Annotated in this window: 56 protein-coding genes and 1 pseudogene (2 of these 57 cut by a window edge); 26 read left to right on the plus strand and 31 right to left on the minus strand. The window is 55.4% G+C overall.

The window, feature by feature from the left end; all coding sequences use genetic code 11:
* From B9Z46_RS09870 to B9Z46_RS09905, 8 genes are all read right to left on the minus strand, one after another.
* Nucleotides 1-1,441 carry the 5' portion of a lyase family protein gene (locus B9Z46_RS09870; RefSeq protein WP_108256107.1) on the minus strand. 65 nt of this gene lie to the left of the window's left edge, so the window shows 1,441 of its 1,506 coding nt (coding positions 1-1,441); its start codon is at nt 1,439-1,441; its stop codon lies off the left edge, out of view.
* Nucleotides 1,442-1,495: 54 nt separating this feature from the next.
* Nucleotides 1,496-2,095 (minus strand): TetR family transcriptional regulator, encoded by a 600-nt coding sequence (locus B9Z46_RS09875; protein WP_055359752.1) that lies wholly within the window; start codon nt 2,093-2,095, stop codon nt 1,496-1,498.
* A gap of 31 nt (nt 2,096-2,126) precedes the next feature.
* The gene (locus B9Z46_RS09880; RefSeq protein ID WP_108256109.1) at nt 2,127-3,050 is read right to left on the minus strand and encodes an alpha/beta hydrolase; all 924 of its coding nucleotides are present in this window, start codon (nt 3,048-3,050) and stop codon (nt 2,127-2,129) included.
* Between the two features lie 10 nt (nt 3,051-3,060).
* Nucleotides 3,061-4,614, minus strand: coding sequence for an ABC transporter substrate-binding protein (locus B9Z46_RS09885; protein ID WP_055359750.1), 1,554 nt, complete (start codon nt 4,612-4,614; stop codon nt 3,061-3,063).
* 58 nt (nt 4,615-4,672) lie between these two features.
* Nucleotides 4,673-5,515, minus strand: a complete 843-nt coding sequence (locus tag B9Z46_RS09890) for an ATP-binding cassette domain-containing protein (protein WP_055359749.1) — start codon at nt 5,513-5,515, stop codon at nt 4,673-4,675.
* The gene (locus B9Z46_RS09895; RefSeq protein ID WP_108256111.1) at nt 5,512-7,269 is read right to left on the minus strand and encodes a dipeptide/oligopeptide/nickel ABC transporter permease/ATP-binding protein; all 1,758 of its coding nucleotides are present in this window, start codon (nt 7,267-7,269) and stop codon (nt 5,512-5,514) included. The genes B9Z46_RS09890 and B9Z46_RS09895 overlap by 4 nt, the downstream gene beginning before the upstream one ends.
* The gene (locus tag B9Z46_RS09900; protein ID WP_108256113.1) at nt 7,266-8,207 is read right to left on the minus strand and encodes an ABC transporter permease; all 942 of its coding nucleotides are present in this window, start codon (nt 8,205-8,207) and stop codon (nt 7,266-7,268) included. Before B9Z46_RS09900 ends, B9Z46_RS09895 begins: the two co-directional genes overlap by 4 nt.
* Nucleotides 8,208-8,390: 183 nt before the next feature.
* Nucleotides 8,391-9,422 carry a porin gene (locus B9Z46_RS09905; protein WP_108256115.1) on the minus strand — a complete coding sequence of 344 codons (1,032 nt, stop codon included), beginning with the start codon at nt 9,420-9,422 and terminating at the stop codon, nt 8,391-8,393.
* A gap of 196 nt (nt 9,423-9,618) precedes the next feature.
* On the opposite strand from B9Z46_RS09905, the gene coq7 reads away from it, so the two are divergent.
* Entirely contained in the window at nt 9,619-10,287 is a 669-nt protein-coding gene (coq7, locus tag B9Z46_RS09910; RefSeq protein ID WP_055359745.1) for a 2-polyprenyl-3-methyl-6-methoxy-1,4-benzoquinone monooxygenase, read from the plus strand.
* Here coq7 and B9Z46_RS09915 read toward each other — a convergent pair whose 3' ends face one another.
* Nucleotides 10,288-10,737, minus strand: coding sequence for an OsmC family protein (locus B9Z46_RS09915; protein WP_108256457.1), 450 nt, complete (start codon nt 10,735-10,737; stop codon nt 10,288-10,290).
* A gap of 234 nt (nt 10,738-10,971) precedes the next feature.
* On the opposite strand from B9Z46_RS09915, the gene ilvA reads away from it, so the two are divergent.
* On the plus strand, nt 10,972-12,519 hold the full coding sequence (gene ilvA / locus B9Z46_RS09920; RefSeq protein WP_108256117.1) for a threonine ammonia-lyase, biosynthetic: 1,548 nt from the start codon (nt 10,972-10,974) through the stop codon (nt 12,517-12,519).
* Between the two features lie 33 nt (nt 12,520-12,552).
* Here the strand turns inward: ilvA and B9Z46_RS09925 are convergent, their stop codons facing one another.
* On the minus strand, nt 12,553-13,029 hold the full coding sequence (locus B9Z46_RS09925) for a hypothetical protein (protein ID WP_108256119.1): 477 nt from the start codon (nt 13,027-13,029) through the stop codon (nt 12,553-12,555).
* A 50-nt stretch (nt 13,030-13,079) separates the two neighbouring features.
* Here B9Z46_RS09925 and gspG point away from each other — a divergent pair, with 50 nt between their 5' ends.
* The 13 genes from gspG to B9Z46_RS09990 are packed head-to-tail and all read left to right on the plus strand — an operon-like array spanning nt 13,080 to nt 25,424.
* Nucleotides 13,080-13,526 (plus strand): type II secretion system major pseudopilin GspG, encoded by a 447-nt coding sequence (gspG, locus tag B9Z46_RS09930; protein ID WP_055359742.1) that lies wholly within the window; start codon nt 13,080-13,082, stop codon nt 13,524-13,526.
* The gene (locus B9Z46_RS09935; RefSeq protein ID WP_108256121.1) at nt 13,501-14,043 is read left to right on the plus strand and encodes a prepilin-type N-terminal cleavage/methylation domain-containing protein; all 543 of its coding nucleotides are present in this window, start codon (nt 13,501-13,503) and stop codon (nt 14,041-14,043) included. The genes gspG and B9Z46_RS09935 overlap by 26 nt, the downstream gene beginning before the upstream one ends.
* Complete coding sequence (gene gspI / locus B9Z46_RS09940; RefSeq protein ID WP_108256123.1) at nt 14,040-14,450, plus strand: type II secretion system minor pseudopilin GspI; 411 nt, start codon at nt 14,040-14,042, stop codon at nt 14,448-14,450. Before B9Z46_RS09935 ends, gspI begins: the two co-directional genes overlap by 4 nt.
* Nucleotides 14,450-15,133, plus strand: coding sequence for a type II secretion system protein J (locus tag B9Z46_RS09945; RefSeq protein WP_108256125.1), 684 nt, complete (start codon nt 14,450-14,452; stop codon nt 15,131-15,133). Before gspI ends, B9Z46_RS09945 begins: the two co-directional genes overlap by 1 nt.
* Nucleotides 15,130-16,212 (plus strand): type II secretion system minor pseudopilin GspK, encoded by a 1,083-nt coding sequence (gene gspK / locus B9Z46_RS09950; protein ID WP_108256127.1) that lies wholly within the window; start codon nt 15,130-15,132, stop codon nt 16,210-16,212. The genes B9Z46_RS09945 and gspK overlap by 4 nt, the downstream gene beginning before the upstream one ends.
* Nucleotides 16,209-17,471 (plus strand): type II secretion system protein GspL, encoded by a 1,263-nt coding sequence (gene gspL / locus B9Z46_RS09955; RefSeq protein WP_108256129.1) that lies wholly within the window; start codon nt 16,209-16,211, stop codon nt 17,469-17,471. The genes gspK and gspL overlap by 4 nt, the downstream gene beginning before the upstream one ends.
* Entirely contained in the window at nt 17,468-17,968 is a 501-nt protein-coding gene (gene gspM / locus B9Z46_RS09960; RefSeq protein ID WP_108256131.1) for a type II secretion system protein GspM, read from the plus strand. Before gspL ends, gspM begins: the two co-directional genes overlap by 4 nt.
* On the plus strand, nt 17,965-18,807 hold the full coding sequence (gene gspN, locus B9Z46_RS09965; RefSeq protein WP_108256133.1) for a type II secretion system protein N: 843 nt from the start codon (nt 17,965-17,967) through the stop codon (nt 18,805-18,807). The genes gspM and gspN overlap by 4 nt, the downstream gene beginning before the upstream one ends.
* A 35-nt stretch (nt 18,808-18,842) precedes the next feature.
* Nucleotides 18,843-20,963 carry a type II secretion system secretin GspD gene (gspD, locus tag B9Z46_RS09970; protein WP_108256459.1) on the plus strand — a complete coding sequence of 707 codons (2,121 nt, stop codon included), beginning with the start codon at nt 18,843-18,845 and terminating at the stop codon, nt 20,961-20,963.
* An 8-nt stretch (nt 20,964-20,971) separates the two neighbouring features.
* Nucleotides 20,972-22,390: a GspE/PulE family protein gene (locus tag B9Z46_RS09975; protein WP_055359734.1), complete on the plus strand. Its 1,419-nt coding sequence runs from the start codon at nt 20,972-20,974 to the stop codon at nt 22,388-22,390.
* Nucleotides 22,374-23,240 carry a MipA/OmpV family protein gene (locus B9Z46_RS09980; RefSeq protein ID WP_146179247.1) on the plus strand — a complete coding sequence of 289 codons (867 nt, stop codon included), beginning with the start codon at nt 22,374-22,376 and terminating at the stop codon, nt 23,238-23,240. The genes B9Z46_RS09975 and B9Z46_RS09980 overlap by 17 nt, the downstream gene beginning before the upstream one ends.
* A 23-nt stretch (nt 23,241-23,263) precedes the next feature.
* On the plus strand, nt 23,264-24,490 hold the full coding sequence (gspF, locus tag B9Z46_RS09985) for a type II secretion system inner membrane protein GspF (RefSeq protein WP_108256137.1): 1,227 nt from the start codon (nt 23,264-23,266) through the stop codon (nt 24,488-24,490).
* A 25-nt stretch (nt 24,491-24,515) separates the two neighbouring features.
* Nucleotides 24,516-25,424: a 5'-nucleotidase gene (locus B9Z46_RS09990; protein ID WP_108256139.1), complete on the plus strand. Its 909-nt coding sequence runs from the start codon at nt 24,516-24,518 to the stop codon at nt 25,422-25,424.
* Here B9Z46_RS09990 and B9Z46_RS09995 read toward each other — a convergent pair.
* The 6 genes and pseudogenes from B9Z46_RS09995 to B9Z46_RS10020 form a co-directional block, all read right to left on the minus strand.
* The gene (locus tag B9Z46_RS09995) at nt 25,421-26,416 is read right to left on the minus strand and encodes a DMT family transporter (protein WP_231717669.1); all 996 of its coding nucleotides are present in this window, start codon (nt 26,414-26,416) and stop codon (nt 25,421-25,423) included. The genes B9Z46_RS09990 and B9Z46_RS09995 overlap by 4 nt on opposite strands.
* A 102-nt stretch (nt 26,417-26,518) precedes the next feature.
* Nucleotides 26,519-27,388 (minus strand): protease HtpX, encoded by an 870-nt coding sequence (htpX, locus tag B9Z46_RS10000; protein ID WP_055359729.1) that lies wholly within the window; start codon nt 27,386-27,388, stop codon nt 26,519-26,521.
* A 109-nt stretch (nt 27,389-27,497) separates the two neighbouring features.
* Nucleotides 27,498-28,283, minus strand: a complete 786-nt coding sequence (locus B9Z46_RS10005) for a DUF3025 domain-containing protein (RefSeq protein WP_108256141.1) — start codon at nt 28,281-28,283, stop codon at nt 27,498-27,500.
* Nucleotides 28,268-29,299 carry a dihydroorotase gene (pyrC, locus tag B9Z46_RS10010; protein WP_108256143.1) on the minus strand — a complete coding sequence of 344 codons (1,032 nt, stop codon included), beginning with the start codon at nt 29,297-29,299 and terminating at the stop codon, nt 28,268-28,270. Before pyrC ends, B9Z46_RS10005 begins: the two co-directional genes overlap by 16 nt.
* Before the next feature lie 31 nt (nt 29,300-29,330).
* A pseudogene (locus tag B9Z46_RS10015) lies at nt 29,331-29,624 on the minus strand (LysR family transcriptional regulator); the annotation flags it as partial.
* Nucleotides 29,625-29,631: 7 nt separating this feature from the next.
* A complete protein-coding gene (locus tag B9Z46_RS10020) occupies nt 29,632-31,479 on the minus strand; it encodes an ABC transporter ATP-binding protein/permease (protein WP_108256145.1) in 1,848 nt (615 codons plus the stop codon).
* 71 nt (nt 31,480-31,550) lie between these two features.
* Here B9Z46_RS10020 and B9Z46_RS10025 point away from each other — a divergent pair, with 71 nt between their 5' ends.
* Nucleotides 31,551-31,952 (plus strand): acyl-CoA thioesterase, encoded by a 402-nt coding sequence (locus tag B9Z46_RS10025; protein WP_055359724.1) that lies wholly within the window; start codon nt 31,551-31,553, stop codon nt 31,950-31,952.
* A gap of 52 nt (nt 31,953-32,004) precedes the next feature.
* On the opposite strand, the gene B9Z46_RS10030 is transcribed toward B9Z46_RS10025, so the two are convergent.
* From B9Z46_RS10030 to B9Z46_RS10070, 9 genes are all read right to left on the minus strand, one after another.
* Nucleotides 32,005-32,496, minus strand: coding sequence for a thioesterase family protein (locus B9Z46_RS10030; RefSeq protein ID WP_055359723.1), 492 nt, complete (start codon nt 32,494-32,496; stop codon nt 32,005-32,007).
* Between the two features lie 26 nt (nt 32,497-32,522).
* On the minus strand, nt 32,523-33,287 hold the full coding sequence (locus B9Z46_RS10035) for an enoyl-CoA hydratase (protein WP_055359722.1): 765 nt from the start codon (nt 33,285-33,287) through the stop codon (nt 32,523-32,525).
* Nucleotides 33,288-33,319: 32 nt separating this feature from the next.
* Complete coding sequence (locus B9Z46_RS10040) at nt 33,320-33,787, minus strand: DUF2147 domain-containing protein (RefSeq protein ID WP_369907432.1); 468 nt, start codon at nt 33,785-33,787, stop codon at nt 33,320-33,322.
* A 38-nt stretch (nt 33,788-33,825) separates the two neighbouring features.
* The gene (locus B9Z46_RS10045) at nt 33,826-35,637 is read right to left on the minus strand and encodes an acyl-CoA dehydrogenase C-terminal domain-containing protein (RefSeq protein ID WP_108256147.1); all 1,812 of its coding nucleotides are present in this window, start codon (nt 35,635-35,637) and stop codon (nt 33,826-33,828) included.
* Nucleotides 35,638-35,674: 37 nt separating this feature from the next.
* Nucleotides 35,675-36,259 carry a TetR/AcrR family transcriptional regulator gene (locus B9Z46_RS10050; RefSeq protein ID WP_231717711.1) on the minus strand — a complete coding sequence of 195 codons (585 nt, stop codon included), beginning with the start codon at nt 36,257-36,259 and terminating at the stop codon, nt 35,675-35,677.
* Between the two features lie 243 nt (nt 36,260-36,502).
* On the minus strand, nt 36,503-37,372 hold the full coding sequence (locus B9Z46_RS10055) for a fumarylacetoacetate hydrolase family protein (RefSeq protein WP_055359719.1): 870 nt from the start codon (nt 37,370-37,372) through the stop codon (nt 36,503-36,505).
* Nucleotides 37,373-37,455: 83 nt separating this feature from the next.
* Nucleotides 37,456-38,205: an SDR family NAD(P)-dependent oxidoreductase gene (locus B9Z46_RS10060; RefSeq protein WP_108256149.1), complete on the minus strand. Its 750-nt coding sequence runs from the start codon at nt 38,203-38,205 to the stop codon at nt 37,456-37,458.
* 43 nt (nt 38,206-38,248) lie between these two features.
* Nucleotides 38,249-38,983 (minus strand): SDR family oxidoreductase, encoded by a 735-nt coding sequence (locus B9Z46_RS10065; protein ID WP_108256151.1) that lies wholly within the window; start codon nt 38,981-38,983, stop codon nt 38,249-38,251.
* Nucleotides 38,980-40,092 (minus strand): mandelate racemase/muconate lactonizing enzyme family protein, encoded by a 1,113-nt coding sequence (locus tag B9Z46_RS10070; protein WP_108256153.1) that lies wholly within the window; start codon nt 40,090-40,092, stop codon nt 38,980-38,982. Before B9Z46_RS10070 ends, B9Z46_RS10065 begins: the two co-directional genes overlap by 4 nt.
* 125 nt (nt 40,093-40,217) lie before the next feature.
* Here B9Z46_RS10070 and B9Z46_RS10075 point away from each other — a divergent pair, with 125 nt between their 5' ends.
* The 8 genes from B9Z46_RS10075 to manD all read left to right on the plus strand — a co-directional run bounded on the left by B9Z46_RS10075 (nt 40,218) and on the right by manD (nt 49,369).
* Entirely contained in the window at nt 40,218-40,934 is a 717-nt protein-coding gene (locus B9Z46_RS10075) for a FadR/GntR family transcriptional regulator (protein ID WP_233245977.1), read from the plus strand.
* A 47-nt stretch (nt 40,935-40,981) separates the two neighbouring features.
* The gene (locus tag B9Z46_RS10080; protein ID WP_108256155.1) at nt 40,982-41,980 is read left to right on the plus strand and encodes a sialic acid TRAP transporter substrate-binding protein SiaP; all 999 of its coding nucleotides are present in this window, start codon (nt 40,982-40,984) and stop codon (nt 41,978-41,980) included.
* Nucleotides 41,981-42,075: 95 nt separating this feature from the next.
* Nucleotides 42,076-42,651: a TRAP transporter small permease gene (locus B9Z46_RS10085; RefSeq protein ID WP_108256157.1), complete on the plus strand. Its 576-nt coding sequence runs from the start codon at nt 42,076-42,078 to the stop codon at nt 42,649-42,651.
* A gap of 30 nt (nt 42,652-42,681) precedes the next feature.
* Nucleotides 42,682-44,076 (plus strand): TRAP transporter large permease, encoded by a 1,395-nt coding sequence (locus B9Z46_RS10090; RefSeq protein WP_108256159.1) that lies wholly within the window; start codon nt 42,682-42,684, stop codon nt 44,074-44,076.
* A gap of 9 nt (nt 44,077-44,085) precedes the next feature.
* Complete coding sequence (locus B9Z46_RS10095) at nt 44,086-45,612, plus strand: UxaA family hydrolase (RefSeq protein WP_108256161.1); 1,527 nt, start codon at nt 44,086-44,088, stop codon at nt 45,610-45,612.
* Nucleotides 45,613-45,667: 55 nt separating this feature from the next.
* Nucleotides 45,668-46,717, plus strand: coding sequence for a malate/lactate/ureidoglycolate dehydrogenase (locus B9Z46_RS10100; RefSeq protein WP_108256163.1), 1,050 nt, complete (start codon nt 45,668-45,670; stop codon nt 46,715-46,717).
* Between the two features lies 1 nt (nt 46,718).
* Nucleotides 46,719-48,131 (plus strand): mannitol dehydrogenase family protein, encoded by a 1,413-nt coding sequence (locus tag B9Z46_RS10105; protein WP_108256165.1) that lies wholly within the window; start codon nt 46,719-46,721, stop codon nt 48,129-48,131.
* A gap of 26 nt (nt 48,132-48,157) precedes the next feature.
* On the plus strand, nt 48,158-49,369 hold the full coding sequence (gene manD / locus B9Z46_RS10110) for a D-mannonate dehydratase ManD (RefSeq protein ID WP_108256167.1): 1,212 nt from the start codon (nt 48,158-48,160) through the stop codon (nt 49,367-49,369).
* Between the two features lie 62 nt (nt 49,370-49,431).
* Here manD and slmA read toward each other — a convergent pair whose 3' ends face one another.
* The 4 genes from slmA to rfbB form a co-directional block, all read right to left on the minus strand.
* Nucleotides 49,432-50,067 carry a nucleoid occlusion factor SlmA gene (gene slmA, locus B9Z46_RS10115; protein WP_108256169.1) on the minus strand — a complete coding sequence of 212 codons (636 nt, stop codon included), beginning with the start codon at nt 50,065-50,067 and terminating at the stop codon, nt 49,432-49,434.
* 10 nt (nt 50,068-50,077) lie between these two features.
* Complete coding sequence (gene argB, locus B9Z46_RS10120) at nt 50,078-50,977, minus strand: acetylglutamate kinase (protein WP_055359707.1); 900 nt, start codon at nt 50,975-50,977, stop codon at nt 50,078-50,080.
* A 114-nt stretch (nt 50,978-51,091) separates the two neighbouring features.
* On the minus strand, nt 51,092-51,973 hold the full coding sequence (gene rfbD / locus B9Z46_RS10125; RefSeq protein ID WP_108256171.1) for a dTDP-4-dehydrorhamnose reductase: 882 nt from the start codon (nt 51,971-51,973) through the stop codon (nt 51,092-51,094).
* Between the two features lie 7 nt (nt 51,974-51,980).
* A complete protein-coding gene (gene rfbB, locus B9Z46_RS10130; protein ID WP_108256173.1) occupies nt 51,981-53,042 on the minus strand; it encodes a dTDP-glucose 4,6-dehydratase in 1,062 nt (353 codons plus the stop codon).
* Between the two features lie 100 nt (nt 53,043-53,142).
* Between rfbB and B9Z46_RS10135 the strand changes: the two genes are divergently transcribed.
* Nucleotides 53,143-53,619 (plus strand): phasin family protein, encoded by a 477-nt coding sequence (locus B9Z46_RS10135; RefSeq protein WP_108256175.1) that lies wholly within the window; start codon nt 53,143-53,145, stop codon nt 53,617-53,619.
* Between the two features lie 36 nt (nt 53,620-53,655).
* Nucleotides 53,656-54,315: a TetR/AcrR family transcriptional regulator gene (locus B9Z46_RS10140; protein WP_108256177.1), complete on the plus strand. Its 660-nt coding sequence runs from the start codon at nt 53,656-53,658 to the stop codon at nt 54,313-54,315.
* Here the strand turns inward: B9Z46_RS10140 and B9Z46_RS10145 are convergent.
* Nucleotides 54,308-55,072: a type III pantothenate kinase gene (locus tag B9Z46_RS10145; protein WP_108256179.1), complete on the minus strand. Its 765-nt coding sequence runs from the start codon at nt 55,070-55,072 to the stop codon at nt 54,308-54,310. The two genes, B9Z46_RS10140 and B9Z46_RS10145, sit on opposite strands and share 8 nt — an antisense overlap.
* A 70-nt stretch (nt 55,073-55,142) precedes the next feature.
* Nucleotides 55,143-56,150, minus strand: the 3' portion of a protein-coding gene (locus B9Z46_RS10150) for a M81 family metallopeptidase (RefSeq protein WP_108256182.1). 492 nt of this gene lie beyond the right edge of the window; only the last 1,008 of its 1,500 coding nucleotides appear in the window; its start codon lies beyond the right edge, outside the window — the gene reads right to left on this strand; it ends in the stop codon at nt 55,143-55,145.

Here is a 56,150-nt window from a genome sequence, read left to right on the forward strand (position 1 = left end):
GTTTCTCAGTCGTCCACTTTTGTTGGTCTTTGAGCTTGTCTTTGGCCAGCGCCACCATGCGCTTCATTTCAGAAGCCTGTGGGCCACCTACCGTGGCGCGATTTTGAACAATCGCGACAGGATTGAGAGTGCTCTTAAATTCAACTTCAGACATGGGCAATTCCATCTGAGGATCAAACTCTTTCATGACTTCTTTGTAGATGCGTTTGGCTTCGGCATAAGGAAAGTCAAGCGGCTTGATGTTGTGTTGCTTGGCATGCTTAACTATGTCGGTTGAGAAATGATGTCCCACGCGAAACGGCACTTTGTACTTGCGCATCAACACATCTGCCAATTCTTGTGACGCAGTCCAGTCACTGTTCAACTCCTCCAATGCTCTATCGGGATCAACCACAAGGGCATTCAAAATTCGATCAAAACGTTTGAGAAATTGCACCGCACTTTGAACCATTTCGGTGTTGCTGCTTTCCTCTTTGGGATCTTGCATGCCAGGTGTGATGTTATGCGCCCGCATCAATGGCCCCATGGCCAAAGCCAAGGTTGAAGAAATTTCTCGACGCGTTTCAGTTAACAAAATTGGGTTTTGTTTTTGCGGCATGGCACTTGAGATCTGCGTATTCACAAATCGCAGTGGCACCAGAAAAATCCAGGGCCGAACCTGACCATATTGGCTCATGATGTCTTGGATAAAGTGCCCCGTGTGCAAACCAATGCTGGTCACAATGGCGCTGACTTCAACGGGATACTCGCTCGACGAAATTTGCGCCGCGTCATAGGCGTTGTCGACGATCGTTTCAAAGCCTAAGTAATTCGCCATGCGCGTGCGATTCAAGGGCCAACTGCTGCCATTCAAAACGGTTGTCCCCATGGGCGACCTGTCGATACGCGCATAGGCTTCTCGGATGCGTTGCGCATCGCGCTCAAAACCAGCAGCATGTCCCAGCCAAGCATGCCCCAAGCTATTTGGTTGGGCCGCAATGCCATTGGTGTAGTTGGGAACAATGGTTTGCGCATGTTTTTCAGACAAGCGAACAAGCGTTTCGGAGGTTTTGGTGAGCTGATCGGCCAAATCCAAGAGATTGTCACGCATGATCGCCGCCCGATAAGTGGCAAACATGTCTTGGCTAGAGCGCCCGGCATGCAACAAGCTGGCTTCTTGTCCTGCAGCGCTAATCAGCAAGGGTTCAAATTCAACCACACGAAAGGGACGCGCCGCACCAGGCTTGTCGCCATCTGCCATGACCTTGACGATGCCAGCGGCAATCTTGGGTGCTTTCTCACGTTCAAGCAAGCCTTCATCGACGTTGATGACTGCCGAAGCTTTGTTAATTTGACCTAACCAAAAAAATTGATCTCTCCCTGCATTCTTTTGCGCGACAGCCCAAGAGCAAGCAAACACCAAGGTCACACCTGTCCAAAATTTTTGATAACTGCCAGTCATTTCAAAGATCCTCAATTCGGCGAACACAACGATGCCGTCAAATAGGTTCAAGCATCAAGCCCGAACATAGCACACGATGGCTTCACAGATGGCTTGCCGCCTAGATAGGCTGTTGCTGGGTAGGTTTGAATCGTAGTCAAACAAAACCTGGTAGTTGAAGTGCGAGGAGATGTGATAGTGACACTGGCCAATGAAGTTGATGTACACATTCATGGGGTCGAGTTCTTTGCGCATGCTGCCATTGGCCTGACCACGGCGGACCAAATCCTGCACCATGGCAAAGGTTGCGCGATTCATTTGAACAATGGTGGGGGAAGATTTTAAAAATCTTGCACCTTGCAAATTTTCCTGCAGGCTGAGGCGAATGAAGTCGGGGTATTTGCTGAAATTGTCAAACGCATACCCTGCCAGCCTGGCCAAAGCTTCAATCGGCGGCAAATCATCCGGTGGATCGACGTGATCTTCTCGCACGATGCGGTAGGCAAACTCCAACACTTGCGCATACAAATTTTCTTTGCTACCAAAGTGGTAGTAAATCATGCGTTTGCTGGTGTGCGTGCCCGCCGCGATAGATTCAATGCGACTGCCTTCCAAACCAAAGTTGGCGAATTCGGCCAGCGCAACTTCCAATATATTGCGCTTGACCGGATCCATGGGCTTGTCCGTTATGGGATCTAGCAAGGTGTTAGGTGGAGAGGTGGGCTCGGAGGTCATCGCACAACTGATCGGCTGCAGCAGCTGACGCCGTCGACACTGCGGTGTAGCTGAAGAAGCCGTGATTTAAATCACCGTAAACCCGCAAGCATAACGCCACATTGGCAGCCTTCAAGGCAGCTGCATAGACCATGTTGTCATGGTACAAAAAGTCATGCACACCTACGCCCAGAATGGCAGGCGCCAAACCAGCCAATGTTGAGGCTTTCAATGGCGACACACGAGGGTCAAGGGCTTTTTGTTCAGCGTCTTCACCCAAGTAAGATTTCTCTGGCCCGCCACGTCCCGTCAAGTTGGTGGCAGGGTACATCAACAACTGGCACGCCAGGGCAATGCCATGGTCACGGCAGTACAAAGCCGCCACAGCGGCTAAATTACCGCCGGCGCTGTCGCCGCCCACGGCCAAGGGCTTGTCAGCACCACCTAACGCTGCCAAGTTGGCCGCCGCCCATCGCATCGCTGCTTCCGCGTCGTCGACCGCAGCAGGAAAGCGATGTTCGGGCGCCAAACGATAGGCCACATTAAGCACCACCACACCCGCACGATTGGCCAAGCGAATGGCGTGCGCTTCGTGCGACTCCAAATCACCGACCACCCAACCACCGCCATGGAAATAGACCAAAGTGCCCGTCACTGCGCCTTCAAGTGGCCGAATGATGCGCACGTCGATGTCGCCACCCGGGCCAGGAATAGTCCGTGATGCAATACTGCCTTGGGGCAACTTGGGTTTGGGATAGAGAAATGCGCGTACATTGTGCGCACGCTCTCGGCTAACGGGACCATTGCCCCCCTCGTACAGGTCGGGAATGCCGGCCGCTTTCCATTGCCGATCGATGTCGACAATGGCAGGGTCCAGCGGCAAGGTTGAAACGTTGTGAAGCATGCTGACGCTCATGGCTCTCTTCTTATTTGGCAGGCACAAAGTCGATGGTATCGATGACCACCGATTGACCAATTCGTGGCGCTTTCACACTGTTAGACACGAAGTACACGGTGTGGCTGGCAACGATGGGCGCAAACCAAGCAATTTCCGCAGTGTGTGCGTAAACTTTTTTCCATGCGCTTTCAGCTTTGTCCAAAGGCAGTGCAGCAGCTTCGTCCATCAATTTGGTCAAGGTGGCGTCTTCAGATTTGTAAAAATTCAAGCTACCTTTGCCCAAGGTTTGGAAGCGCGCCAAATTGGGCACACCCGAATTGCTGTTGAACATCAAGGCACCAATTTTCTTGCCGCGCTCTGCCGCCAACATGGCACCAAAGTTTTGGAACTCTTCGGTAACAGGGCGAATGCCCACTTTCTTCAATTGACCCGCGACGGCCATGGTCAAGAAGCGGCTCAGGGTGTTGTTGACATATTGCAACTTCAACTCAAAGCCATTGGGGTAACCCGCTTCTGCCAACAAGGCTTTGGCTTTGGCTGGATCGTAGGGGTAACGTTTTTCAATCTCAGGGTCGTAACCCAAGAAGCCTTTGCTTTGCAGTTGAGCAGAGGGCTCTGCCAACTTGCCAAACAAAGCAGTGGCCAACAGTTTGCGGTCCAATGCGTAGTTGATTGCTTGGCGAACACGCACGTCTTTCAACTCAGGCTGAAAGACACCTTCGCGGTCGGCCAAAATCAGGCCCGTCCACTGTACGGGGTCGGAGACGATGCGCAAATCCTTGGGCAAGTTGCCAGCGTTAGAGTTGCCCGTAAAAGGATCGCTGACCAAGACCTTCAGCTGACCGGCCTTCATGGCTTGAATACCCGCATTTTGGTCTTCAAACACTTGAACCACCACCTTGTCCCACTTCACGCGGCTCTTGTCGTAGTAGTGCTCGTTGGGCACGTAGGTGTAACTTTTGCCTGTGATGGTGGCCGAAGGATCGAGCTTGTAAGGTCCCGCGCCAAAGGTGGCCGCGCCCAACTGATCTGGCTTGGCCACACCGTTGGGACTGATGATGTCGCCACTGTTGAAGTAAGCATCAAACAGCGACAACAACGCAGGCTGCGGTGCAGACAGTTTGATTTTGAGTTTGAACTTGTCCAGAATTTCAATGCCGGTCATGGTGGACAAGTTGGCAGAGAACGGGCCTTTTTTGCCCACGAAGTATTCGATGGATTTCTTCACTGCTTCCGCTGTGACCAACTCACCATCGCTGAACTTGGCATCCTGACGCAATGTGAAAGTCACTTCTTTGCTGTCGGGTGAAATTTGCCAAGCCGTGGCCAAAGCGGGTGCAAATTTGCCATCGGCTTGTGTGCGAATAAGGGGCTCATAAGCGGGTGACAAATGCACGCCCGCACGGCCATTGCCGCTGATAGAGGGGTCCATGCTCAAGGGCGAGAAGGGCATGCCAATGCTCAATACCTTGGCATTGTTTTGCGCCATGGCGGGTGCGCTGATCAGGCCCACGCTCAAAGTGCAGGCGCCAAGCACACTGGCAAGCAAAGCATGGCGTCGGTTGAGGTTCATTTTCTTCATACGTGTCTCCTGAGGTCTATTGAGAAATGAAAGGGAAAACTGAAACTGAATGGCCGTGTTAAATCAATCCCGACAGTGCTTGTCGGGCCAAGTCAAACTGCGCACGGCGTTCGCGCTGAATCAAAGGATCGGGCACCGGTGCAGCAGCCAACAACGCACGCGTGTAGGGGTGCTCGGGATGGTCATGCACTTGGCCGGCATCGCCCTGCTCCACAATGTCACCTCGGTACAGCACCACGGTGCGATGCGACACATGCCGAACCACCGTCAGATCGTGCGAGATGAACAACATGGCCAAACCCATGCTTTGTTGCAAAGACTTCAGCAGATTCAAAACCTGTGCTTGCACTGACAAATCCAAGGCACTCACAGGCTCGTCACACACAATCAGTCGCGGCTTGGCAATGACGGCGCGGGCAATCGCAATGCGTTGACGCTGGCCGCCTGAAAACATGCCTGGGTAACGCGAAGCCGTGTCGGTGGGCATGCCCACTTGTTGCAAAACTTCAGCCACTCGTTCAGAAATGTCTTTGCCCGTTAGACTTTTGTCGTTCATCAAAGGTTCGGCCAAGGTGTCACCTATGGTGCGCGCTGGATTGAGTGAACCGTAGGGGTCTTGAAACACCACCTGAATGTCGCGACCCAAGGCCCGTCTGCGCTCACGCGATGCATGCGTGATGTTTTCACCTTCAAACCACACGTCGCCGCTGGTGGCTTCTGTCAGACCTAAGATGACACGGCCGACGGTGGTTTTGCCAGACCCAGACTCGCCCACCAAACCGACCGTTTCGCCGGGCTGAATGTCCAAGCTGATGCCTTTGAGCGCCTGAAACACTTTGCCACGGCCTTGGGGGAAATTCACACGCAAGTCTTTCACTTGCAATAGGGCTTGCTGGCTCATGCGGCACCGCCTGTCAGGGTCATCAATTGTTCGTCCACGGTGGGCAACACATCACCAGGTTTGGCGCTGTGGGGATTGGCCGCCAGCAAGGCTTGTGTGTAGGGGTGTTGCGGGCGATGGAACAAGTCCACCACCGAGGCTGACTCGAGCACTTCACCGTGGCGCAAGACCAAGGCACGATCGCAGATGTCGGCCACCACACCCCAGTCGTGCGTCACCAACACCACCGCCATTTGGCGCGACTGGCTCAGGCTGCGAATGAGGGCCAAGATTTCAGCTTGCACCGTGACATCAAGTGCCGTGGTCGGCTCGTCGGCCAACAAAATTTGTGGTTCACTGGCCAAAGCGCGTGCAATGCCAACACGCTGCGCCATGCCACCCGAAATTTGATGCGGATAGCGTGCAGCCACTTCGTCGGGATTTGGAATTTTGACTTGTTCCAGTAACTCAATCACTTTGGCTTGAACTTGTGATTCGCTCAAGGCTTGCAAGCGCAGCACTTCCGCCAATTGATGGCCAATGGTGAAACACGGATCAAGCGCCGCCATCGGCTCTTGGAAAATCATGCCCACTGTGGCACCGCGCAATTGCGCCAGACGCGCCTCATTCGACAGGTCAATCACCTCACCAGCCACCACAGCGGTGCCCGCACTGACATTCACGCCAGGCGGTAACAAACCCATCAAGGACAAACTGGTGAGTGTTTTGCCACTGCCTGATTCGCCCACAATGCCCAGCGTTTCACCGCGTTTTAAATCAAAACTGACGCCTTTGACCAAGACACGTGCAGGCAGTTTGTCTGCCTTAAATTCGCGGCCATGCGTGCCATCCACCACAATGGTCACATTGCGCATCGACAACAAACTGTCTGCAGGTACATCAGTTGGTGCAACAGCTTCTCGTGCTTTGACTTTTTGACGCACAGCAGGACGCGACCAAGCCTCGGTCGAGGTGTCACGCAAACTGTCGCCCAACAAACCAAACGACAACACCGTCAAGGCCACCACACCACCGGAGGGCACCAACAACCAAGGAAAATCATTCAAGCTGGCCGAGGCTTCAAAAATCATGCTGCCCCATGTCGGCGCGGGTGGTGCCACACCCAGGCCTAAAAAGCTGATGCCCGTTTGCACAATCACGGCAATGGCCGCAAACAAAGACATCTGCACAATCACGGGCCCTGCAATGCGTGGCAACACGTGCCGCGCAATGATGTGCCAATCACTCAATCCAGAAATGCGTGCAGCGGCAATGTAGAGCTCTTCTCGCACCGCCAAGGTGACACTTCGCAGCACCCGCGACACACCCGCCGAGCCCATCACCCCCAAGGTCACCATGGCGGGCAGCATGGCCTGGCCAAATACGGCCAACACCGCCAGCATGATGAGCATGGTCGGCAATGACTGCACAAGGCTCACATACTGCTGCACCAGACGGTCCCATAAACCACCGAAGTAGCCAGCACTCACCCCCAAACTCAAGCCCAAGACGCTGGCCACCAACACGGCCTCAAGGACGCCGGCCATCGTGAGTGCGATGCCATGTACCATGCGGCTGTAGACATCACGGCCCAAAGCATCGGTGCCCAGCCAATGCTCGCTGCTGGGCATTTGCTTCAACGCCAATAAATCTTGATCCAAGGGGTCCAATGGCACCAGCACACCAGAGCCCACCGACAAAATGAGCAAGAACAAGAGCCAAACCAATGCAACTACCGCCAAGGGACGGCTTAAGAAACGGCGCCAATAGCTCATGACACCCTCACTTTCGGATTCAACCAACCGTAGCTGAGGTCTACCAACAAATTGATGGCCACAGTCATGAGTGTGAAATACAAGGTGACACCTTGCAGCAGCAAAATGTCTTTGTTCAATGCGGCACTGACCGCCAAGCTGCCCAAGCCAGGCAACACAAACACGCGCTCAACAAACACCGTACCGCTGATGGCCCCAATCATGACCAAACCCAACACGGTGACCACGGGCAGCGCAGCGTTGCGCAGCGCATGTTTCCAAATGACGCTGCGTTCGGGCAAACCGCAAGCGCGCAGCGCACGGACAAAGTCGCGCCCCATCACATCGTTCATGGCGTCGCGCGTTTGTTTGGCGATGCTGGTGATGGAATACATCGCGACTGAAAAAATAGGCAACACCAAACTCAGCGCCCAATCTTTGGGGCTTTCGCTGAAGAACACATAGCCCGTCGCAGGTAACCAGCGCAGGCTGACCGCAAAGACAGAGATCAGCACCAAGGCCAACCAGAATGAAGGGAAAATCAAACCCACTAGCGAAATTGCATCGATGGCACGTCCCACCCAGCCGCCCTTCAAAGCGCTTGCTACACCCAGCATCAACCCGACACTGAGGCACACCACCAACACGCCCGCCATGATGGACACCGAAACACCCAAGCGCGGATTCAAAAGTGACGTGACCGTTTCTTTGGTGAAGTGCGACAAGCCCAAATCCCCCTGAACGGCGTTGCCCAACCAAGTCAGGTACTGAACCAAGATGGGCCGGTCTAAGCCCAACTCGATGCGCAAGGCTTCATACTGTTCGCGTGTACCGTCTGCACCCAAGATGGTCATGGCCATGTCACCCGGTGCCAAGCTGTTCAGCACAAAGGTCAGCAAGGTGACCAGAATGATCAAAGGCACTGACAACAGCAAGCGATGTAAAACCAGTTTAAACACGCACCATTCCTTTTATATTGGATGTGTACGTTTTGGTACACACACCTATTTTAGAAATGTACGGTTTGGTACATAACCCCGTAATTACCCTTGATTTGCAGAAAAAAGACGAAAAAAAACCCACCGCGTTGCCACGGTGGATTTTTTACTTTTCTAAATCAACTGACTTGCGTCAGCGTTAAATTAGAAAGAGTGCTTCACGCCGAACTCGTAACCTGTAGAGGATGCGTTAGCAGCTGTAGAAGCGCCGTTCAAAGCAACTGCGGAACCACCGGAGTTAGACACGCGAGCGTATGTGGCGTACAAGTCTGTGCGCTTGCTCAATGGGTTCACGAAACCAACAGAAGTTTGCTTGGCAATTTTGCCAGCTTGGTCTGTTTGAGCTTGTGACACGCGGAATGTACCGCCAGCCATTGGCACCAAAGCACCGAGGTTGCGACCTTTGATGTCAGCAGCGCCGGTCAACTTGGTTGTGTTGGATTGCGCCATCAACTTGGCAACGCCCAGGTCATAAGAAGCACCGAGGTTGGAAGTTTTGTTGGTTGTACCAGCGCCAGTTGTCAAAGAGCTGTCAGCATAAGCTGCGCTGAATTTGCCTTGGTCGAAAGTGATACGGAAGCCATTGCCGTTACCGACTTTAGCTGCTGTAGATGCGTTTTCGCCCATCCAAGATTGGGCCCACAATGCAACGCCACCCACGGAAGGTGATTTCCAGCCGATACCGTTGGAAGAACGAACACCTGTTGTGCCGCCTTTGAATGCACCAATGTAGGTGCCAACACCGTTGGTGCCGAATGCGTCGTACACAGTCTCAGACCAGAACTGGGGCGTGTAGTCACGGCCCAAGATCAATTCGCCCATAGAACCAGACAAAGAAACCACTGAACGGCGGTTGAATGTCAAACCTTGTGTGCCAACGTTGGCAGCTGTTTGAGCTTGGTTCAAAGCGCTAGATGCAGAGCCTGTACCGTCGTCGTTGTTCACGCCAGCTTCCAGGTGGAAGTTAGCCTTCAAGCCACCACCGAGGTCTTCAGTACCACGGAAACCCAAACGGCTAGAGTTGTAGCCAGAGTTTTTCAATTGTGTCTTGTTGCTGATCGAGCCTTTGCCAACACCGTAGGCCGCGTCAACGATACCGAACAATGTGACAGAAGATTGGGCCATAGCGGCACCAGAAGCGGCCAAAACAGCCAGAGCTACGAGGGATTTTTTCATTTGAGAAGTTCTCCAAGGTTTAACAAGGGCCCCAGTTCTAGTGTCTGCGGATTCGCAAACCACCGAAACCCTGAGCCAACCTCCGTTAGGGAAGTTGTGTGTATTCCACCAGAGGTCTGACCAATTCGCAAAGAATATTGAATCAAACCGAGGCTTTTTGTTGCTTCCGAGCAACAAGCGGGCTAAACTTCCGGCCATGAATGCCGATGCTTTGATCCTTGCCGCCGACAGCGCCCTGCGCACGCTGTTTGCCACGCCTAGAGCTGCGCGCCCTACGCCCAAAGCAACTGCCCGCCTCATTCCGCAACAAGACGGCGCGCTCGCTGCGCAAGAGTCCACGCCCGAGCTCACCGAGGCTGAGAAGTCTTTGTCAGCGGCCCTGATGCGCGTCAATCATGTCGGGGAAGTGTGCGCACAGGCCCTCTATACGGGACAAGCCCTGGCCACCAAGAATTCAGCTTTGCGCGCCAAGCTGGATGCCGCTTGTCGCGAAGAAACCGATCACCTGGCTTGGACTGCTGAGCGCTTAGAACAACTCAACAGCCGCCCTTCTCTGCTCAACCCGCTTTGGTATGCCGGCGCTTTCGCCATTGGCTATGGCGCGGGCAAATTGGGGGGGGACAAGCTCAGCTTGGGCTTTGTGGTCGAAACAGAAAACCAAGTAGAAGCCCATCTGGCCAGCCACATGACGCATCTGCCGGCCAATGATCTGGCCTCCAGAGCCATCGTGGCCCAAATGAAAACGGACGAGGTAGCCCATGCACGCATGGCGCAAAAGTCAGGTGCTGTGGAGTTGCCCGAACCTGTCAAACGCATGATGGGCGCAGCCGCCAAGGTGATGACCACCGTGGCGCACCACGTTTAATCAAGCTTCAACCAAATCAAAGCTGGTGGTGATTTCGGCCGTTTTGGCCAACATGATGCTGGCCGAGCAGTATTTGTCGTGGCTCATGGCCACGGCGCGCTCAATGGCCGATGCAGGAATGCCTTTGCCAGTGACCGTGAAATGCATGTGAATCTTGGTGAAGACCTTGGGGTCTGTGTCAGCGCGCTCAGACGTTAACTTCACAGAGCAGCCACGCACGTCGTGGCGGCCGCGTTTCAAAATCAAGACCACGTCATAGGCTGTGCAACCACCGGTTCCCGCCAACACGGTTTCCATGGGGCGAGGGGCCAAGTTTTGACCGCCGTTTTCAGGCTTGGCGGCATCGGGTGCGCCGTCCATCATCAAGACGTGGCCGCTGCCAGTTTCGGCCACAAAACCCATGCCTGAGCGCGTGCCGCTTGCGCCGGTCCAGCTGACTGTGCATTCCATGTTGGATTCTTCTTTCGCTTCTGATGTTTGAAAATTTTCTAGGCTGCGATCGTAAAGCTTTTGCAAAAGTGTTGCACCGCAGCAATTTTTATGTAGAATTTCGAACAGTCGTGCTTTTTTAGTTGAATTGCCTCCTAAAAAGCCCGAACCCTTTGTCTCCTCCACCCTCCGAAAAGGTGGATTTGCCCCAAGTCGCAAGGCTTGGGGCATTTTTTTCGCCCGTATCATTCAGGGATGACTGCGAAAAATCTCAAACCGGCCGATTACCTGAAAAAAATTCTGAATGCGCGCGTCTACGACGTGGCCACAGAGTCAGGCCTTGAAATCGCCAAAAACCTCAGCGAACGTCTGCACAACTCGGTCTTGCTCAAGCGCGAAGACCAGCAACCGGTGCACAGCTTCAAGCTGCGCGGCGCCTACAACAAGATGGCGCACCTCACACCTGCGCAGTTGAAGAAAGGCGTGATTTGCGCCTCTGCGGGCAACCACGCACAAGGCGTTGCCTTGGGTGCCAGCAAATTGGGTTGCCGTGCTGTGATCGTGATGCCCACCACCACGCCCCAAGTGAAGATTGACGCCGTGCGCGCCTTGGGCGGCGAAGTGGTACTGGTGGGTGACAGCTATTCAGATGCCTTCAAGCATGCATCCATGCTTGAGAAAAAAATGGGCATGACCTTTGTGCACCCCTTTGACGATCCTGAAGTGATTGCCGGTCAAGGCACCATTGCCATGGAAATTTTGCGCCAGCATCAAGGCCGTTTGGATGCGGTGTTTGTGGCCATTGGCGGCGGTGGCTTGATCTCTGGCGTGGCCAATTACATCAAAGCAGTGCGCCCCGAAATCAAAGTCATTGGCGTGCAAATGAACGACTCCGACGCGATGATTCAATCGGTTGGCGCCAAGAAGCGCGTCACCTTGGACGATGTCGGTTTGTTCTCTGATGGCACCGCCGTGAAATTGGTGGGCGAAGAAACTTTCCGTGTCACGCGCGGTTTGGTGGATGAGTTCATGACCGTTGACACCGACTCGGTGTGCGCGGCCATCAAAGATGTATTCGTTGACACTCGCTCCATTGTGGAACCTGCAGGCGCATTGGCTGTAGCGGCCATCAAGCAATACGTGGCCAAACACAAAACCAAAGGCGAGACGTATGCCGCCATTTTGTGCGGCGCCAACATGAACTTTGACCGCTTGCGCTTCGTGGCCGAACGCGCCGAAGTGGGTGAAGAACGTGAAGCCATTTTTGCGGTCACCATTCCGGAAGAACGCGGCAGTTTCAAGCGCTTTTGCGAATTGATTGGCAACTTGCCAGGTGGTCCTCGCAACGTCACCGAGTTCAACTACCGCATCAGCGATGCCGCCAAAGCGCACGTGTTTGTGGGCCTCACCACGCAAGGCGCTGGCGAGAGCACCAAGATCTCCAACAACTTCAAAAAGCATGGCTTTGAGAACATCGATTTGACGCACGACGATTTGGCCAAAGAGCACATTCGCCACATGGTGGGCGGTCACTCCAGCTTGGCACAAAACGAGCGTCTGATGCGCTTTGTGTTTCCAGAGCGCCCTGGTGCATTGCTGAAGTTTTTGAATTTGATGCGGCCTGGTTGGAACATCAGTTTGTTCCACTACCGCAACCAAGGTGCCGATTACGGCCGCATTTTGGTGGGCTTGCAAGTGCCCGACAAAGACGACAAAGCGTTTGAAAAATTCTTGAGCACCTTGGGCTATCCGTACGTGGAAGAAACCCATAACCCGGTGTACCGAATGTTCTTGCAGCAATAAACGCGGCAAGCTTTCAAAGCCACAAGCGGGAGCTTATTGTCCCAACTTGGGCAATTCAAGGGTGATGCTGGCTTCGGCTTGGCCTTCGGGCGCCAAGCGGGCCAAGCGATGGCCTACCGAATGCAAGACCCAACCGGGCGCCACCACTTGTCCCGGCAAATAGGCTTTAGGGGCTTGGCCATCCACAGCCAACAAAGCGCTGCCTTTGCCAGAGGCGCCAGCAACCACGCCCATCAAAGCCCATTGGTGAGACGCCACAGCAGCTGAGCCACTTTGTGCATCCACTGGCGCAGGTGCGCCCAAGGCTTGCGCCACACGCCCTGAATCGACAGGGAGACCCGCCATGGCAGCCGTGTTGTTTTGCGCGACAGGTACCAAAGAGACCGGTGCCGACAAGCTTTGAATTTGCAAAAACCAACTGACGGCCCCATAAGCCGCCAAGGCACCCAAGCCCAAGGCACACAGTGCGGGCGCCATGGATTTGGAGGGGGTGCGAAGGACTTGCAACATGAGGCGATTATGATGGAGAAGTGTCAGAAATTGCAGAGAGACTTTGCACCATGAAATCGATCCCCGAAAATTCCAACCAAGCCGCACGCAAACAGCGCGGCTTTACCTTGATTGAGTTGATGGTAGTCTTGGCCATCATTGGCATCTTGGCCGCCTTGGTGGTGCCCAATGTGCTGGGCCGCGCAGACGATGCCCGCATCACCGCAGCCCGCACCGACGTTGGCAATTTGGTGCAGGCCCTCAAACTTTACAAGCTCGACAACCAACGCTTTCCAACCGCCGAGCAAGGCCTGCAAGCGCTGGTCACCAAACCCACTGCCGAGCCCGTGCCTACCAACTGGAAAAGCTATTTGGACAAGTTGCCTGCCGACCCCTGGGGCCGTCCTTACCAGTACCTCAACCCTGGCCTCAAAGGCGAAGTGGATGTGATGTCATGGGGCGCAGATGGTCAATCGGGTGGTGAGGGCGTGAATGCCGACATCGGCAGCTGGCAATAAGTCCAACTTGCACCCCGCTGCGACAAGCCATGCGCTTTCGCAAGCAAGCGTGCGCGCCCAGTCACGCGCACGTGCTGCCTTGGGTTTTACCTTGATCGAGTTGTTGGTGGTGATCGCGCTGATTGCCATTGGCACGGCCGCTGTGAGTTTCACCTTGCGTGACTCTGCGGAAACAGTTTTAGAGCGTGATGCAGAACGTTTGGCTGCATTGTTTGAGTCTGCACGCGCCAGGTCGCGAGCCAGTGGCATGCCGGTCAAATGGCATCCTGCCGCGCTGACCTCAGCCCCCAACTCAAATACAAATGCAACAGGGTTTGTGTTTGAAGGTTTACCCCCGAACACCTTGCCAAGCGAGTGGTTGTCACCGCAAACGCAAGTGGACGCCGCCGCTGTGGTGGTGTTGGGCCCCGATCCCATCATTGGTCCGCAAAGCGTGATGTTGCGCGCCAATGACCGGCAACTTTGGGTCAGCACGGATGGCCTGCAGCCATTCAAAGTGAAACGAGTGGCGCCATGACGCAAGTTCGCAAAGTCGCAGTTTGCGCGTCTGACCGAGCGCGCGCCCAAGTCGGCTTTACCTTGATTGAAGTCTTGGTGGCCTTGGGCATTGTGGCCATTGCTTTGATGGCAGGACTGCGGTCCACCGACGCCCTCACCCGCAACGCCTCGCGTCAATCCACGCAATGGTTGGCCCAAATTTGCGCAGAAAACGAATTCACCCGATTGCGCTTGTCGCGCCAAGTGCCGCCGATTGGCGAAAGCCAAGTGGCGTGCCCTCAAGCCCAGCTGAATTTGCAAGTGAACTTGTCGGTGCAAGTCACGCCCAACCCCAATTTCAGGCGCGTGGATGCGCGCGTGGTGCAAGTTCAGGGGTCTGAAGCCACGCCCCTTTTGCAACTCTCCACGGTGATGGGGCGCTACTGATGAAACGCAGCACCGCCTTCCAAAAATCCGCTGGCTTCACCTTGATCGAAGTGTTGGTGGCCAGTGCCATTTTGGCCTTGATGGCGCTCATCAGTTGGCGCGGTTTAGATGGCATGGCCAAAGCCCAAAGCAGTTTGCAAACACGCAGCGATGCCCACCAAATACTGCAAGTGGGCTTGTCGCAATGGCGCACCGACCTCGACAACATGGCCAGCTTGCCCAACGTGCCCGCACTGGATTGGGACGGCCGCGTGCTGCGCATCACACGCCAACATTCACAAGATCCACAAGCAGGTCTGCAAGTGGTGGCTTGGTCTTTGGGCAATGGCCAATGGACGCGTTGGCAGTCTGCGCCCCTCACGCGCCGCGAGGCTTGGCAGCAAGCGTGGACGCAAGCGCAAGTTTGGGGTGAAACAGCAGGCAACCCTTCGCCTTCTGACACGCACGAAGTCTTGATCCAAGCACTTCGCAGTTGGCAAATTTATTACCACCGCGATGGCGCATGGAGCAATGCACTGTCGAGTGCAGGCAACAACAGCACATCCATCACCAACACCTTAAGCGCCCTGAGCACCTTGCCAGAAGGCATTCGCTTGGTGATTGAACTGTCAGACAACGCGCCCGTCAGCGGCAAGATCTCCCTGGATTGGGTGCGACCTACGTTCACGGTGGCCAAGCAATGAAGCGCTCAACAGCCTACCAACAACGCGGTGCGGCCTTGATCAGTGCCATGTTGGTGGTCACCTTGGTGGCCACCTTGGCCAGCGTGGCGCTGTGGCAGCAATGGCGCCATATCGAGGTGGAAGGTGCAGAACGCCATCGCGTGCAATCGGGCTGGTTGCTCAATGGCGCCTTGGACTGGTCGCGTTTGATCTTGCGTGAAGATGCCTTGGCCAGTGGCGCCAGCAATGCAGGCAATGCGACTGGCGGCTCACCGCCCACCAGCGCGGGCAGTGGCGCCGATCATTTGGCCGAACCTTGGGCTTTGCCCTTGCAAGAAGCCAAGTTGTCGACCTTTTTGGCACAAGACCAGCAACTGCGCGAAGGCGATCCTGAGGTCTTTTTGTCAGGACAGGTCACCGACGCACAAAGCCGACTCAACCTGAGCAATTGGTATGAGGCGGCAGATGGCCAGCGCATGGGCCAATTGAACCCCAGCATGCAAGCGGCCTTAAGCCGTTTGTTCAGTGTGTTGGGCTTGCCCGCCTCAGAATTGACCCTGTTGTCACGTGAGTGGTTGGCCGCAGCGCAAGTTTCACGCACACCGCTGGGCGCCACAAGCGCGTCCTCTGGTAGCAGCACGACAGGCGCGGCATTGCTTCCGCAACAAGTGCCGCAGCTACAGTGGCTAGGTCTGAGCCGCGACACCATAACGCGCTTGGCCCCCCACATCACCATCCTGCCCGAAGTAACGCCTGTCAACCTGAACACCGCCAGTGCCGAGGTCATTTACGCCAGCGTGCCCGGTTTGGACTTGGCCGCCGCCCAGCAATTTGTGCAGCAACGTGCCCGCACGCACTTCAGCAATTTGCCGGACGCCAGCAAAGCGCTAGGGGGTAAGCCCTTAGAGGCAAGGTGGCACACCGTGGGCTCGCGTTTCTTCCAAGTTTGGGGGCGATTGCGCATGGAAGAGCGCACCCAAGAAGAAACCGCCCTGATTTTGCGAGATGCAGGCAACGTCAGCTTTGTCTGGCGCCAAAAAATTGCGGGAATTCTCCCTCCCCCCAAGCGTGAGTCGCTTCTACAATCAAGCCAGCCATGAGCACTCTCCTTTTTACGCTGCCAACGCAGGCTGCCAACGGCAGCACCCCTCCTCAACATGTCTTGTCGACACATGAGGCTGGCGCGCGCGACAAAGAAATTTGGGCCATCGTGCCCGCTACCGCCCTGTCATGGCAGCGGATCGAATTGCCTGCGGGTCTGCAACGCCAATCACAGCGTTTGCAAACGGCACTGCAAAGTTTGCTCGAAGAGCCTTTGTTAGATGAAGCCGACGCCGTGCACATGGCACTGCAACCCAATTGGCAAGCTGGCCAAAGCGCATGGGTGGCCGTGTGCAACAAGGCTTGGCTTCAAGGACACTTGGCGCAATTGCAAGCAGGTGGACACACCGTGCATCGCATCGTGCCCGAGTGGACACCTTCAATGGGCGATGCTGCTGACATCAGTGCTTGGATAGGCGGCACCCCTGCCGATGCACAACTCTGGGTTCATGACGCGCAAGGCACATGGCACTTGCCATTGCAAGCGGGTCTGCAACACTGGGCTGATCAACTCAACAAAATGGCCAGCACTGGCATCGACAAGCTGGCGTTGAACGTGGCCGTATTGGCCGACCCCGCCGTGGCCGACTTGGCCCTCAAAGCCTTGAGCACCTTGCAAGCACAAACACACAGTGCTGTGTCGGAGCGACTTCAGTCATGGCGCATTCAAGTCACCCCTGCAATCTCGCGTTATCGACAAGCTGCAGACACCCAATGGGATTTGGCGCAGTTTGAATTTGCCGCCAACGGCAGCGCCAGATGGCGGCAAGCAGCGCAACGCATTTGGCAAAACCTCTTGCGCCATCCTGAATGGCGACCTGTGCGTTGGTGCGCCGGACTTTTGGTGGCCTCGCAGTTGGTGGGCTTGAACATGGCGGCGTGGCAACTCAATGCGCAAGTGGCCTCACAAAAAGAATTGCAAAAAAACATCCTCAAGCAAAGCTTTCCGAATGTGGTGGTGGTGGATGCGCCTTTGCAAATGGCCAAAGAATTGAGCCTGCTGCAAAGCGCTTCGGGTACGTTGACATCGCGCGATTTAGAGCATGCGCTGCAAGCCACAGGCGCTGCATTGCCTGCAGGACAAAGCATCACGGGCATTGATTACACAGCGCAAGGCCAAGTCGAAACCAAACTTCAAGGCCTGCAGTTGAGTGGGGCGCAAGCACCTGCTTTTGCGCAAGCCCTGCGTGCGCAAAAGTTGGATGCGCAAGCCAATGGTGCGCAATGGCGTATCACCCCCCTTAAGGAGGCGCCATGAGTTTAGACGTATCAAGCGCTTTCAAAAACATGCCTGCCCAAGACAAGCAACGTCTGCAATGGGCCGCCCTTGTTTTGGGTGCTGTGTTGCTGTGGACCTTCAATGTGGCGCCAGCCTTGAAAACTTTGCGCGACGTGCCCCCGCAATTGGCCAAGCTGGATGCGCAAACACAAACGCTCAAAACACTGCAGACGCAAGCACAAGCCTTGCAAAAGTCACCGCGCTTAAGCGCCTCAGATGCCACCACTTTGCTGCAACAAAGCAGCCGTGAACTCTTAGGGACTGGCGCACAACTGACCATTCAAGGCGCACGCGCAAGCCTAACCTTGACCGGTGTGTCGGCCGACAACTTGGCGCAATTCTTGGCCACAGCACGAACACAGTCGCATGCCTTGCCCATCGAAGCGCATTTGCAAAAGTTCACAGGCACGGGTGCCAACGCCAAAGAACTTTGGCGGGGTGCCCTCATTTTGAATTTACCCACCACAGGCTCATGAACCGCGCCCGCACCCCATCCCTCGCCCACAGGCCCTCCGGCTGGGCTTGGGCATGGTCTGGCATCTTCATTGGCGCGTTGGTCGCCTTGCTGATGCATTGGCCCGCGCAATGGCTGGCCACAAGTTTGTCGCAGGCCACACAGGGGCAAGTGCAATTGCAAGAAGCGCAGGGTTCTGTTTGGCAAGGATCTGGCAAATTGGTGTTGACCGGCGGCGAAGGCAGCCGAGATGCCATGGCGCTGCCGGGTCGCATTGAATGGCAGTTGCACCTCAGGCCTCAAGGTCTGCGCTTGCCCAGTTTGAATTTGCAATTGCTGGCACCTTGCTGCATGACACAGCCTGCACTGGTTCAAATCAATGCGCAACTTGGCAATGCGTCATGGCAATTGCAAATGAACGATCACCGCTCGCAATGGCCTGCGCATTTGTTAAGTGGTTTGGGCGCCCCTTGGAACACCCTGCAACCCGAAGGCAATTTGAATTTGGTCACCGAACAACTCCTACTTCAAGCTTGGCCCGGCCGCATCGACATGCAAGGTCGCATGGTGCTCACCGCCGAAAACATGTCCTCTAAATTAAGCACCTTGCGGCCCATGGGCACCTACCAAGTGAGCCTTGGCAAGCTCGGCAACGACTCGGACTCCGCAACATCCCCCGCATTGGCTTTGACCACACTCTCTGGCAGTTTGCTGCTCAGCGGCCAAGGTCAATGGCAAAACAACCGACTTCAATTTCGCGGCGAAGCGTCTGCAGTGCCTGAGCACGCAGCCGCTTTGTCAAATTTACTGAACATCATTGGACGGCGCCAAGGCGCGCGCAGCTTGCTCTCATTGGGTTGAACATCATGGCCTCACGCACACACACCTCCAACTACATGCTGCAAAGCAAACCGCTCACAACACTGTTGGTCAGCCTCAGCGTCTGCTTGCCCTTGGCATTCACTGCGGGCAGCGTGAGCGCGCAGGCACCCAAGGCCAACAAAAAAACCAGTGTCAACGCCAATAACAACACCCCCGCCAAAGCCACGCAAGAACCCGTCACGTTGAATTTCAACAATGCCGAGATTGAAGCTGTGGCCAAAACCTTGGCCACCTTGTCGGGCCACAACGTGGTGGTGGACCCTCGCGTCAAAGGCACCATCACCTTGACCAGCACCGTGCCTGTGGCACCCGCCCAAGCACTGCGTTTGTTTGCAGCCCAGCTTCGCACGCAAAGTTTTGCATTGGTGGAATCAGCAGGCTTGTATTTGGTCGTACCCGAAGCCGATGCCAAACTCCAAAGCGGTGGCGTCTCGGCCGGTGCAGTGCCCGCCTCCAACGGCCAAATCATCACGCAAATTTTTCAGCTGAACCATGAGAGCGCCAACAACCTGGTGCCCATCTTACGGCCCCTCATCAGCCCCAACAACACCGTCAACGTGAACCCTGGCACCAATGCGTTGGTGATCACCGATTACGCCGACAATTTGCAGCGCTTGGGCCGCATCATCACAGCCCTTGATGTGGCCAACGCCACCGGCGTCGAAGTGGTTCAATTGAAGCATGCACTGGCCAGTGATGTGGTGCCCATGCTGCAACGATTGTTAGACACTGGTGCTGCCAGTGGCGGTGCACCTGCTGCGGGTCAAACAGACGCGTCCTTCAAAACCACCGTGATGGCAGAAGCGCGCAGCAACTCCCTCATCGTGCGTGCCGCCAACACCGCGCGCATGGCCTTGGCGCGGTCACTCATTGCTCAACTCGACCGGCCTTCTGATTCCGGCCCCAACGCAGCCAGCGGCAACATCCACGTGGTGTATTTGAAGAACGCAGACGCCACCAAGCTGGCCGCCACCTTGCGCGCCGCCATGTCTGCACAAGGCGGCTCAGGCAATGCCAACGCAGGCGCAGCCGCGATGCCGGCAACCCCCACCGCTAACAATGCCAACAATGCAGGCGGTGCCAATGCCAGTTTCAACAACGGCTCGCAACCCGCGACAGGTGGCCAAATTCAAGCCGACCCGTCCACCAATGCGCTCATCATCACAGCGCCCGAACCGCAATACCGCCAACTGCGCGCTGTCATCGACAAGCTGGACGCACGTCGCGCCCAAGTGTTTGTGGAAAGCCTGATCGCCGAAGTGAGTGCTGAGAAAGCCGCCGAATTTGGCGTGCAATGGCAAGGCCCTGTGGGCGGCAAGGGCGACAACAACATTGGTTTGTTGGGCACCAACTTCAAAGTAGGCGGCGCCAACATCATCTCCTTGGCAGCGCAAGGTGCCAGTGGCAATGTGGCTCCGTCCTCTGGCTTGAACATTGGCGTAGCGCACAACAACAATGGCACCTATGTGCTGGGGTTCTTAGCGCGCTTCTTGCAAACCACGGGTGATGGCAATGTGCTTTCAACGCCAAATCTGCTTACCTTGGACAACGAAGAAGCCAAAATTGTGATTGGTCAGAACGTGCCCTTTGTCACGGGCCAGTACACCAACAACAACACCAATTCTGGCGCGGTCAATCCATTCCAAACCATTGAACGCAAAGATGTGGGTTTGACCTTGCGCGTTAAACCGCAAATCAGCGAAAACGGCACCGTCAAATTGCAAATCTACCAAGAGGTCAGCCGCCTCGACCCTGCCTCGATCAACTCAGCCACTGGCTTGATCACCAACAAGCGCTCCATTGAATCCAGCGTGTTGGTTGAAGATGGTGCCATTGTGGTTCTGGGTGGTTTGTTGCAAGACGACTATGGCAACAGCCAAGAACGCGTGCCCGGCTTGGGTGATGTGCCTTTGTTTGGCAACCTGTTCCGCGCCGAATCACGCAGCCGCAAAAAGACCAACCTGATGGTGTTCTTAAGACCCGTGGTGGTGCGTGATGGTGCAGCCACAGAAGGCTTGTCCTTGAACCGCTATGAGCAAATGAGAGGCACGCAAATCGAGGCTCAGCCAGGCACCAGCACCGGCCTTCCCGCCATGGGCGCACCGGTCTTGCCCGAAGCAACGCGCAAACCCTAAGCATCCAGATGGCGAACAAATACCCTCTGCCCTACGCATTTGCGCGCAGCCACCAACTGCTGTTGGAGGATGACGGGACGCGCCTCAGTTTGTGGCTTTGCCCAGACAGTGCGGCCAACGCCATCTCTGAGGTGATGCGCAAATGGGGCAACGACAACGCAAGTTTAGAAATCGCGCGTGAAGACACCTCGGCATTGAAGCAACGCATCAGCCAGGCTTACACCACGCAATATGGCCCAGGTGAATCTAGCGCTGCGGCTGTGGTGAGCGAAGTGGAATCGGAAGCCGACTTGTCGCGCATGATGCAAGAGCTGCCCGCTGTTGAAGACTTGCTAGAGACCAGCGACGACGCGCCCATCATTCGCATGCTGAACGCACTCTTAACGCAAGCTGCACGCGACGGCGCCAGCGACATTCACATCGAGCCTTACGAGCGTCACTCCAGTGTTCGCTTTCGGGTCGATGGCAACTTGCGTGAAGTGGTGCAACCCAATCGCGCCTTGCACGCCGCCCTGATTTCTCGTTTGAAAATCATGGCCGAACTCGACATTGCAGAAAAACGTTTGCCGCAAGATGGCCGCATCAGTTTGCGCTTGGGCTCACGCGCAGTCGATGTCCGAGTCTCTACGCTCCCCAGCGCGCATGGCGAACGCGCCGTGCTGCGTTTGCTCGACAAATCGGAAACACGTCTGAGTTTGGCTTCTGTGGGCATGCAAGGCCGCACCTTAGAACGTTTCCAGCAGTTGGTGACACAGCCGCATGGCTTGATTTTGGTCACGGGCCCCACCGGCTCAGGCAAAACCACCACGCTTTACGCAGCCCTGCAAAGCCTCGATGCGGCAGGCAGCAACATCATGACGGTGGAAGACCCCATTGAGTACGAGTTGGCTGGCGTCGGTCAAACGCAAGTGAATGCCAAAATTGATTTGACCTTTGCCAAGGCCTTGCGCGCCATTCTTCGCCAAGACCCCGACGTCATCATGATTGGTGAGATTCGCGATTTTGAAACTGCGCAAATCGCCATTCAAGCCTCCATGACAGGCCATTTGGTATTGGCCACCTTGCACACCAACGATGCAGCCAGTGCCGTCACCCGCCTCACCGACATGGGCATTGAACCCTTCTTGCTCAGCTCGTCTTTGCTGGGCGTGTTGGCACAGCGTTTGGTGCGCAAGGTGTGCACCCACTGCCAAGGCTCAGGCTGCACGCACTGCGGTCAAACCGGCTATGCCGGCCGCACCGGTATTTTTGAATTGCTGGTGACCGACGATGCACTGCGTGCGCAAATTCACGCCAAGCAATCCGAAGCCAGCCTCCGCGATGCGGCCGTGGCAGGCGGCATGGTGCTGATGCGCGAAGACGGCGAACGCTTGGTTCAATTGGGCATCACCAAGCCCGAAGAGTTGCTGCGTGTCACGCGCGATTAAGTTTCAAATGCGCGCATGGCTTTCACCCCTGCTCACATCAAGTCGGTCGTCTGGCTTGTCAGTATTTGGGGTGGCCATCGTTCTGGCATGCATGGGCTTCGCGCCATCTTTCAGCGCGGCGCAAACTGCCGATGCGACGACCGTGGCTGAAGTACCTCAGAGCAAGCTTCACTACACCTTGGGCATTCGCATGCGTGCCGATGACCTCAACCAAGACACGCGCAGTGCCAAGCTCAGACCCGTTCTCGGCTTGCGTTATGGTCGATGGCGAGTGGGCATTGGCGACGGCCAAGAATGGTTGCGTTTCAACAGCTTTCGCAAAGAACCCACCCTCAGCTACCAGTGGATCGAAAACAGCGACATCAGCTTGGGCCTGTCGATGCGCATCCACAACCTGAACACCGGTGAAGCCTTTGACATCTTCGAGCCTGGCCGCAAAACACTTCGCAGTCGCGTGTTGGCCAACATGCGCATCACTGATCGCTGGTCAGCGGGCGTTGAGTGGACCCAAGATGTGCTCAACCGCGGTGACAGCAGCACCTTGGCTTTGGGTGTTTCATATGCTTGGCCGCTATCACAGCACAGCGAACTCAGCCTGAACTCTGGCATCACATGGGCACCTGCCGAACACTGGCGAACCGCAGCGCACATGAACCGAATCGGTGCGGGTGAACTCACCACGGGCATCGGCTCCGTAGGTTCTGGCCTCAGTTACAAACACAGCCTGTCCAAACGTTGGGCTTGGTACAGCACTTTGGGCATCAACAAAGCCGTTGGCCAGGTGGCCAAGTTGTCGGGCCCCGACAGTTTGGTCAATGGTCAAATTGGCTTGCTGTACTTTGACCGATAAACGCGCCCATCGCACACGACACCATGCCCGCCTATTCCTACGAAGCTCTGCAAAACGATGGCGCCTTGCGCAAGGGTGTGATCGAAGCCGACAGTGCCAAAGCTGCGCGCAGTCAATTGCGCACACAAGCTTTGGTGCCTTTGTCGGTCCAAGCTTTGGGCGCTTCACAAGCAAATGCACAAAGTATTTGGCAATACAACATTGGTTCTCGTCAGTGCTTCTCGCCCAATGCCTTGGCCGTGTGGACACGGCAGTTGGCCAGCTTGATCAGCAGTGGTCTGCCTTTAGAGCGTGCGCTTGCCGCCTTAAGTGACGAAGCCGAATCCGAAAGACAAGCGCATTTGGTGGCGCAACTGCGCGCCGAAGTGAATGCCGGTTTGGGTCTGGCCAAAGCCATGTCGCAACACCCGCAAGAATTTTCTGCACTTTACACCGCGGTCATCAGCGCGGGTGAGCAAGGCGGCAATTTAGGTCAAGTGCTGACCCAACTGGCCGATGACTTGCAAGACCAGCAAACCCTCAAGGCCAAGTTGCTCAGTGCTTCGCTGTACCCCGCCATCGTGAGCGCCATTGCCTTGCTCATCGTGATTTTTTTGCTGAGCACCGTCGTGCCGCAGGTGGCCCAAGTTTTCAATGGCAGCCAACGCAAATTGCCAGGCCTGACGGTGGCCATGCTGGCCCTCAGCGACTTTGTTCGTCATCATGGTTGGACCTTGCTGCTGTTGCTGGGCCTGTCATGGCTGGGCATTCACCAAGCCTTGAAGCGTCCGCGTTGGCGCATTCAATTTGACGCTGCATTTTTGCAATTGCCCATTGTGGGCCGCTTGGCCACCGGCTACAACACGGCACGTTTTGCCAGCACCTTGGCCATGCTCACGTCAGCAGGCGTGCCCATTTTGAAAGCCATGCAGTCTGCCGCAGACACCTTGTCCAACCAAGCCATGCGCGCCGATGTGCTGGATGCACTGGTGTTGGTGCGCGAAGGCGCGCCGCTGGCCATGGCCATGGGCCAGAAGAAACGTTTCCCCAGCTTGCTGGCGATGTTTGCGCGCTTGGGCGAGCAAACGGGTCAACTGCCAGTCATGTTGCAGCGCGCGGCGCAGCAACTCTCTGCTGATGTCCAACGCCGCGCCCTTGCATTGGCCACCATCTTGGAGCCCTTGCTGATTGTGGCCATGGGTGCCGTGGTCATGCTCATTGTGTTGGCCGTGCTCATGCCCATCATGGAACTCAACCAATGGGTCCGTTGAACTTGCATCTCCCAAGGAGCGCCCTATGGCAGTCAGCTTAGACGGTCAATTGGTGGTGGCGATTTCGTCGCGCGCCTTGTTTGACTTTGAAGAAGAAAACCAAGTCTTTGAACAAGGCGATGACCGCGCCTACATGAAGCTTCAATTGGAGCGTTTGGAAGAACCTGCCAAACCCGGTGTGGCCTTTTCTTTGGTGAAAAAATTACTGGCATTCAATGACGCCCAAACGCAGCGCGTCGAAGTGGTCATTTTGTCTCGCAACGACCCTGTGTCGGGCATGCGGGTGTTTCGATCGGCGCAGCACTATGGCCTGCCCATTCAGCGCGGCAGTTTTACGCGGGGTCAATCACCTTGGCGGTATTTGAAACCGCTCAATGCCAATTTGTTTTTGTCGACCCATTTGTCCGACGTGCGTGCCGCGCTCGATGCAGGCGTGCCCGCTGCACAGGTGTATCCCCATTCGGCACATGCTTCTGAAGAACATCCGCACGAAGTTCGCATTGCCTTTGATGGTGATGCCGTGTTGTTCTCAGACGAAGCCGAACGCGTGTTCCAAGCAGAAGGCTTGTCGGCCTTTCAAGCCCACGAGCACGCCAAAGCGGCACAGCCTCTGTTGGCGGGTCCCTTCAAACCCTTGCTGGCCGCGCTTCACCGGCTGCAACAAGAAGGCACACCGGCCATGCGCATTCGCACGGCCTTGGTCACTGCGCGCAGTGCTCCAGCGCATGAACGTGCCATTCGCACCCTCATGCAGTGGAACATTGAAGTGGACGAAGCGATGTTCTTGGGCGGCTTGCCCAAAGGCGAATTTTTGAAAGAGTTTGAGCCCGACTTTTTCTTTGACGACCAAACGGGTCACATTGAATCGGCGGCCCAACATGTGCCCGCAGGCCATGTGGCCAGTGGCATCAGCAATCCACCGCTGACTGATTAAGGGTCTGTCGACAAAGGCGCTGCGGGCTCTTCACGCCTGCGACCTTCTCTGCGCGCAATCCACACGGTCGATACCAAGATCACCGCTGCACCCAACCAAGTCCATTGGCTGGGCACATCGCCAAACACCAGCCAGCCCATCAGGGAGGCCCAGACCAAGTCGAGGAAGCGCAAAGATTGGGTGGCTGAAATATCGGCAATGCTGAAAGCACGTGTGAGGCTGTAATGCCCCAAAGTGCCCAGCACACCCGCCACCATGAAACCGCTCCATTGCCACAAAGTAGGTGTCTGCCAATTCATCAAAGCCAGTGGCAAACTGAACAAGGTCACCGTGATGGATTGCCACATCACAATCACGCCCGGTTTTTCGGTGCGCGTGAGGTGTTTGGTGATGAGGAATGACGCCGCAAAAATGGGCGAAGAAGCCAGCATCACCAAGTTGTACCAACCGCCAGTGCCCGTTAACTTGGGAAGCACCACCACCATCACACCGGCAAATCCAATGCCCGCCGCAATCCAGCGGTCTTTGCGCATGGGCTCACCCAAGAACCAGGCCGCGCCCAGCATGATGAAGATCGGACCCGTGAAGCCGATGGCCGTCATGTCGGCCAATGGAATTTGGGGCAATGCAATGAACCACAACATCAAACCAACGGTGTGCACACCGCCGCGCCAAAACTGACCCTTGATGTCGTTGGGCACATAGGCTGCCAAACCCTGATGCCACAGCAAGGGCAGCATGACCAAGAGGCCGCAAAAATACCGCAGAAATTGCGCTTCGAACGGGTCCATTTGCATCGAAAAAGACCGTGCAATGGTGTTGAGCAAAGAAAAGGTCAAACCGCCCAAGGCCATCCAGGCCATGCCGCGCACCGGTGCAGGCAAGCGTTCAAAACGCCGTGTGTTTTGCAATCGTGTGAGGGTCAGCAAACGCTGAAGGGAGGTCGGGAAAAATCTGGACACCATGGGACTATATCGGAGCACGATACACATGCGAGTCTCATGGGTTACCAGCCAAACGGCCGCAAGGCCGCAAGGCCAGGGTGCCAAAGAAAACGGGCCCCAAGGGCCCGTTCAGATGGGAGCTGTTCAAGATCAGCTGTTTTGCAAAGCAGCAATGCGCTCTTCAATGGGAGGGTGTGTTGAGAACAACTGACCAATGCCACCCGCAATGCCCATGGCTGCAACGCTCTTAGGCAACTCGGCTGTGTGCAAGCCACCCAAACGCGCCAAGGCGTTCATCATGGGCTGCTTGCGGCCCATCAACTGAGCGGCACCTGCGTCGGCACGGAACTCGCGCTGACGGCTGAACCAAGCCACCACAATGGCAGCAGCGAAGCCGAGCACAATGTCCAACACAATGGTGGTCACCCAGTAGCCAATGCCAGGGCCCGTGTTTTCTTCGTCGTTTTTGCGCAAGAAGCTGTCAACGGCATAACCCACCACACGCGACAAGAAGACCACAAAAGTGTTCATCACGCCTTGAATCAGGGTCATGGTGACCATGTCGCCATTGGCAATGTGCGCCACCTCGTGGGCCAACACCGCCTCGATTTCTTCGTGCGTCATGTTTTGCAACAAGCCTGTTGATACAGCCACCAAAGCAGAGTTTTTAAACGCACCTGTGGCAAAGGCATTGGGGTCACCTTCAAAGATACCGACTTCAGGCATGCCAATGCCCGACTTGTCAGCCAACTTTTGCACGGTGTCGACCAGCCATTTTTCGTCGGCGTTGCTGGGCTGTGCAATCACTTGCACGCCAGAGCTCCATTTGGCCACCGGCTTGCTGATCAGCAAGGAGATGATGGCACCGCCAAAACCCATGATGAGGGCATAGCCCAGAAGCGCGCCCAAGTTCAAACCATTGGCCGTGAGGAATCGGTTCACGCCCAACAAACTGGCCACCACACCCAACACCAACACCACCGCCAAGTTGGTCAACACAAATAAAAGAATACGTTTCATGAGGAATAAAGTTCCACCGCCCAGCGAAGGCCAAGCGCACGCTTCGCATATTAGGGTTCACACAAACAAAATCAAGTGAGGGAATCTAATTCCTCAAAATGGAACGGAATTAGGCCGTTCTAGGCAAGCGAAAAACCTGAGCGTCTTGGTAAAAATCTGGCGCCATGTTCTCGGGCCACCAGCCGGGCAGGCCCAATACAGGCGTGGGCAAAAAAGGCTTGCGGGCCAATTTGTCCGCTTGTAAATCTTGGGACAACCAAGCATCCCAGTCCAACACGGCCAAGCCGTTGGGCACACGCCACATGTGCACGGTGATGGCCTTGTAGGGGGCGACCAGCTTTTCCAAAGCCGCATGACCAAAAATTTGCATCTGCGCACTGCCCCAAAGGCCCCGGTGCGTCACAAAGGCCGCTTGCCAATCGCGCCGCTCTAAAGCGTCCCAAATGACATCCTCAACTTGGAGCAAACAGGCGTTCTCATCAAACACCGTGACAGCATCACGGACAGGGCCGCGTACGGCACCGACCCCCTGGCTTTGGATGGCGGCTGCTTGAAGTTGATTGAGTTGTTGCTTGGCCAACGGAAAATGCAACCAACACAAAGCGTTGAAAAAATCGTGCAGGCCCTCACGCGTGGGCACGGCATGCTGTTCAAAAATGAATTGCTCGTAGGCCATGCCCTCAGGCAAGTTGTCTTGCGAGACAAACTGCACGTGGCAAACAGCCTTGGCAGGCGATGCCTGCTGCGCCAACGCTCGCAGCGTGGCAAGTGCGCCATTGCAGGCCTCGGCCACTGACTGGCCTTGTGCAACCTGCTGCGCCATGCGCTCTCCGGTGGCACGCCAAGGCGCAAGCCAAGGCGCGGTCCAATCAATGAGGCTTAGGCCACTCGCCATGGTAAAGCTTCACCCGAGCGCAAAGGTTTCAATTCGGCTTCACCAAATTGGAAGCTCTCGGGTGGGGTCCAGGCTTCACGCTTTAAGGTGATGGTGCCGGTGTTGCGCGGCAAGCCGTAGAAATCGGCACCATTGAAACTGGCGAAGGCTTCGAGTTGCGCCAGTTTGCCCACACTGTCAAAGGCCTCGGCGTACATCTCGAGGGCGGCGTGCGCGGTGTAGCAACCTGCGCAACCTGATGCGTGTTCTTTCAAGTGCGCAGGATGCGGCGCACTGTCGGTGCCCAAGAAGAAGCGTGTGTTGCCCGATGTTGCAGCGTTGAGCAAAGCCACACGGTGTGTTTCGCGTTTGAGCACAGGCAAGCAGTAATAGTGCGGGCGAATGCCACCGGTGAAAATGGCGTTGCGGTTGTACAGCAGGTGATGTGCAGTGAGCGTGGCACCCACAAAGCGATCGGCGGCCATGACATAGTCGGCGGCGTCTTTGGTTGTGATGTGTTCGAACACAATTTTGAGTTCGGGGAAATCGCGTCGCAGAGGAATGAGTTGGGTGTCGATGAAGGCCGCTTCACGGTCAAACAAATCGATGTCGCTGCTGGTCACTTCGCCGTGCACCAACAACAGCATGCCCACCTTTTGCATGGCTTCGAGTGTGGGGTAAATCTTTTTCAAATCGGTCACACCCGCATCGCTGTTGGTCGTAGCGCCTGCTGGATACAGTTTGCATGCAACCACACCGGCCGCTTTGGCTTTGACAATTTCTGCGGGTGGCAAATTGTCCGTCAGGTACAAGGTCATGAGGGGCTCGAAGGCCACGCCCTGAGGCACCGCCGCCATGATGCGGGATTGATAAGCCAAGGCTAACTCGGCGGTGGTCACCGGTGGCTTCAAGTTGGGCATGATGATGGCGCGGCCAAATTGTGCAGCGGTATGCGGCACCACAGTTTGAAGTGCAGCGCCATCGCGCACGTGCAAGTGCCAGTCATCGGGGCGGGTGAGCGTCAGTGAGGATGTCATGGTGAATTGCCAATCAAGATTTTTGCAATGAAGGTTCGAGCAAGGCCATCAGGTCTTGCTCTGCCAAGCCTTGAGACCGCAACATGTCGCGGGTGTTGTGCAAGGACTGTAAGAGTTCTAAAGCTTGGGCGTACAAAGTTTCGCCAGCGGGCGTGAGTCGAGTGGGGTAAGAACTGCGATCGATCAAGGCCACACCGGCCCACGCTTCCAAGGACTGAATGCGCCTAGAAAACGCTGGCTGCGTCACGTGGCGAAGCTGCGCGGATCGGCTGAAACTGCGGGTTTCAGCCAAGCTCACAAAGTCTTCAAGCCACTTGGTTTCCATGCCAACATTATCCTGCATCCGCCTCAGAGTTCTGTTGCAAGGACCACATTTGCGCGTAGCGCCCGCCCAGTTGCAGCAATTGCGCATGATTGCCGCGCTCGATGATGTGACCAGCCTCCATCACCAAAATCTCGTGTGCATCCACCACCGTTGACAATCGGTGCGCAATGACCAGCGTGGTTTTGTTTTGCGCGGCACTGGCCAGCTCGGCCTGGATGGCGCGTTCGTTGGCCGAATCGAGGGCCGAGGTGGCCTCGTCAAACACCAAGATGGGTGGGTTCTTGAGCAGCGTGCGGGCAATGGCCACGCGTTGCTTTTCGCCGCCTGACAATTTGAGGCCGCGCTCACCCACCGAGGTGGCATAGCCTTTGGGGGTAGACACAATGAAGTCATGGATGCGCGCCGCCTTGGCAGCTGTTTCTATTTCTTCTTGGGTCGCACCAGTTCGGCCGTAGCCAATGTTGTAAGCCACCGTATCGTTGAACAGCACCGTGTCTTGGGGCACGATGCCCAAAGACTTGCGCACGCTGTGCTGAGTCACTTGGCGGATGTCTTGGCCATTGATGCTGATGCGACCTTGATGAACGTCGTAGAAACGGAACATCAAACGCGCCAAGGTGGATTTGCCAGAACCCGAGGGGCCGACCACGGCCACCGTTTTGCCAGAAGGAATTTCAAAGCTGATGTTGTGCAAAATGGGTCGGTCAGACTCGTAGGCAAACGAGACGTTCTCAAATTTCAAATGCGCGCCTGCTTGGCAATTCAAATCGGGGGCATGCGGCACATCGGCCACTTCTCGTTCGCGGTCCATCAGGACAAACATCTTGTCGAGATCGGTCAGGCTTTGTTTGATTTCGCGGTATAGCACGCCCAAGAAGTTGAGCGGTATGTAGAGTTGAATCATGAAGGCATTGATCATGACCAAATCACCCAAGGTCATGCGGCCATCGACCACACCTTGCGTGGCCCGCCACAACATGGCCACCAAAGCAGCTGCAATGATCAGTTGTTGCCCTGTATTCAAAAGCGACAAGGAGGTCTGTGATTTCAACCGTGCTTTTCTCAGGCGCTCTAAGCTTTCGTCATAGCGATTGGCCTCGTAAGCCTCGTTGCCGAAGTACTTGACGGTTTCGTAGTTCAGCAAGGAGTCGATTGCCTTGGTATGCGCGGCGGAATCAAACTCATTGGCTTGTTTTCGAAAGTGGGTGCGCCATTCGGTGACTTGCACCGTAAAGAAAATATAAAAGCCCAAGGCCGCCAAGGTGATCCAAGCAAACCACGCATCAAACTTCACAGCCAATATCGACAAGACCAAGGCCACCTCAATGAGGGTGGGCACGATGCTGTAAAGCGAGTAAGAGATGAGCGACTCAATGCCGCGCACGCCGCGCTCAATGTCGCGCGTCATACCCCCCGTCTGGCGGGCCAAATGAAAGCGCAAGCTCAAGGCGTGCAAATGTTGAAAAGTTTCCAATGCAATGCTGCGTGCTGCACCTTGCGTAGCCTTGGCAAACACCAACTCTCGCAGTTCTGTGAACGCCGAGGTCATGAGCCGTAGCGCGCCATAGCCCACCAGCAAAGCCACAGGCACCACCAAGACTTGCGCCGGATCACTTGGCTTGAAGCTCATGGCATCCACCAAATTTTTCAGCAAGATGGGCACACTGACGTTGGCCAGCTTGGCGCCCACCATGAACATCAGCGCAGCGGCCACGCGCCATTTGTAAGCCAACAAATAGGGCAACAAACGCTTCAATGTACGGCCATCAGAGTCTTTTTGGGGCGGCTGCGCGACGGCGGTTCCCGGTGTGGCAGGTGCTGTGGGGGCGGAAGAACTTTCACCGTGATGGCGCATGGGTCACAATCTGAATCAAAATCAAGCCCTCATTGTGCCCCCGTCTTGACGTCATCACCGAAGGTCCCTCTATGAACCCTCCTGAAAAAGTAGCCTTGCCCACCGACCAAGAGCTGGTGCTCAAGGTCATCCCCATGCCCGCCGACTGCAATGCCAATGGCGATATCTTTGGTGGCTGGGTGATGGCTCAGGTCGACTTGGCTGGTGCCGTGCTCCCCGCCAGACTGGTACGCGGCCGCATGGCCACTGTGGCTGTGAATGAATTCATCTTCAAGCAACCGGTCAAAGTGGGCGATCTGCTTTCGTTTTTTTCACGCATCACGCGCGTTGGTCGAACGTCCATCACGGTGCAAGTGGAAGTGTTTGCAGAGCGCTTTTCCAACCAGGGGGAGTTCATCAAGGTGACAGAAGCGCGCCTAACCTATGTGGCCATTGATGCAGATGGCAAACCGACGCCTGTGCCAGAACGCTAAAGCTTGAGGAATGACTTCTGTGCTCAGGGCGCGATGCCCCAGCGACCTGAGTTCAAGAGGTGAGATAGGCCGCGGTGCCCGTTGACAGCAACTTACCGTCGGCCGCACGAAACTCCATGCGCGCATTGCCCACCCGGGCACCCACGCGAACGGCTTCAGCATGAATGACAAATTCGTCCCCAATGCCAGGGCGTAAAAAGTCGATGCGCAAATCTATGGTGCTGTGACGGGCAAACCGCTCAAGCCGTTTGGCAGGCGCTTCGTCCATGTGTTTGGCACCGAGGGCTGCCAAAACAGCCAAGCTGCCCATGGCGTCCAACACCGCACTGATCACGCCACCGTGAATTCGATGGTACGCAAAGTGCCCCACCAATTCGGGTTTCATGGTGAGGTGCGCCACGATGCCAGTGGCTTCAATGCTTGAAACCTTCAACCCCATCCATTGGTTGAAAAGAATTTTGTCTTCGTAGATCTCGCGCAAACCTTCGATGAACTCAGGCTCAAAAGTAACCTGCGGTGGGATGTCTGCGCGAGAGGAAGTCATGGGGCATTCTAAGTTGAGAGATCAACTTAGATTTTAGAGAAGTCGGGCTTGCGTTTTTCCATGAAGGCGCCAAATGCCTCGCGCGCTGCAGGCTCGGTGAGCATGCGGCGGAAACTTTGACCTTCTTCGCCCATGCGCTCAATCAGCACCTTGGATTGACCGCTCTTCATCAAACGCTTGGTCTCAACCAAAGCAGACAAAGGTTTGGCTGCCAACTTTTTGGCTTGCGCTTGTGCGTAGCCATTGACTTCTGTGGGTGGCACCACGCGATTGACCAAACCAATCTCCAACGCGGCTTCTGCAAAAAAAGCTTCGCCTAACAACAAGGCTTCAGCAGCTCGGTGATAGCCAAACATTTGCGGGGCCAACACACTGGAGGCAAACTCAGGGCACAAACCCAAATTCACAAAGGGCATGGAGAACGCAGCATTGTCACCCGCGTAGACCAAGTCGCAATGGAAAAGCAAGGTGGTGCCAATGCCCACAGCAGGACCTGCTACGGCGGCAATGGCGGGTTTCTCAAAGGTGGTCAACGCGCGCATGAAATGGAACACGGGCGAGTCCACCGTGGAAGGTGGCTTGTTCAAAAAATCACCAATGTCGTTGCCGGCACTGAAGATCGATTCGTGGCCTTGAATCACCAAAACACGGATGGCGGGATCGGCTTGCGCCTGGTCGACGGCTTGCGCCATGGCGGCGTACATGTCGCCCGTGATGGAATTCTTTTTGTCGAGGCGGTTGAAGGTGAGGGTCATCACTCCGGCGTCGATGTGGGTCAAGATGTCTGACATGGTCTGGTGTCTTTCTATCGATTCAATGGATTTCAGTTGGTGCCAGGTACACGAACCCAAGTTTGCGTGCGACCGAAGGGACCGATCGAACCACGCACTTCCAGTTTCGCGCCATTCTCAATGGGCGTGAGACGAAGGCCATAAGTTTTGCCGTTTTCAGGATCGAGAATTTCGCCGTCTTCCCAGACATTTTTACCGCTGGCTTTTTTGGCGCCGCGAATGATCTCAAGCCCCAACACCGCTTGGTTCTTGCGGTCGTCGCTGCACTTGTCGCACTTGGCATTCTGATCTGCGTCTTTGCGTAGCAATTTTTCAACGCGCCCCTTGATCACACCTTGCTGCTCCACGATCACCACCATGCTTTTGAGCTCACCGGTTTTGTCGTCAATGGTGTGCCACTGGCCCACAGGCGAGTTGGCCATGGCGCTGGTCGCCAAAGCGGCAACGCCCAACATGGCGAATGATTTCAACAGTTGGGACAAATGGAATGAGGGGTGCATGGATGTTTCCTTCGGAGGGGTTGGTCAGTGTTCAATGTTCAAGCCAAGGCCAAATCGGTGTCCATCAAAACATCCGCACCAGAGCGTGCCGTGTTCATCAGCGTCAGCGTTTCGGGCAACAGACGCGCAAAGTAGAAACGCGCTGTTTGCAATTTGGCTTTGTAGAAAGGATCAGGGCGTTGTGCTTCTTCTTCAGCCGCTGCAATTTTGGCCAAGGCCACTTGCGCCATGCGGGCCCAGAAGTAAGCAAACACCAGGTGGCCGGCCACGCGCAAATAATCGACAGACGCGGCGCCCACTTCATCGGCATTGCCCATGGCCTTCATGCCAATCTCGGTGGTGAACTGGGTCATCTTCTGGCCCAAATCGGCCAAAGGTTTGATGAACTCGGCCATGGCTTCGTTGCCCATTTCTTGCGCCACCAGTTTGCCAATCAACTTGCCAAACTTCTGCAAGCTGGCACCTTGATTGCCCAAGACTTTACGGCCGAGCAAGTCGAGTGCTTGAATGCCATTGGTGCCTTCATAAATCATGTTGATGCGCGCGTCGCGCACATACTGCTCCATGCCCCACTCTTTGATGTATCCGTGACCGCCAAACACTTGCTGGCACATGGTGGTGGCTTGGTAACCGTTGTCGGTCAAGAAGGCTTTTACGATAGGCGTCAACAGCGCCAAAATTTCGGCAGAGTCAGCGCGCACTTTTTCGTCAGGGTGATTGAGTTCTTTGTCGATCAACAAAGCGCCATAGCAAGCCAAAGCACGGCCGCCTTCAGCATAGGCCTTGGCGGTCAACAACATGCGACGCACATCGGGGTGAACCAAAATAGGATCGGCGGGTTTAGACGGTGCTTTGACGCCCGACAAACTGCGCATTTGAATGCGGTCTTTGGCATAGGCCAAGGCATTTTGATAAGCCACTTCGGTCAAGCCCAAGGACTGATTGCCCACGCCCAAACGCGCACCGTTCATCATCACAAACATGGCGGCCAAACCTTTGTTAGGTTGACCCACCATGTCGCCCACGGCGCCATCGAGCACCATCTGACATGTGGCATTGCCGTGGATGCCCATCTTGTGCTCCAAGCCGCCACAGTAAATGCCATTTCGGTCGCCAATCGAGCCATCGGCCTTCACATTGAACTTGGGCACCACAAACAAACTGATGCCTTTGCTGCCAACAGGTGCATCAGGCAAACGTGCCAACACCAAGTGAACAATGTTGCCCGCCAAATCGTGCTCGCCAGCGCTGATGAAAATCTTTTGACCGGTTAAGCGATAAGTGCCATCGGCTTGGGGTTCGGCTTTGGTGCGAAGCATGCCAAGGTCGGTACCGCAATGAGGTTCAGTCAAGCACATGGTGCCAGTCCACTCACCGCTGGTGAGCTTGGGCAAGTAAATGCTCTTTTGAGCAGGCGAGCCGTGCGCTGACAAGCATGCATGCGCGCCATGCGATAAGCCTGGGTACATGGTCCAAGCTTGATTGGCGGAGTTCAGCATTTCAAAGAAGCACTGATTGACCACCAAGGGCAATCCTTGACCGCCGTATTCTTCTTCGGCGCTCAATGCCGCCCAGCCGCCTTCGACGTACTTGGCATAAGCATCTTTAAAACCGGCAGGTGCCGTCACTTCATGGGTGTCGCGATTGAGTTTGCAACCTTCTTCGTCACCTGACACATTCAAGGGGAAGACCACTTCAGCCGCAAATTTACCGCCCTCTTCCAACACCGCATTGATGGTGTCGGCGTCGGTGTCGGCGTGCTTGGGCATGGCCTTGAGTTCATTTTCCAAATCGAGCAACTCGTGTAACACAAATTGAAGGTCACGCAGGGGAGGGGTATAGCTGGGCATGTTGGACTTTCAGAAAAATGAAAATTGGGACAAAGAATCAGGGGGTGTTGCGCGACACGATGGTGGTGAAACCTTGACGTGCGCGCTCTGCAGCACCCGGGTTGCGCAAAAATCTGGCTTCGTAATGCAAAGCCAAAATAAGGCCATGAATTTCAAAGGCCACCTGCAAAGGATCGGCTTTGGAATTCAAATGTTGTTCTTCTTGTGCTTGTGCAACAGCGCGTTGCAATGCGTTTTGCCACGTGTTCACTGACGAGGCCAATGCATCCCGCACAGGACCAGGACGATCGTCAAACTCCACAGCACCGCTGATGTAAATGCAGCCCGAATCAATTTCGGTGGAGGTGCGTTGCATCCAGTTGTCAAACAACTTTTGCAAACGGGGCAAGCCGCGTGTGCAACTGAGGGCGGGATAAAACACTTCGCTTTCAAAGCGATCGTGGTATTCACGAATGACGGAAATTTGCAATTCTTCGCGTGAGCCAAAGTGCGCAAACACGCCCGACTTGCTCATGCCAGTCACTTCGGCCAGTGCGCCGATGGACAAGCCTTCCAAGCCAATTTGAGAGGCCAGTCCCAAAGCGGCATCGACGATGGCTGCTTTGGTTTGACGACCTTTCATCAAGCTTCGGCCTCCGGCTTCGTCCGCTGGGCGAAAGGCACTGGCGGCCGCGCCTGCAGAGGAACCGGAAGTGATGTGTCGTACTGTCATGCCGTGAATTTGTAAAAAAGAACGCTCGTTCTATTTTGCATGAAAATGCCAATCCCGGCAAAAAGAAAAGGCGAATCAGGGTTAATCCCGACTCGCCTTGGCGATGGCTTGCTTGGCTTTTGGCCAAGCACCACCTTGATTGAAAAACCTTGATCAGGCTTTGCGTTTGTAGGCCACAACCTTCTGCGTTTGCTCGCCCAAGCCTTCAATGCCCAGGTGCATGACGTCACCCTTCTTGAGGTACACCGGCGCTGGCTTGCCGTCTTTCTTCATGCCCATGCCGACGCCTGGCGGGGTGCCGGTGGTGATGATGTCACCTGGCTCCAAGGTCATGAACTGGCTGACGTAGCTGACCAATTTGGTGACGCCAAAAATCATGGTTTTGGTGGTGCCGGTTTGCATGCGCTGGCCGTTCACATCCAAGAACATTTTGAGGTTCTGAACATTGGGCACTTCGTCTTTGGTCACCATCCAAGGACCGATGGGGCCAAAGGTATCGCAACCCTTGCCCTTGTCCCATGTGCCGCCGCGCTCGATTTGGTACTCGCGTTCGCTGACGTCGTTGATGGTGCAGTAACCCGCCACATAGTCGAGGGCTTCTTTTTGTGACACATAGCTGGCGTGCTTGCCAATGACAATGCCCAACTCAACTTCCCAATCGGTTTTCACAGAGCCTTTGGGCAACATGACTTCGTCGTTGGGGCCTTGAATGCAAGAGGTGGCCTTCATGAACACGATGGGTTCTTTGGGCACGGGCAAGTTGGACTCGGCAGCGTGGTCGGCGTAGTTCAAGCCAATGGCAATGAACTTGCGCACGTTGGCCACGGGGCAACCCATGCGGGGCTTGCCTTTGACCAAGGGCAGCTTGTCGGTTTTGAGTTTGGCCAACTTGGCCAAGACTTTGTCGGACAGTTGGTCGGGGCCGATGTCGGACACCACACCGCTTAAGTCGCGCAGTTTGCCAGCGGCATCAATCAATCCTGGCTTTTCTTTGCCGGGTTGGCCATAGCGAACGAGTTTCATGAAGAAATCCTTAGGTTAAAAATGGGGCTCAAAGGTGTTTGAACCAAGGTTTTTGAACAGCGGTGATTGTGATCGAATTTCGTTCAATAAGTTGAACGACCACCCGACAAATCAAACACCGCGCCCGTTGAGAAAGAACAGTCTTCGGTCAGCAACCATGTGACCATGGCCGCCACTTCATCGGGCGTACCAAAACGACCCATTGGAATTTTGGAAAGCATGAACTGAATGTGCTCGGGTGTCATCTGATCGAAGATGGCTGTTTTAACAGCGGCTGGCGTGACACAGTTCACGCGCACATTGGTATTGGCCAACTCTTTGCCCAATGACTTGGTGATGGTCATCACGGCAGCCTTGCTAGCACTGTAGGCGCTGGCATTGGGATTGCCATCTTTGCCCGCCACAGATGCGATGTTGACGATGCGACCTGCAGGACGCTCTTTCAAATGTGGTGTCCATTCGCGGCAGCAATAAAACACGCCGTTGACATTGACGTCCATCACTTGTTGCCACGCATCGACGGGGTAGTTCCACACTTGCGTGTTGGGACCTGTGATGCCCGCGCAGTTGACCACGGCGTCGACCTGGCCGTTTTTCAAAGTGGCTTCGGTGGCTGCCACCACAGACGCATGCTGCGCCACATCGACTTTGACGGCGTGAACCTTGCCGGGATGGTTCAAGCTGGCCACGGCTTTGGCCATGCCAGCGTCATCGCGGTCCCACAAGGTGACGCTGCCGCCCGAAGCCAGCACGCGTTCGGCAATGGCGTAGCCCAAGCCGGTGGCACCACCGGTGATGACCGCGTGGCGGCCTTTCATGTCGTATTGGTTCATGGATTTCTTTGATTGAGTAGTTGGATGTGGCTTGAAAAAAGGCTTAGATGGTCATGCCACCGTCGACCATGTAGGCATTGCCCGTGGCGAAGGCGGCTTCATCTGACGCCAAGAACACCACGATGGGCGCAATTTCATGCGCTTGGGCAATGCGGCCCATGGGTTGGCGCGCCACAAAGTTTTTACGCGCTTGCACGGGATCGGCTTCTGAATTGATGCGATCTTGCAGTGAAGGCGTGTCGACGGTACCAGGGCAAATGGCGTTGCAGCGAATGCCATTGGCCACAAAATCGGCCGCCACGCTTTTGGTCAAACCAATGACCGCTGCTTTGGAAGCGCCATAAATAAAGCGATTGGGCAAACCGCGCACACTGGAGCAGACGCTGGCCATGTTGATGATGCTGCCACCACCTTGTGCCAGCATTTTAGGCAAGACCGCTTGAATCATCCAAAACTGACCGCGTGCATTCAGGTTGAAAGCAAAGTCCCAATCCTTGTCGGTGGCTTGCAAAATGGTGCCGCCATGGACCACACCCGCACAATTGAACAAGGCATCGATGCGCGGAATGAGGGCCACTTGTTTTTGAATGTCGTCTTTGTTCATGACATCCAAAACTGCGGTGTGCACATTGGCCACGCCCGCATATGTTTTGAGTAGCTCTGGATTGACGTCAGTGGCCCAAACGGTGGCGCCTTCGGCCACCATGGCCATCACGGCAGCGTGGCCAATGCCCTGGCCCGCAGCTGTGACCAGGATGTTTTTGTTTTTCAATCTCATGCTTTGATCTCCAAATGATTCTCTTGACGCTGGTCGATGGCTTGCCAATCCCATTCAATGCCCAGTCCAGGCGTGTCGGGGGGGTACGCAAAGCCATCTTTGACTTTCATGCGCGAATGCGTGATGTCGTCCAATTGAGGAATGTATTCCACCCAAGTGGCATTGGGAACCGCAGCGCACAAACTGACGTGCAGCTCCATCAAAAAGTGGGGGCACACCGGCACATCGAAGGTTTCGGCCAAATGCGCTGTTTTGATCCAAGGCGTGATGCCACCAATGCGCGCCACGTCGGGCTGCACCACGCTGCAAGCGCCCTGCTCTAAATACTCTCTGAATTGCATGGGGTGGTACATCGACTCGCCCACCGCCACAGGAATGGGAGTGTGTGCGCGCAAGTGCCTGTGACCTGAAACATCTTCAGCGGGCATGGGCTCTTCTAACCATGCCAAATCAAGGCCTTCGAAAGCTTTGGCCCTTCTGACCACTTCTGCACGGTGGAAGCCTTGGTTGGCGTCGGTCATGATGTCGAATGCGGGTCCCACCGCATTGCGCACGGCCGACAAACGCGCCACATCCTCGCTGACATGCGGACGGCCAATTTTGATTTTGGCGCCTTTGAAACCATCGGCTTTGGCCTGCAGCGTTTGCGCGACCAATTCTTCGGGGGACAAATGAAGCCAGCCGCCCTCGGTGGTGTAAAGCGGCACTTTGCTTTGCGCGCCTCCCAGCAATTGCCACAAAGGCAATTGTTGACTTTGCGCACGCCAATCCCAGAGGGCTGTGTCAACGCAGGCCAAGGCCAAACTGGTCATGGCGCCAACGGCCGTGGCGTGCGTGTGAAAAAACAATTCTTTCCAAATGGCTTCCACATGCACTGGGTTTTTGCCAATGAGCCGAGGAACCAAATGATCTTTGAGCAAAGCCACCACAGAACTGCCGCCGGTGCCAATGGTGTAGGCGTACCCTGTGGCTTGAATGCCATCGCTGCACACCAGGGTGAGCAGAATGGTTTCTTGGGTGACAAAAGATTGAATCGCATCGGTGCGAACAACCTTGGGCGGCAAGTTCACTTGACGCAAATGAACGCGATCGATGGTGACTGAAGTCATGTTGAAAAATGTTGTGACGAGTTCGGGTTTATGCGTAGCCTAATTGGCTTGACCCTCGCTCAGGTTCCATGTGAAGATTGTGCAACTGGTCTGACCAATTGTCCAATCCTCGTATTCCCTGAGCTTTGAAATCCATCGAACCCCAAAGGCTGTATCGCCAAATTGCCAAGCAAGTCCAAGGATTGATTTCCTCGGGCGAATTTGCTGTGGGTTCACGTTTGCCCGCCGAACGCGATCTGGCCATGCAACTGGGTTTCAGCCGACCTTCCGTTCGCGAAGCACTCATTGCCTTGGAAGTAGAAGGTGTGATTGAAGTGCGCACCGGCTCTGGCATCTATGTCAAATCATTGGGCAAGAAGAAACAAGCCGCACCCAGCACACTCAACACGCCCGCCGAATGGGGGCCGCTTGAAGTGATGCGCGCACGCTCCCTGATTGAAGCTGAAATGGCAGCCCTGGCCGCAGAAGGCGCCAATACGCAAGACATCAAGCGCATGGCCGCTGCACTCAAGGCCATGCAAAAAGATGCGAAAGCCGGCCGCATCCCCAGAGACAGCGACATCGCCTTTCACATGGCCATTGCCAATGCCTGCGCCAACAGCGTGATGCACGACACCCTTGAGCTTTATTTAGAAGCCAGAAATGGCCCTTTGTTCGAACGCTTGGGCGATTACTTTGAATCGCCTGCTTCATGGGCCGCCGCCATTGCAGAGCATCAAGAAGTTTTGGATGCCATCGAAGCGCGCGACCCACAGCGTGCGCGCAAAACCATGCAAAAGCATTTGAACCAAGCTCACAAACGTTTCAGCGCTAGCTGGCGAAGCGCACCCTCTCGTCTTTAGTTTTTTCGCCAGCACCTTCTCACTTCACCACCTCAACAGGAGACAACATGAAAACGAAACGCAACACCCTCAAAGCACTGGCCAGTGCCAGCATGGTGGCCATTGGCCTGGTCGCCGCTTTGGGCAGCTCTATGGCGCAAGCGCAGACCAAACTCAAGTGGGCCCACGTGTACGAAACGTCAGAGCCCTATCACACGGAGTCGGTTTGGGCGGGTGAAGAAATCAAAAAACGCACCAACGGCAAGTACGAAGTTCAAGTGTTTCCTGCGTCCACACTGGGCAAAGAAACCGACATCAACCAAGGCCTCACTTTGGGCACTGTTGACATGATCATCAGCGGCCCCTCGTTTGCTGCGCGCGCCTACCCTCGCTTTGGCATTGCTTACTACCCCTTCATCTTCCGTGATGGCGATCACCTCATTGCTTACTCCAAGAGCCCCGTATTTGCCGAAATGGTCAATGAGTTCCGCGCCAAGACCGGCATTCAAGTCACGGCCTACACCTATTACGGTGCACGTCACACCACTGCACAAAAAGCCTTCACCAACTGCGCCGGCATGAAGGGCATCAAGATTCGCGTGCCCGACGTACCTGCTTACCGTGCCACGCCCGAGGCTTGCGGCGCCAACCCCACACCGATTGCTTTTGCCGAAGTTTATTTGGCCCTGCAAAACGGCACCGTTGAAGCGCAAGAAAATCCTTTGACCACCATCGAAGCCAAGAAGTTCTTTGAAGTGCAAAAGGCCATCATGCTGACCGGTCACATCGTGGACGGCTTAACCACACAAATCGCGCCACACGTTTGGAACAAACTGTCCGATGCTGAAAAGAAAATCTTCACCGACGTAACGCAAGAAGCTGCCGTACGCGCCACTGCCAAAATCAAAGCACGCGAAGCCGAGTTGGTTGACGAGTTCAAGAAAAAAGGTTTGCAAATTGTGCAAGTCGATCGCAAGTCTTTCCAAGACGCTGTCTTGAAAAACAAGCCACTCGAATCCATGGGCTTTACCAAAGCTGACTTCGACAAGATTCAAGCGGCCAAGTAATCGCGTCGGTGTATTGATGCAGGTGTGCCAACGGCACACCCCTCACAGGTTGGGCCCTTGGCTCAATCTGTGATTTGTTTAACCAGGAATTTCACATGAGCAACCTGCCCGACCTCGACGCCATGCCCAAAGTCATGGGCGACGATGGCCAGTTTCACGCGACCGACGAAGAAGTTTATTTGTCTGGCACCCCCATCGAAGCTTGGGTTGCCTTGGGCTTTTTTTGGGTATTGGGTGCCACCGTTTTTTACCAGTTCTTCACACGTTACGTGCTGAACAACTCGGCCTCATGGACCGAAGAAATTGCGCGCTATCTTTTGATCGCGGTTGTTTTCACAGGCGCCACCATTGGCGTGGCCAAAAACAACCACATTCAGGTGGACTTCTTTTACAAGTTCATGCCTCAGTGGCTGTCCAATGTCATGAACACTTTGGTGGACATCATGCGCATAGGCTTTTTTGGTGCTGCCACTTTTCTCACATATCAAATGATGGAGAAACTGGGCAACTACAAAATGACCATTGTCGATTTGCCCATGAACTTGGTTTACGGCGTGGTTTTGCTTGGCTTTGCCGCCATGTGCATTCGGGCCATTTGGGTTATGAAAATTCATTGGCAACGGGGTTACACCGTGTTGCAACGCCCAGAGTCAGAAATGACCGACCGTTAAGTCCCTGTTTCAAGATCCGAAAGAAATTCGATGTTAAAAATTTTGTTCTTGTTGCTCATGAGTGGCGGCATTCCGGTCGCCATTGCCATGGCGGGCGCCTCGCTGATCTACTTGTTCTGGACACAAAGCTCGCCCCCCTTTGTGGTCATTCACCGCATGGTCTCGGGCATTGACAGTTTTCCCTTGCTGGCTGTGCCTTTCTTTATTTTGGCCGGCAACCTCATGAACAATGCCGGCATTACCAACCGCATTTACAACTACGCACTGGCATTGGTAGGTTGGATGAAAGGCGGCTTGGGCCACGTCAATGTGGTGGGCTCTGTGGTGTTTGCAGGCATGAGCGGCACCGCCATTGCCGATGCGGCAGGCCTTGGCACCATTGAAATCAAGGCCATGAAAGACCATGGCTACAGCACAGAGTTTGCAGTTGGCGTCACCGCAGCTTCTGCCACGCTGGGCCCCATCATTCCGCCTAGCTTGCCGTTTGTGATTTACGGCATGATGGCCAATGTGTCGGTGGGCTCGCTCTTCTTAGCAGGCATCTTGCCCGGCGCCTTGATGGCCCTTCTCATGATGGTCACCGTGGCTTACTTTGCACACAAAAACAATTGGGGCTCAGACGTAAAGTTTGAATGGCCACGTGTTATCAAGGCCTTGGCAGAAACAGGCGTTGTCATTGGTTGGCCCATTGGCGTGTGGGGCTTGGTCACTTTATTTGAAACGCCTCCCCAATTGACAGTATTCATCGCCCTGGGGTTTTTGTTTGTCGCCGACAAAGTTTTTAAGTTTCAAGCAGTGCTGCCCATCATGACGCCCGTGTTGTTGATTGGGGGTATGACAACCGGCGTCTTCACGCCCACTGAAGGCGCCATTGCGGCTTGTATTTGGGCCATCATTTTGGGCTTTTTCTGGTATCGCACGCTCAATCCCAAGATGTTTGTCAAGATTTGTCTTGACACCGTAGAGACCACCGCCACAGTGATGTTCATTGTGGCAGCCGCCAGCATTTTTGGCTGGATGCTAACCGCTACTGGCGTTACGGCTGCCATCAGTGATTGGGTCTTAGGTTTCACACAAGATCCTTGGAAGTTTTTACTCTTGGCCAACTTGCTCATGTTGTTTGTGGGTTGCTTCTTAGAGCCTACCGCAGCCATCACCATCTTGGTCCCCATTCTGATTCCCATTTGCCAAAAACTGGGCATCGACTTGGTTCACTTTGGCTTGGTCATGGTGCTCAACCTCATGATTGGTTTGTTGCACCCGCCCATGGGCATGGTCTTGTTTGTGTTGGCGCGTGTGGCCAAGCTCAGCGTCGAAAGAACCACAGCAGCCATCTTGCCTTGGCTGTTCCCCTTGCTGGGCAGTTTGGCTGTCATCACTTATTTTCCCAGCCTCGTGCTGTGGTTGCCCAAACAGTTTTATTGAATTGAAACCATGAGTCTCTTTATTCGCCTCCACCCCGCCGATGACGTGGTCATTGCGCGTGCTCAATTAATGAGCGGCAGCAGCATCGAAGGTGTCGCTGTTCGCGGCTTGGTGCCCCCCGGTCACAAAGTGGCCACACGTGCCATCCAAATGGGCCAGCCTGTTCGCCGTTACAACCAAATCATTGGCTTTGCCAGCGCCGTCATTCAACCCGGCGAGCACGTGCACACGCACAACCTCAACATGGGCCCCGAAAAAGGCAACTTTGAACGTGACTACGCCATTGGCCAGGACGTTAAACCCGAAGCACCACGCAAACAAGCCACCTTCATGGGCATCAAGCGCAGCGATGGCCGCGTCGCCACACGCAACTACATTGGCGTGCTGTCGAGTGTCAATTGCTCAGCCACGGCTGCACGCGCTATTGCCGATCATTTTTCCAAACGCAACAACCCTGCCGCGCTGGCCAACTTTCCCAATGTGGACGGCATCGTGGCCTTAACGCACGGTACCGGCTGCGGCATGGACACCGAAGGTTTGGGCATGAAATTGCTTGAGCGAACCCTTGCAGGTTATGCCACCCATGCCAACTTCTGGGGTGTGGTGGTGGTGGGCTTGGGATGCGAGACCAATCAACTCAACACTTGGCTGGCCCACAGCAGTTTGCGTGAAGGCGATACGCTCAAGGTGTTCAACATTCAAGACACGGGCGGCACTCGTCTCACCGTAGAAAAAGGCATTGCACTCATCGAAGAAATGCTACCCCGCGCCAATCAAGTCAAGCGCGAGCCATGCAGTGCTGAACACATCACCGTAGGCCTTCAATGCGGTGGCTCAGATGGTTACTCCGGCATCAGCGCCAACCCAGCATTGGGTGCTGCTGTCGACTTGTTGGTACAACACGGCGGCACGGCCATTCTCAGTGAAACACCCGAAATTTATGGCGCTGAACACTTGCTCACACGTCGCGCCGTGAAACCAGAAGTGGCACATAAACTGATTGACCGCATTCACTGGTGGGAGAACTACACCGAGATCAATGGCGGCGAGATGAACAACAATCCTTCACCTGGCAACAAAGCTGGCGGCCTCACCACCATCCTCGAAAAATCATTGGGCGCTGTGGCCAAAGGTGGTACCAGCAACTTGCAAGCGGTTTATGAATATGCAGAACCCGTCAACACGCATGGCTTCGTTTACATGGACACGCCCGGCTACGACCCAGTGAGTGCCACAGGCCAAGTGGCTGGCGGCGCCAACCTCATTTGCTTCACCACGGGCCGCGGCAGTGCCTACGGCTGCGCACCTTCGCCCAGTTTGAAATTTTCGACCAACTCAGCCTTGTGGAAAAAACAAGAAGAGGACATGGACCTCAATTGCGGCGAAATTGTGGACGGGGGTGTCAGCATTTCCGAGATGGGCCAGCGCATTTTCGAGATGATCCTGAAAGCGGCCTCTGGCGAACCCACCAAAAGCGAGAAGCACGGCTATGGTCAAAATGAATTTGTACCTTGGCAAGTGGGCGCTGTGATGTAAGCCACGTCTCACGCCATGCTTTGCCCGTGGCGTTGCACAACAAGAAAGTACTGTCATGAGCCAATGCATTCCCGCCGCACAACTGCAGCAACAAATTGCCAACATCATTCGAATGGCCGGCAGCGAAACTGCTGAAGCCGAGCAAGTGGCCGCCAACTTGGTCATGGCCAATTTGAGTGGTCATGACTCGCATGGCGTGGGCATGGTCCCGCGCTATGTCGATGCCGTTTTGGAAGGTGGCCTGAACCCCAACACCGGCGTCAAAGTGGTGCTCGACACAGGTCCCTTGCTGAACTTGGATGGCCAACGTGGCTACGGCCAAATCACAGGTGTGCAAGCCATGCAAATGGGCATTGAACGTGCCAAACAATTTGGCGTGTGCACGGTGGCACTCAGCCGCTCGCACCACTTGGGACGCATTGGTCACTTTGCCGAAATGGCAGTGGCCCAAGGCTTGGTGTCCGTTCATTTTGTGAACGTGCTGTCCCGACCCGTCGTCGCGCCCTTTGGCGGTGGCGATGGCCGCTTTGGCACCAACCCCTGCTGCATTGGCGTGCCCATGGGCAAGCGAAAACCCTTCGTGCTCGACTTTGCCACCAGCCGTGTGGCCCAAGGCAAGATGCGGGTAGCGCACAACAAAGGCGAACAAGTGCCCGATGGTTATTTGATTGACGAAAAAGGCCATCCCACCAACAACCCCGGTGTGGTGGTGGTGCCGCAATCGAATGGGCTGTTTGGCGCCCTCATGACTTTTGGCGACCACAAAGGCTTTGGTATGGCCATGGCCTGCGAATTGTTGGGCGGTGCACTCACAGGCGGTGGCACATGGCACCGCGAAGCCGATGACAAACGGGCTGTGCTCAATGGCATGCTCACCATGATCATCGACCCCGTTCGCTTGGGCACACAAGCCTCGTTTGAAAAAGAAGCCTTGGCCTTTGAAGACTGGCTGCGCCAAAGCCCCGCCGCCCCCAACACCGAAGGTGTGCTGTTGGCCGGAGAACCCGAACGCAAAGCACGCGCCGATCGCGAGCAAAACGGCATTTGGATTGACGATGCAACCTGGTCTGAGATTCAAGCAGCTGAAGCCAAACTGAAACACTGACATGGCAACACCCCAGCTCTCGCGCGCAACGCTCTCGCAAGTTTCTAACACGGTCATCACGCCTGGCTACGCAGTTCATCCCTTAAAGACAGGCGTTGTGCATTTGGGCTTAGGCGCATTTCACCGCGCCCACCAAGCCATGGTGTTTGACCAACTGCTACGCGAGGGCGATTCGCGTTGGGGCATTCATGGCGTGGGCATGACACAACCCGGTTTGGTCACCAAACTGCGTGCACAAGATGGCTTGTATGCGGTGCGCATTGCAGGCGCCACCGGTGTTGAATGGCAAGTGCCTGGTGCGCTCTGGCAAACCAGTGTGGCCACCACAGAACGGCAAAATGTACTCAATGCCATTGCGGCAAAAAGCACGCGATGGCTCACCCTCACCGTCACAGAAAAAGGCTATACCGCTTCGTTGGCCCAACTGTTGATCGATGGCTTGCGTTTGCGCCATGCAGCGGGCCACGCCGGCCTCACCATTGCTTCATGCGACAACCTGCAAGGCAACGGCCACAAACTTCAAGCCTTGATTCATGCCACAGCCAGCGCACAAGATACCGCGCTCATGCAGTGGATGGATGCTCATTGCGCGTTTCCTTGCAGCATGGTGGATCGCATCGTGCCTGCCGCCACAGACGAAGTTGCTACTGCAGCAAAAGACGCATTGGGCTTGATCGACGACTGCGCCCTCAGCACCGAAACATTTTGGGAATGGGTCATTGAAGACAAGTTTGTCGACCCAGCCGATGGGGCGCTATTGGCCCAATGCGGCGTGCGCGTCACGCCCGATGTGCACAGCTACGAAGAAGCCAAACTGCGAATGCTCAACGGCAGCCACTCGGCCATGGCCCTGATGGGCGCCATCACGGGCCGCCCTTACATAGCCACCTGCATTGGCGCCGATCACATCCGCGAGTTTGTCTACCGCTTGATGAGCCAAGAAGTAGCGCCTCATTTAAGCCGCACCGATTGGGCCGATTACCGCTACGCACTCATTCAACGTTTTGGCAACCCTTACTTGAAACACAGCGTGCATCAGATTGCCACCGACAGTTCACAAAAAATTCCACAGCGCTGGCCACCATCGATCTTGGGACAAATGGCCAAAGGCCAAGCGTTTGAACACCATGCCTTGGCAGCGGCTATTTTCTTGCGCTACACGCTGGCCGTGGATGAACAAGGGCACGCCTATGCCTTGAACGATCCGCAAGCAGAGAGCCTATTGGCCATCGGCAAAAACCAAGTAACAGATGCAGCGGGCAGCTTAAAAGCTTTGTTGTCTCGGCAAGACTTGTGGGGCACTGAGTTGCCTCACAACACACTGTGGGCCCAACGCGTGGCTTATTGGCACGATCAAGTGATTCATCAAGGCATCGATGCCACGGTGAAATTCGCCATCACCTTAGATGCCTAAACTGCAACATTGATCAACAGACCTTTATGAAAATCACAGCCGCCCGTGTCATCGTTTGCTGCCCTGGCCGCAACTTCGTCACACTCAAAATTGAAACCGACGACGGCCTCACCGGCGTTGGCGACGCCACCCTCAATGGCCGCGAGTTGTCGGTGGTGAGTTATTTGGAAGAGCACGTCATCCCTTGCTTGATAGGCCGAGACCCTCAGCAAATTGAAGACATCTGGCAGTACCTCTACAAAGGTGCCTACTGGCGCAGAGGCCCGGTCACCATGACCGCCATTGCCGCAGTGGACACGGCACTTTGGGACATCAAGGCCAAAATTGCAGGGCAACCGCTTTACCAATTGTTGGGTGGCCGCAGCCGCACCGGCATCATGTCGTACGCCCACGCAACAGGTCGCGATACAGCCGAGACTGTTGACGAAGTGCTGCGCCACAAAGAAATGGGCTACTTGGCCATCCGCGCGCAAAGCGGCATTCCGGGTTTGAACAAAGTTTATGGCGTGAGTGGCAATGGCCGCATGTACGAACCCGCTGACGGCCCCTTGCCGGGCGAGCACGATTGGAGCACCGAAAAGTATTTGCGCCACACACCTGGCTTGTTCCAGGCTGTGCGCGAAGCCGTGGGACCCGACACGCATTTGTTGCACGACGCGCACCATCGCCTCACGCCCATTGAAGCGGGCCGCTTGGGCAAAGAGCTGGAGCCCTTTCACTTGTTCTGGCTAGAAGACCCCACGCCCGCCGAAAACCAAGAAGCCTTCAAACTCATTCGCCATCACACCACTACGCCCTTGGCTGTGGGCGAGATTTTCAACACGGTGTGGGACTGCAAAGATTTGATCGAGCAGCAACTCATCGATTACATCCGCACCACCGTCACGCACGCGGGCGGCATCACGCATTTGCGCGTCATTGCCAACTTGGCCAGCTTGTACCAAGTGCGCACCGGCTGTCATGGTGCCACCGACATGTCACCGGTCTGCATGGGCGCTGCTTTGCACTTTGACACCTGGGTGCCCAACTTTGGCATTCAAGAACACATGGCGCACAGCGAAGAAATGCTGTCGGTCTTTCCGCATGATTGGCGCTTTGAAAAAGGCATGCTGTATTGCGGTGAGTCACCCGGCCACGGCGTGGACATTGATGAAAAGCTGGCCGCCAAGTATCCTTATCAGCGGGCCTACTTACCCGTCAACAGGCTTCAACATGACGGCACACTTTGGAGTTGGTAAATTCCTCAGCAAGCAGATACAAAAAAGGCACCTCGCGGTGCCTTTTTCGATGCTGCACAACTTCAAAGCACGCGTGCCAAAGAAGCCTGCAAATTCTCTGAAGGCAAACGCTTAAAGCCCGAGCGTGCAAAGCGTTGCATGCGGCCCATCATGAAAGCCACCAACAAAGAAGCCGTTACTTGCGCCTCCACGGTGGGGGTGTCGCTTTGAATGCCGCCATCGCGCAGTGATTGCTTGAAAGTGCTTTCCAATTTGTCGAACAGCAAGTTCATGCGCTCTTGCAAACGCTCGTTCTCAAAAACCAGCGCATCGCCCGTCATGACGCGCGCCATGCCAGGGTTCTTTTCTGCAAATTGCAAAATGAGCGCCACTGTGCGCGCCACTTGTGCAGGACCTGCAGGTTCGCGGTCGGCAATTTGGCGCACGAAGGCAAACACCGACTGCTCGACAAAATCAATCAAGCCTTCAAACATCTGCGCTTTGCTGGCGAAGTGACGGTACAAAGCCGCCTCACTCACACCCAGCTTGGCCGACAAGGCTGCAGTGGTGATGCGCTCTGCGCCGGGCTGCTCCAACATGCCCGCCAAAGTTTGCAAAATTTGCAATCGACGCTCACCAGGCTTGGGGCGCTTGCGTGTGGGCGCCGCGCCAGCTTCTTCGTTCTCGGGCAGGTTGTCGGAAGTTGTCTCTGTGGTCATGGCCTGTTCCTCAGTGGCTGCGAATCATGGTGCCGAACGCTTGGTCGGTCAGAATTTCTAACAACATGGCGTGTGGCACACGGCCATCGATGATGTGCACAGCGTTCACACCACTCTTGGCGGCATCCAAGGCGCCACTGATTTTGGGCAACATGCCACCACTGATGGTGCCATCGGCAAACAGCTCGTCAATGCGACGGGCGCTCAAGTCGGTCAACAGGTTGCCTGCTTTGTCCAAGACGCCGGGCGTGTTTGTCAGCAGCACCAACTTTTCAGCGCGCAGCACACTGGCCAATTTGCCTGCCACCACATCGGCATTGATGTTGTAACTCTCGTTGTTTTCGCCAAAGCCTATGGGGCTGATAACGGGAATGAAGGCGTCGTCTTGCAGGGCCTTCACCACGCTGGGGTCGATCGACTCGATGTCGCCTACTTGGCCCACGTCGTATTCTTTGTGGGGGTCGTTGTTGTCGACCATTTTGAGTTTCTTGGCGCGAATCATGCCGCCATCGCGACCCGTCAAGCCCACAGCCTTGCCGCCCGCTTGGTTGATCAGCCCCACGATGTCTTGTTGCACTTCACCGGCCAACACCCACTCCACCACTTCCATGGTTTCGGCGTCGGTCACGCGCATGCCTTGAATGAACTCGCCTTTTTTGCCCAAGCGGTTCAAAGCCGTTTCAATTTGGGGACCACCCCCGTGAACCACCACGGGGTTCATGCCCACCAATTTCAAGAGCACCACGTCTTCTGCAAAGTCGGCTTGCAACGCAGGATCGGTCATGGCATTGCCACCGTATTTGATGACCAAGGTCTTGCCATGAAACTTGCGAATGTAGGGCAATGCTTGCGCCAAGATCTCTGCTTTGTCGCGCGGCGCAATGTGGGCCAAGGAATCGATGTCAGTCATGATGGTTCTTTAAATTAAAAACATGCAAGTCAGTACTTGCTCATGTGATAGGGGTCTGTCAGAGCCGTATTGTGAACACTTTTGAGGCCCTTGTGCCCCACCGAAACCATCAAATTACAAAATTTTTGCCAAGAGCTGGTCCACGCCGGTTTGCCAGGGTGGTAACTGCAATTGAAGGGCCTGTTCCAAACGACCGCAATGGAGCCTGGAGTTCAACGGCCGCTGGGCGGGTGTGGGGAATTCTGAAGTGGGCACAGGCAGCACTTCTTTAACGACATAGTTCAAACTGGGCTTCAACTGCTTGGCTTTGGCCAACACATGGTTGGCGTAGTCAAACCAAGTGGTCACACCCGCTGCAGCCAAGTGATAAATACCAGAGAGTGGCTGGGGCGCTTGCAAGGTCAACGCCGTGACATCGGCCAGCAAGGCCGCACCTGTGGGTGCGCCAAACTGGTCGTTGATGACCGTCATCTTCTCGCGTTCTTGGGCCAAACGCAGCATGGTCTTGGCAAAATTGCCGCCCTCGGTGCCGTAAACCCAACTGGTTCTGAAGATCACATGCTGGGCACCCTGCTTGGCAATGCCCAGTTCACCGGCCAACTTGCTGCGGCCATAAGCATTGAGCGGACCTGTGGCATCAGTCTCGACCCAAGGTGTTTGGCCACTGCCGTCAAAGACGTAGTCGGTTGAATAGTGAATGAGCCTTGCCCCAATGGCCGCGCAGGCGCGAGACAACACTTCTGGCGCCAACGCATTGACCAAGTGCGCGGTTTCTGGATCGGTCTCGGCTTTGTCGACCGCGGTGTAGGCGGCGGCGTTCACCACCACGTTGGGCTTGAACAAACGCACGGTGTCTGCCAAGCCTTCCAGATGGGTCAGGTCACCGCAATATGAGGTGCTGTGCTGGTCAAGCGCCAGCACCTCGCCCAAAGGTGCCAAGCTGCGCTGCAGCTCCCAACCCACTTGGCCATTTTTGCCGAGCAATAAAATTTTCATGCGCGGCTTAGGCTTTGTATTGCTTCGTGACCCACTCGCGGTAGGCCCCACTTTGCACATTGGCCACCCACTCGGCGTTGTCCAAATACCAAGCCACCGTTTTGCGAATGCCCGTTTCAAAGGTCTCCGCAGGTTTCCAGCCCAACTCTTTTTCGAGTTTGCGTGCATCGATGGCATAGCGGCGGTCGTGGCCAGGTCGGTCTTTCACATATGTGATTTGCGTTGCATACGACTGACCATCTGAGCGTGGGCGCATTTCATCCAACAGCGCGCACACGGTGTTCACAATCTCGATGTTGGGCTTCTCATTCCAGCCGCCCACGTTGTAGGTTTCGCCCAATTGGCCGCCTTCTAAAACGCGGCGAATGGCGCTGCAATGGTCTTTGACATACAGCCAATCGCGCACTTGCATGCCATCCCCATAGACGGGCAATGGCTTGCCAGCCAAAGCGTTCACGATCATCAAAGGAATGAGTTTTTCGGGGAAGTGCAAAGGCCCATAGTTGTTGCTGCAGTTGGTGGTGAGCACAGGCAGGCCATAGGTGTGATGCCATGCACGCACCAAGTGATCGCTGGCAGCCTTGCTGGCACTGTAAGGACTGTTGGGCTCGTACTTGTTGTTTTCACTGAACGCTGGGTCTTGCGGGCTTAAGCTGCCGTAAACCTCATCGGTAGACACATGCAAAAACCGAAACTGTTGCTGCGCTTCGGACGCCAAGGCTTGCCAATAACCGCGCACAGATTCCAGCAAACGGAAGGTGCCCACAATGTTGGTTTCAATGAAATCACCAGGGCCATGGATAGAGCGGTCCACATGACTTTCAGCGGCAAAGTTCAGCACCGCACGCGGCTGATGCTCAGCCAGTAGCTTGGGCAACAACTTGTCATCGCCAATATCGCCTTGCACAAAGACATGTTGGGGGTTGTTCTGCAAGGACGCCAACGACGCCATGTTGCCTGCATAGGTCAACTTGTCGAGGTTGATGATTTTTTCATCCGTGTTGGCAACCCAGTCCAACACGAAGTTGGCACCGATGAAGCCCGCACCGCCGGTAATCAGAACAGACATGCTTTTCTTTCCAAAACTCTATTTTAGAAGCCTTGGCAGCACTTGCCACAGCGGTTAAAGTGAGGTTTTGCCAAACCCACCCCAGAAGTACGGAGTTTTCATGGCCACCAAAGCATCCAGCAAGACAGGCACCAAGCCTACATCGAAGCCTGCATCCAAGACAGCACAAGCCAAAGCCTCAAGCAGCGAGCCCTTGCACAACACAGCCTCTAAAGACATGTGGTTGGCGGGCTTGGGGGCCATGGCCCAAGCCCAAGCCGTCGCTCAAGAAAAACTGCACGAGGCCACAGCGCACTTCAACCAATTGGCCCAAGGCCTGACCACGGGCATCAACACCAGCCTGGTGCAACCTGCCGGCATCAAAGTTGACCGCTTAGAACACCTGTTTGAAGACCGTGTTGCGCGGGCCCTGAAAAGCTTAGGCTTGCCGACTGCACAAGAAGTGGCCGATCTGCAAGACCGAGTGGCCGCATTGGAGGCCGCGCTGAAAGCTTCCTCTAGCCGCACAAGCAAAGCGGCACCGCCCAAACGCACCAGTGCAAGTGCCAAGTCCCCCGCCACCAAAGCCCGCAAATAAGCACGCCGCGCGCCACACAACAACACATCACACGGCATGGCCAAAAAAGCACCTCGACGCACCGCTGAGCGCATCGCCACCGTGGCATTGGACTTGTTCAATCGCTATGGTGAGCCCAATGTGTCGACCACGCTCATCTCTTCCGAGCTGAACATCAGTCCGGGCAATTTGTACTACCACTTTCCCGCCAAAGACCAGCTGGTCAGCCATCTGTTTGACAACTACAAAGATCGCATCTTGAAGTTGCTGGAGGCCAGCCAAGATGTGAAAGATGTGGAAGACGCTTGGTTCTTCTTACACTCTTTGTTTGAACACATTTGGGATCACCGCTTTTTGTACCGCGACCTCAACGATTTGTTGTCCAAAAATCGGCACTTAGAAACGCACTTCAAAAACATCCTCGAAGCGCAAACTGCCGCCTTGAACCATCTTCTGATGGCCTTGGCGCGTCAAGGCCACATTCGCAATGAAGCCGCCACCTTCACCACCCTGTCGGCCAGCATGTCGGTGGTGGTGACCTATTGGCTGAGTTATGAATATGTGCGCAATCCGCGCCACGCCATGGAGCCTGAAAGCGCAGGCGAGGCATTGGCGCGAGGTGCACGCCATGTGCTGTTGTTGTTGGCGCCTTATTTAGAGCACGCCGACGAACGCGCGCATTTGATGCAATTGACGCAAGCTTACGAAGTTAACTGAAGCGCGATTGCGCCAGCTTCAACAAGCCGTCAAAAATAAGGCTGTCGACCAATTCAAATTGAATGGCCATGCTGGGGGCCATTTTCCAGCCAGCACCGCCGGTCATCACACAGGCGGGTTCCATGCCCGTGTGGTCTCGCAAATGCTGAACCATGCGCTCGCAAGCCCCGGCAATGGCATACGTGCCACCGCTGGTGAGGGCATCGCTGGTGTTGGTGGGAAAAGGCCGCACCTCACCGGTGGGCACATGCAAACCGGCCGTGCCAGATTCCAATGCACGCAGCATGATGCCGTGCCCAGGCAAAATCAAACCGCCTAAAAATTTACCGTGTTGGTCCAAGGCTTCCACCGTGACGGCCGTACCCACCATGACCACCACCAAGGGCTTGGCCTCCCCTTTCAGCATCAAGCGATGTCGGGCACCAATCATGGCCACCCATCGGTCTGAGCCTAAACGGGTGGGGTGGTCATAGCCATTGGACACACCGGCTTCTTCAGTGGACGACACCACCCACTGGGGCGAGATGTCCCACAACTCCATTTGTTCTTGAACACGCCGCTTGACGGCATCTCCGGCCACCACACAGCCCAGCATGTGATCGGGCACAGGCAAACTGGCCCATGGACCCTCGGCCAAGGTTTCAATGTTCTCGAGAAATTCTGCACCCTGTGCCAGCACATTGGCTTGGGTGTGAGGACGATCGTAAAGCGCCCACTTCAAGCGGGTGTTGCCGACGTCGATGGCCAAAAAAGTCATATGGGCGATGATAATGATTTTTTGGATCTGAAGCGGCGGCCAGCTTCAATCTTTCAATAGATACAAACACTCAGGGCTGACGCCTGGTCAATGGGCTGAGTTTTTTCCATGGCAAATCAGCAGGGTCTGCCGCCATGGGGCCAGGGGCTTTGGCCACCAACACCTCAGAGGCGATAGGTGTGAAGTCAGCCCGGAAGTGGTTCGAACTTTTCACCACCACGATCTTCATCTGCTCGGCATGGATGCCCACGGTTCGCAACAACTCACGGTCTAGCAACTGCACTTTGCCGCTGACCACCGCAATCAAAGTGCCGTCAATTTCCAAACACGCACTGGGGCCCATTTGCACCGCAACGCCCGTCATCATGGGGCCCTTCAACACGCAGCGGCCATCGCTGATGGCCTTGACATTAAAGCGTGCCTGCAAGGGCGGATCGCTGAGTTGCCCCGTGAAGATGGGCACGGCTTTGCCCAAACTGCAATGGATTTGCGCACCCACACCGGCTTCAAAAGCCATTTGAGCGGCAGCCGGATCAAACACCAAGCCCACAGCAACTTGTCCAGGAAAAACTTTGCCGGCACCTTGCTGCAACAGTGCATGCAACATGCCTGTGGTGTTGCTGTCCCCACCTGCGCCAGGGTTGTCTTGGGTGTCGGCAATCACCACGGGCGCATCCACTTTGCCTGCAGTGGCCATCGCTTGCACCACGGCTTCTCGCGCAGGCAGCCAATGAGGTCGCCACACAGCGGGCTCGCTGATGGCCTTGAAGAGTTGCTCAACTACGGCTTCGGCCTGAGGACCATGCCCCCAAACCACAGGGCCGCACTCTTCAAAATCAGATGCCGGAAAGCCCATGCAAAAACTCAGCATCACACCCGACTCACGGTCTAGGGCCAGCAATTGTTCGTAGGCGGATTTGGCAGGCGCCATCCATGTCGACTGCGCATTCAAAGAAATCAAAAAGGGAAAACGCCGCGCGAACATCGGCTCTTTGCGACCCAGTTTCAATCGGCGCTGCATCAACTGCGCCGCCAACTCACCCGTGTCGGCCATGTCAATGTGCGGATAGGTTCTGTA

It is taken from the genome of Limnohabitans sp. Hippo4 (assembly GCF_003063605.1).
In the GTDB taxonomy this organism is placed as follows: Bacteria; Pseudomonadota; Gammaproteobacteria; order Burkholderiales; family Burkholderiaceae_C; genus Limnohabitans_A.

What these genes read in the sequence shown, in the direction of transcription:
- B9Z46_RS10080 (WP_108256155.1), top strand. Translation starts at nt 40,982, where the DNA reads ATGAAAACGAAACGCAACACCCTCAAAGCACTGGCCAGTGCCAGCATG.
- B9Z46_RS09890 (WP_055359749.1), bottom strand. Translation starts at nt 5,515, where the DNA reads ATGAGCCAGCAAGCCCTATTGCAAGTGAAAGACTTGCGTGTGAATTTC.
- htpX (WP_055359729.1), bottom strand. Translation starts at nt 27,388, where the DNA reads ATGAAACGTATTCTTTTATTTGTGTTGACCAACTTGGCGGTGGTGTTG.
- gspN (WP_108256133.1), top strand. Translation starts at nt 17,965, where the DNA reads ATGAACCGCGCCCGCACCCCATCCCTCGCCCACAGGCCCTCCGGCTGG.
- B9Z46_RS10065 (WP_108256151.1), bottom strand. Translation starts at nt 38,983, where the DNA reads ATGAGATTGAAAAACAAAAACATCCTGGTCACAGCTGCGGGCCAGGGC.
- B9Z46_RS10020 (WP_108256145.1), bottom strand. Translation starts at nt 31,479, where the DNA reads ATGCGCCATCACGGTGAAAGTTCTTCCGCCCCCACAGCACCTGCCACA.
- gspF (WP_108256137.1), top strand. Translation starts at nt 23,264, where the DNA reads ATGCCCGCCTATTCCTACGAAGCTCTGCAAAACGATGGCGCCTTGCGC.
- B9Z46_RS09925 (WP_108256119.1), bottom strand. Translation starts at nt 13,029, where the DNA reads ATGTTGCAAGTCCTTCGCACCCCCTCCAAATCCATGGCGCCCGCACTG.
- gspM (WP_108256131.1), top strand. Translation starts at nt 17,468, where the DNA reads ATGAGTTTAGACGTATCAAGCGCTTTCAAAAACATGCCTGCCCAAGAC.
- B9Z46_RS09915 (WP_108256457.1), bottom strand. Translation starts at nt 10,737, where the DNA reads ATGGAATGCACAGTCAGCTGGACCGGCGCAAGCGGCACGCGCTCAGGC.
- rfbD (WP_108256171.1), bottom strand. Translation starts at nt 51,973, where the DNA reads ATGAAAATTTTATTGCTCGGCAAAAATGGCCAAGTGGGTTGGGAGCTG.
- B9Z46_RS10040 (WP_369907432.1), bottom strand. Translation starts at nt 33,787, where the DNA reads ATGCACCCCTCATTCCATTTGTCCCAACTGTTGAAATCATTCGCCATG.
- B9Z46_RS10140 (WP_108256177.1), top strand. Translation starts at nt 53,656, where the DNA reads ATGGCCAAAAAAGCACCTCGACGCACCGCTGAGCGCATCGCCACCGTG.
- gspG (WP_055359742.1), top strand. Translation starts at nt 13,080, where the DNA reads ATGAAATCGATCCCCGAAAATTCCAACCAAGCCGCACGCAAACAGCGC.
- B9Z46_RS09895 (WP_108256111.1), bottom strand. Translation starts at nt 7,269, where the DNA reads ATGAGCTATTGGCGCCGTTTCTTAAGCCGTCCCTTGGCGGTAGTTGCA.
- B9Z46_RS10085 (WP_108256157.1), top strand. Translation starts at nt 42,076, where the DNA reads ATGAGCAACCTGCCCGACCTCGACGCCATGCCCAAAGTCATGGGCGAC.
- B9Z46_RS10135 (WP_108256175.1), top strand. Translation starts at nt 53,143, where the DNA reads ATGGCCACCAAAGCATCCAGCAAGACAGGCACCAAGCCTACATCGAAG.
- B9Z46_RS10050 (WP_231717711.1), bottom strand. Translation starts at nt 36,259, where the DNA reads ATGAAAGGTCGTCAAACCAAAGCAGCCATCGTCGATGCCGCTTTGGGA.
- pyrC (WP_108256143.1), bottom strand. Translation starts at nt 29,299, where the DNA reads ATGACATCCTCACTGACGCTCACCCGCCCCGATGACTGGCACTTGCAC.
- B9Z46_RS10055 (WP_055359719.1), bottom strand. Translation starts at nt 37,372, where the DNA reads ATGAAACTCGTTCGCTATGGCCAACCCGGCAAAGAAAAGCCAGGATTG.
- rfbB (WP_108256173.1), bottom strand. Translation starts at nt 53,042, where the DNA reads ATGTCTGTTCTGATTACCGGCGGTGCGGGCTTCATCGGTGCCAACTTC.
- B9Z46_RS10060 (WP_108256149.1), bottom strand. Translation starts at nt 38,205, where the DNA reads ATGAACCAATACGACATGAAAGGCCGCCACGCGGTCATCACCGGTGGT.
- B9Z46_RS09975 (WP_055359734.1), top strand. Translation starts at nt 20,972, where the DNA reads ATGGCGAACAAATACCCTCTGCCCTACGCATTTGCGCGCAGCCACCAA.
- B9Z46_RS10035 (WP_055359722.1), bottom strand. Translation starts at nt 33,287, where the DNA reads ATGTCAGACATCTTGACCCACATCGACGCCGGAGTGATGACCCTCACC.
- gspK (WP_108256127.1), top strand. Translation starts at nt 15,130, where the DNA reads ATGAAGCGCTCAACAGCCTACCAACAACGCGGTGCGGCCTTGATCAGT.
- argB (WP_055359707.1), bottom strand. Translation starts at nt 50,977, where the DNA reads ATGACTGACATCGATTCCTTGGCCCACATTGCGCCGCGCGACAAAGCA.
- slmA (WP_108256169.1), bottom strand. Translation starts at nt 50,067, where the DNA reads ATGACCACAGAGACAACTTCCGACAACCTGCCCGAGAACGAAGAAGCT.
- B9Z46_RS10070 (WP_108256153.1), bottom strand. Translation starts at nt 40,092, where the DNA reads ATGACTTCAGTCACCATCGATCGCGTTCATTTGCGTCAAGTGAACTTG.
- B9Z46_RS10145 (WP_108256179.1), bottom strand. Translation starts at nt 55,072, where the DNA reads ATGACTTTTTTGGCCATCGACGTCGGCAACACCCGCTTGAAGTGGGCG.
- ilvA (WP_108256117.1), top strand. Translation starts at nt 10,972, where the DNA reads ATGACTGCGAAAAATCTCAAACCGGCCGATTACCTGAAAAAAATTCTG.
- B9Z46_RS09995 (WP_231717669.1), bottom strand. Translation starts at nt 26,416, where the DNA reads ATGTGTATCGTGCTCCGATATAGTCCCATGGTGTCCAGATTTTTCCCG.
- gspL (WP_108256129.1), top strand. Translation starts at nt 16,209, where the DNA reads ATGAGCACTCTCCTTTTTACGCTGCCAACGCAGGCTGCCAACGGCAGC.
- gspI (WP_108256123.1), top strand. Translation starts at nt 14,040, where the DNA reads ATGACGCAAGTTCGCAAAGTCGCAGTTTGCGCGTCTGACCGAGCGCGC.
- B9Z46_RS10025 (WP_055359724.1), top strand. Translation starts at nt 31,551, where the DNA reads ATGAACCCTCCTGAAAAAGTAGCCTTGCCCACCGACCAAGAGCTGGTG.
- B9Z46_RS09935 (WP_108256121.1), top strand. Translation starts at nt 13,501, where the DNA reads ATGCCGACATCGGCAGCTGGCAATAAGTCCAACTTGCACCCCGCTGCG.
- coq7 (WP_055359745.1), top strand. Translation starts at nt 9,619, where the DNA reads ATGAATGCCGATGCTTTGATCCTTGCCGCCGACAGCGCCCTGCGCACG.
- B9Z46_RS09905 (WP_108256115.1), bottom strand. Translation starts at nt 9,422, where the DNA reads ATGAAAAAATCCCTCGTAGCTCTGGCTGTTTTGGCCGCTTCTGGTGCC.
- B9Z46_RS09885 (WP_055359750.1), bottom strand. Translation starts at nt 4,614, where the DNA reads ATGAAGAAAATGAACCTCAACCGACGCCATGCTTTGCTTGCCAGTGTG.
- B9Z46_RS09945 (WP_108256125.1), top strand. Translation starts at nt 14,450, where the DNA reads ATGAAACGCAGCACCGCCTTCCAAAAATCCGCTGGCTTCACCTTGATC.
- B9Z46_RS09875 (WP_055359752.1), bottom strand. Translation starts at nt 2,095, where the DNA reads ATGGATCCGGTCAAGCGCAATATATTGGAAGTTGCGCTGGCCGAATTC.
- B9Z46_RS10005 (WP_108256141.1), bottom strand. Translation starts at nt 28,283, where the DNA reads ATGGCGAGTGGCCTAAGCCTCATTGATTGGACCGCGCCTTGGCTTGCG.
- B9Z46_RS10095 (WP_108256161.1), top strand. Translation starts at nt 44,086, where the DNA reads ATGAGTCTCTTTATTCGCCTCCACCCCGCCGATGACGTGGTCATTGCG.
- B9Z46_RS10090 (WP_108256159.1), top strand. Translation starts at nt 42,682, where the DNA reads ATGTTAAAAATTTTGTTCTTGTTGCTCATGAGTGGCGGCATTCCGGTC.
- B9Z46_RS10030 (WP_055359723.1), bottom strand. Translation starts at nt 32,496, where the DNA reads ATGACTTCCTCTCGCGCAGACATCCCACCGCAGGTTACTTTTGAGCCT.
- B9Z46_RS09990 (WP_108256139.1), top strand. Translation starts at nt 24,516, where the DNA reads ATGGCAGTCAGCTTAGACGGTCAATTGGTGGTGGCGATTTCGTCGCGC.
- gspD (WP_108256459.1), top strand. Translation starts at nt 18,843, where the DNA reads ATGCTGCAAAGCAAACCGCTCACAACACTGTTGGTCAGCCTCAGCGTC.
- B9Z46_RS09880 (WP_108256109.1), bottom strand. Translation starts at nt 3,050, where the DNA reads ATGAGCGTCAGCATGCTTCACAACGTTTCAACCTTGCCGCTGGACCCT.
- B9Z46_RS10100 (WP_108256163.1), top strand. Translation starts at nt 45,668, where the DNA reads ATGAGCCAATGCATTCCCGCCGCACAACTGCAGCAACAAATTGCCAAC.
- B9Z46_RS10045 (WP_108256147.1), bottom strand. Translation starts at nt 35,637, where the DNA reads ATGCCCAGCTATACCCCTCCCCTGCGTGACCTTCAATTTGTGTTACAC.
- manD (WP_108256167.1), top strand. Translation starts at nt 48,158, where the DNA reads ATGAAAATCACAGCCGCCCGTGTCATCGTTTGCTGCCCTGGCCGCAAC.
- B9Z46_RS10105 (WP_108256165.1), top strand. Translation starts at nt 46,719, where the DNA reads ATGGCAACACCCCAGCTCTCGCGCGCAACGCTCTCGCAAGTTTCTAAC.